General features: G+C 73.8%; 41 protein-coding genes, 1 pseudogene and 1 riboswitch (1 of these 43 running past the window's edge). Of the genes and pseudogenes, 22 read left to right on the top strand and 20 right to left on the bottom strand.

Features of this window, described 5'->3' with window-relative positions; translation table 11 throughout:
- Positions 1 to 199 precede the first annotated feature (199 nt).
- Both ACFVU9_RS15380 and ACFVU9_RS15375 read left to right on the top strand, forming a co-directional pair.
- Complete coding sequence (locus tag ACFVU9_RS15380) at positions 200 to 934, top strand: MgtC/SapB family protein (RefSeq protein ID WP_380498135.1); 735 nt, start codon at positions 200 to 202, stop codon at positions 932 to 934.
- A 48-nt stretch (positions 935 to 982) separates the two neighbouring features.
- Positions 983 to 1,654 (top strand): YoaK family protein, encoded by a 672-nt coding sequence (locus ACFVU9_RS15375; RefSeq protein ID WP_387593613.1) that lies wholly within the window; start codon positions 983 to 985, stop codon positions 1,652 to 1,654.
- A 12-nt stretch (positions 1,655 to 1,666) separates the two neighbouring features.
- On the opposite strand, the gene ACFVU9_RS15370 is transcribed toward ACFVU9_RS15375, so the two are convergent.
- Positions 1,667 to 2,212, bottom strand: a complete 546-nt coding sequence (locus ACFVU9_RS15370; RefSeq protein WP_387593611.1) for a hypothetical protein — start codon at positions 2,210 to 2,212, stop codon at positions 1,667 to 1,669.
- A 61-nt stretch (positions 2,213 to 2,273) separates the two neighbouring features.
- A complete protein-coding gene (locus ACFVU9_RS15365; RefSeq protein ID WP_380438879.1) occupies positions 2,274 to 2,927 on the bottom strand; it encodes a hypothetical protein in 654 nt (217 codons plus the stop codon).
- 420 nt (positions 2,928 to 3,347) lie between these two features.
- Between ACFVU9_RS15365 and ACFVU9_RS15360 the strand changes: the two genes are divergently transcribed.
- The 3 genes from ACFVU9_RS15360 to ACFVU9_RS15350 are packed head-to-tail and all read left to right on the top strand — an operon-like array spanning position 3,348 to position 6,828.
- Complete coding sequence (locus tag ACFVU9_RS15360; RefSeq protein ID WP_359963749.1) at positions 3,348 to 3,872, top strand: PadR family transcriptional regulator; 525 nt, start codon at positions 3,348 to 3,350, stop codon at positions 3,870 to 3,872.
- On the top strand, positions 3,869 to 4,591 hold the full coding sequence (locus ACFVU9_RS15355; RefSeq protein WP_387593609.1) for an ABC transporter ATP-binding protein: 723 nt from the start codon (positions 3,869 to 3,871) through the stop codon (positions 4,589 to 4,591). The genes ACFVU9_RS15360 and ACFVU9_RS15355 overlap by 4 nt, the downstream gene beginning before the upstream one ends.
- A complete protein-coding gene (locus ACFVU9_RS15350) occupies positions 4,588 to 6,828 on the top strand; it encodes an FtsX-like permease family protein (protein WP_387593608.1) in 2,241 nt (746 codons plus the stop codon). Before ACFVU9_RS15355 ends, ACFVU9_RS15350 begins: the two co-directional genes overlap by 4 nt.
- Positions 6,829 to 6,900: 72 nt before the next feature.
- Here the strand turns inward: ACFVU9_RS15350 and ACFVU9_RS15345 are convergent, their stop codons facing one another.
- Both ACFVU9_RS15345 and ACFVU9_RS15340 read right to left on the bottom strand, forming a co-directional pair.
- Positions 6,901 to 7,404 (bottom strand): NUDIX hydrolase, encoded by a 504-nt coding sequence (locus ACFVU9_RS15345; RefSeq protein WP_380438884.1) that lies wholly within the window; start codon positions 7,402 to 7,404, stop codon positions 6,901 to 6,903.
- Between the two features lie 21 nt (positions 7,405 to 7,425).
- Positions 7,426 to 8,877, bottom strand: a complete 1,452-nt coding sequence (locus tag ACFVU9_RS15340; protein WP_380498155.1) for an SDR family NAD(P)-dependent oxidoreductase — start codon at positions 8,875 to 8,877, stop codon at positions 7,426 to 7,428.
- Positions 8,878 to 9,227: 350 nt separating this feature from the next.
- Between ACFVU9_RS15340 and ACFVU9_RS15335 the strand changes: the two genes are divergently transcribed.
- Positions 9,228 to 10,667, top strand: coding sequence for a GuaB1 family IMP dehydrogenase-related protein (locus ACFVU9_RS15335; protein ID WP_380438886.1), 1,440 nt, complete (start codon positions 9,228 to 9,230; stop codon positions 10,665 to 10,667).
- Here ACFVU9_RS15335 and ACFVU9_RS15330 read toward each other — a convergent pair.
- From ACFVU9_RS15330 to ACFVU9_RS15320, 3 genes are all read right to left on the bottom strand, one after another.
- On the bottom strand, positions 10,628 to 11,539 hold the full coding sequence (locus ACFVU9_RS15330; RefSeq protein WP_387593607.1) for a DUF5995 family protein: 912 nt from the start codon (positions 11,537 to 11,539) through the stop codon (positions 10,628 to 10,630). The two genes, ACFVU9_RS15335 and ACFVU9_RS15330, sit on opposite strands and share 40 nt — an antisense overlap.
- A gap of 116 nt (positions 11,540 to 11,655) precedes the next feature.
- The gene (locus tag ACFVU9_RS15325; protein WP_387593605.1) at positions 11,656 to 12,045 is read right to left on the bottom strand and encodes a DUF3224 domain-containing protein; all 390 of its coding nucleotides are present in this window, start codon (positions 12,043 to 12,045) and stop codon (positions 11,656 to 11,658) included.
- Positions 12,046 to 12,152: 107 nt separating this feature from the next.
- Positions 12,153 to 13,259 (bottom strand): PP2C family protein-serine/threonine phosphatase, encoded by a 1,107-nt coding sequence (locus ACFVU9_RS15320; RefSeq protein ID WP_380498127.1) that lies wholly within the window; start codon positions 13,257 to 13,259, stop codon positions 12,153 to 12,155.
- Between the two features lie 144 nt (positions 13,260 to 13,403).
- On the opposite strand from ACFVU9_RS15320, the gene ACFVU9_RS15315 reads away from it, so the two are divergent.
- The 3 genes from ACFVU9_RS15315 (at position 13,404) to ACFVU9_RS15305 (ending at position 16,371) form a co-directional block, all read left to right on the top strand.
- The gene (locus ACFVU9_RS15315) at positions 13,404 to 14,360 is read left to right on the top strand and encodes an RluA family pseudouridine synthase (protein ID WP_380507592.1); all 957 of its coding nucleotides are present in this window, start codon (positions 13,404 to 13,406) and stop codon (positions 14,358 to 14,360) included.
- Positions 14,361 to 14,473: 113 nt separating this feature from the next.
- Positions 14,474 to 15,307: an SDR family NAD(P)-dependent oxidoreductase gene (locus ACFVU9_RS15310; protein ID WP_387593603.1), complete on the top strand. Its 834-nt coding sequence runs from the start codon at positions 14,474 to 14,476 to the stop codon at positions 15,305 to 15,307.
- Complete coding sequence (locus ACFVU9_RS15305; protein WP_387593601.1) at positions 15,304 to 16,371, top strand: S-adenosylmethionine:tRNA ribosyltransferase-isomerase; 1,068 nt, start codon at positions 15,304 to 15,306, stop codon at positions 16,369 to 16,371. Before ACFVU9_RS15310 ends, ACFVU9_RS15305 begins: the two co-directional genes overlap by 4 nt.
- A gap of 7 nt (positions 16,372 to 16,378) precedes the next feature.
- Here the strand turns inward: ACFVU9_RS15305 and ACFVU9_RS15300 are convergent, their stop codons facing one another.
- The 3 genes from ACFVU9_RS15300 to ACFVU9_RS15290 all read right to left on the bottom strand — a co-directional run bounded on the left by ACFVU9_RS15300 (position 16,379) and on the right by ACFVU9_RS15290 (position 23,585).
- Positions 16,379 to 16,786, bottom strand: coding sequence for a nuclear transport factor 2 family protein (locus ACFVU9_RS15300; protein ID WP_387593599.1), 408 nt, complete (start codon positions 16,784 to 16,786; stop codon positions 16,379 to 16,381).
- A gap of 133 nt (positions 16,787 to 16,919) precedes the next feature.
- Complete coding sequence (locus tag ACFVU9_RS15295) at positions 16,920 to 20,603, bottom strand: SpoIIE family protein phosphatase (RefSeq protein ID WP_380438900.1); 3,684 nt, start codon at positions 20,601 to 20,603, stop codon at positions 16,920 to 16,922.
- Between the two features lie 1,521 nt (positions 20,604 to 22,124).
- Positions 22,125 to 23,585, bottom strand: coding sequence for an MFS transporter (locus ACFVU9_RS15290; protein ID WP_387593597.1), 1,461 nt, complete (start codon positions 23,583 to 23,585; stop codon positions 22,125 to 22,127).
- Between the two features lie 127 nt (positions 23,586 to 23,712).
- On the opposite strand from ACFVU9_RS15290, the gene ACFVU9_RS15285 reads away from it, so the two are divergent.
- Positions 23,713 to 24,246 carry a winged helix-turn-helix transcriptional regulator gene (locus ACFVU9_RS15285; protein ID WP_380507578.1) on the top strand — a complete coding sequence of 178 codons (534 nt, stop codon included), beginning with the start codon at positions 23,713 to 23,715 and terminating at the stop codon, positions 24,244 to 24,246.
- Between the two features lie 223 nt (positions 24,247 to 24,469).
- Here ACFVU9_RS15285 and ACFVU9_RS15280 read toward each other — a convergent pair whose 3' ends face one another.
- From ACFVU9_RS15280 to ACFVU9_RS15255, 6 genes are all read right to left on the bottom strand, one after another.
- Positions 24,470 to 25,675, bottom strand: coding sequence for an alpha/beta hydrolase family protein (locus ACFVU9_RS15280; RefSeq protein WP_387593595.1), 1,206 nt, complete (start codon positions 25,673 to 25,675; stop codon positions 24,470 to 24,472).
- Between the two features lie 149 nt (positions 25,676 to 25,824).
- Positions 25,825 to 27,009, bottom strand: a complete 1,185-nt coding sequence (locus tag ACFVU9_RS15275) for a thiolase family protein (protein WP_387593593.1) — start codon at positions 27,007 to 27,009, stop codon at positions 25,825 to 25,827.
- A gap of 188 nt (positions 27,010 to 27,197) precedes the next feature.
- Positions 27,198 to 28,250, bottom strand: a complete 1,053-nt coding sequence (locus ACFVU9_RS15270; RefSeq protein WP_387593591.1) for a serine hydrolase domain-containing protein — start codon at positions 28,248 to 28,250, stop codon at positions 27,198 to 27,200.
- A 193-nt stretch (positions 28,251 to 28,443) separates the two neighbouring features.
- Positions 28,444 to 29,319 (bottom strand): glycoside hydrolase family 19 protein, encoded by an 876-nt coding sequence (locus ACFVU9_RS15265; protein ID WP_387593627.1) that lies wholly within the window; start codon positions 29,317 to 29,319, stop codon positions 28,444 to 28,446.
- A 158-nt stretch (positions 29,320 to 29,477) separates the two neighbouring features.
- Entirely contained in the window at positions 29,478 to 29,891 is a 414-nt protein-coding gene (locus tag ACFVU9_RS15260; protein ID WP_387593590.1) for an HIT family protein, read from the bottom strand.
- Between the two features lie 152 nt (positions 29,892 to 30,043).
- On the bottom strand, positions 30,044 to 30,739 hold the full coding sequence (locus ACFVU9_RS15255) for an MSMEG_1061 family FMN-dependent PPOX-type flavoprotein (protein ID WP_387593588.1): 696 nt from the start codon (positions 30,737 to 30,739) through the stop codon (positions 30,044 to 30,046).
- 128 nt (positions 30,740 to 30,867) lie between these two features.
- Here ACFVU9_RS15255 and ACFVU9_RS15250 point away from each other — a divergent pair, with 128 nt between their 5' ends.
- A complete protein-coding gene (locus tag ACFVU9_RS15250) occupies positions 30,868 to 31,182 on the top strand; it encodes an antibiotic biosynthesis monooxygenase family protein (RefSeq protein WP_380438915.1) in 315 nt (104 codons plus the stop codon).
- A 46-nt stretch (positions 31,183 to 31,228) separates the two neighbouring features.
- On the opposite strand, the gene ACFVU9_RS15245 is transcribed toward ACFVU9_RS15250, so the two are convergent.
- Positions 31,229 to 31,474, bottom strand: coding sequence for an SCO4226 family nickel-binding protein (locus tag ACFVU9_RS15245; RefSeq protein WP_380438917.1), 246 nt, complete (start codon positions 31,472 to 31,474; stop codon positions 31,229 to 31,231).
- Positions 31,475 to 31,730: 256 nt separating this feature from the next.
- Positions 31,731 to 31,858: riboswitch (FMN riboswitch) on the top strand.
- Positions 31,859 to 32,068: 210 nt separating this feature from the next.
- Between ACFVU9_RS15245 and ACFVU9_RS15240 the strand changes: the two genes are divergently transcribed.
- The 10 genes from ACFVU9_RS15240 (at position 32,069) to ACFVU9_RS15195 (ending at position 41,086) form a co-directional block, all read left to right on the top strand.
- Positions 32,069 to 32,800, top strand: coding sequence for a riboflavin synthase (locus ACFVU9_RS15240; protein ID WP_387593586.1), 732 nt, complete (start codon positions 32,069 to 32,071; stop codon positions 32,798 to 32,800).
- Positions 32,801 to 32,856: 56 nt separating this feature from the next.
- Positions 32,857 to 33,444, top strand: a complete 588-nt coding sequence (locus ACFVU9_RS15235; RefSeq protein ID WP_359963820.1) for a nicotinamide mononucleotide transporter family protein — start codon at positions 32,857 to 32,859, stop codon at positions 33,442 to 33,444.
- The gene (locus ACFVU9_RS15230) at positions 33,441 to 34,724 is read left to right on the top strand and encodes a bifunctional 3,4-dihydroxy-2-butanone-4-phosphate synthase/GTP cyclohydrolase II (protein WP_387593584.1); all 1,284 of its coding nucleotides are present in this window, start codon (positions 33,441 to 33,443) and stop codon (positions 34,722 to 34,724) included. The genes ACFVU9_RS15235 and ACFVU9_RS15230 overlap by 4 nt, the downstream gene beginning before the upstream one ends.
- 61 nt (positions 34,725 to 34,785) lie before the next feature.
- Positions 34,786 to 35,259, top strand: a complete 474-nt coding sequence (gene ribH, locus ACFVU9_RS15225) for a 6,7-dimethyl-8-ribityllumazine synthase (RefSeq protein ID WP_380438923.1) — start codon at positions 34,786 to 34,788, stop codon at positions 35,257 to 35,259.
- 184 nt (positions 35,260 to 35,443) lie between these two features.
- Positions 35,444 to 35,716 (top strand): phosphoribosyl-ATP diphosphatase, encoded by a 273-nt coding sequence (locus ACFVU9_RS15220; protein WP_030242547.1) that lies wholly within the window; start codon positions 35,444 to 35,446, stop codon positions 35,714 to 35,716.
- Positions 35,717 to 35,766: 50 nt separating this feature from the next.
- Positions 35,767 to 36,615 (top strand): ATP phosphoribosyltransferase, encoded by an 849-nt coding sequence (gene hisG / locus ACFVU9_RS15215; RefSeq protein WP_380438925.1) that lies wholly within the window; start codon positions 35,767 to 35,769, stop codon positions 36,613 to 36,615.
- Between the two features lie 153 nt (positions 36,616 to 36,768).
- Positions 36,769 to 37,209 carry a PH domain-containing protein gene (locus ACFVU9_RS15210; protein WP_380438927.1) on the top strand — a complete coding sequence of 147 codons (441 nt, stop codon included), beginning with the start codon at positions 36,769 to 36,771 and terminating at the stop codon, positions 37,207 to 37,209.
- Positions 37,210 to 37,477: 268 nt separating this feature from the next.
- The gene (locus ACFVU9_RS15205; protein ID WP_380497288.1) at positions 37,478 to 38,818 is read left to right on the top strand and encodes a hemolysin family protein; all 1,341 of its coding nucleotides are present in this window, start codon (positions 37,478 to 37,480) and stop codon (positions 38,816 to 38,818) included.
- Positions 38,815 to 39,861: a hemolysin family protein gene (locus ACFVU9_RS15200; RefSeq protein ID WP_380497289.1), complete on the top strand. Its 1,047-nt coding sequence runs from the start codon at positions 38,815 to 38,817 to the stop codon at positions 39,859 to 39,861. The genes ACFVU9_RS15205 and ACFVU9_RS15200 overlap by 4 nt, the downstream gene beginning before the upstream one ends.
- A gap of 184 nt (positions 39,862 to 40,045) precedes the next feature.
- Positions 40,046 to 41,086 carry an NAD-dependent epimerase/dehydratase family protein gene (locus ACFVU9_RS15195; protein WP_387593581.1) on the top strand — a complete coding sequence of 347 codons (1,041 nt, stop codon included), beginning with the start codon at positions 40,046 to 40,048 and terminating at the stop codon, positions 41,084 to 41,086.
- Between the two features lie 11 nt (positions 41,087 to 41,097).
- Here the strand turns inward: ACFVU9_RS15195 and ACFVU9_RS15190 are convergent.
- From ACFVU9_RS15190 to ACFVU9_RS15180, 3 genes and pseudogenes are all read right to left on the bottom strand, one after another.
- A pseudogene (locus ACFVU9_RS15190) lies at positions 41,098 to 41,568 on the bottom strand (CbxX/CfqX); the annotation flags it as partial.
- 16 nt (positions 41,569 to 41,584) lie between these two features.
- Entirely contained in the window at positions 41,585 to 43,666 is a 2,082-nt protein-coding gene (locus ACFVU9_RS15185; RefSeq protein WP_387593625.1) for an AAA family ATPase, read from the bottom strand.
- A 399-nt stretch (positions 43,667 to 44,065) separates the two neighbouring features.
- A complete protein-coding gene (locus ACFVU9_RS15180) occupies positions 44,066 to 44,623 on the bottom strand; it encodes a uridine kinase (protein ID WP_387593623.1) in 558 nt (185 codons plus the stop codon).
- Positions 44,624 to 45,015: 392 nt separating this feature from the next.
- Here ACFVU9_RS15180 and ACFVU9_RS15175 point away from each other — a divergent pair, with 392 nt between their 5' ends.
- Positions 45,016 to 45,845 carry the 5' portion of an acyl-CoA dehydrogenase family protein gene (locus ACFVU9_RS15175; RefSeq protein ID WP_380438935.1) on the top strand. It continues 334 nt past the right edge of the window, so 830 of the gene's 1,164 nt are visible here — the first part of the coding sequence; the start codon lies at positions 45,016 to 45,018; the stop codon falls past the right edge of the window.

Here is a 45,845-nt window from a genome sequence, read left to right as displayed (position 1 = left end):
GCAAGGTCGGCATGGGCGCCCTGCGCGCCTACCTGCTGATCGCGATGATCATGGTCATCATCAAGGTCGTCCAGACCGCCCTCGGGCACTGAGCCACCGTGAACCCACCGAACGGACGGGGGCGGGCCGAGGGCCTGCCGCCCGTCCGTTCCGCTTTCCCCTCCCGTCCGCCCGCCGTCTCCCCGTAGGAGGTGCCGCCGTGCACACCCTGACCACCGTCGAGTTCCTGGTCCGGCTGGCCACCGGCGTCGCCTGCGGCGCCCTGATCGGCGTCGAACGCCAGTGGCGCGCCCGGATGGCCGGCCTGCGCACCAACGCCCTGGTCGCCGCCGGCGCCACCCTGTTCGTCCTCTACAGCGAGGCCGTCGGCGACAGCGGCAGCCCCACCCGGGTCGCCTCGTACGTCGTCTCCGGCATCGGCTTCCTCGGCGGTGGCGTCATCCTGCGCGACGGCGCCGGCGTGCGCGGCCTCAACACCGCCGCCACACTGTGGTGTTCGGCCGCCGTCGGGGTGCTCGCCGCCTCCGGCAAGCTCGAACTCGCCGTCCTCGGCACCCTCGCCGTGCTCGCCGTCCACCTCGTGCTGCGCCCGGCCGGGCGGCTGCTCGACCGCGCCCCGCAGTCCGGCAGCGACCCGGACTCCACCAACCGCGCGACCGTCCACGTGGAGTGCGACCGCAAGTCCGAGGCGCACATCCGGGCCCTGCTGCTCCAGTCCCTGTCGGCCTCCGGGCTCACCCCCACCGGCCTGCGCGCCCGCCGCGCCGACAACGGCGAGGCCACCAGCCTGCGCGCGACCGTCGCCATCACCGGCCAGGTCGCCCCCGCGCTGGAGCAGGTCGTCACCCGGCTCTCCCTCGAACCGGGCGTGCGCGACCTCCACTGGCACGTCGAGGACGAATCGGACGATCCCGGCGCCCCGGCGCTCGCGTGAGGGAGTAGAACGGAAGGACCGTCAGACCGTCCACCGCCAGGAGGCCCGATGCTCACTCCCGACCCCAGGCACGGGCCGCTCGTGCCGCTGCTCCTGGTGCTCACCGTCGTCACCGGCGTGGTCGACGCGGTCAGCTACCTCGCGCTCGGGCACGTCTTCGTCGCCAACATGACCGGCAACGTGGTGTTCCTCGGCTTCGCCCTGGCCGGCGCGGCCAACCTCTCCGCGACCGCGTCGCTCGCCGCCCTCGCCGCCTTCCTCGTCGGCGCCCTGGCCGGCGGGCGCCTCGCCGACCGCCTGCCCGAGCACCGGGGACGGCTGCTGCGGGCGGCGGTGGCGGCCCAGGCGGCGCTCGTCGTCGTGAGCACCGTCCTGGCGGCGGCGGCCGGGCACACCGCCGACCCGGTCCGCTACGCGCTGATCGGGCTGCTCGCCCTGGCGATGGGCGGCCAGAACGCGGTGGTGCGCTCGCTGAAGGTGCCCGACCTGACGACGACGGTGCTGACCATGACGATCACCGCCCTCGCCGCGGACCGCTCCGGCCCCCGCCGGCTGGCCTCCGCGGTCTGGATGCTCGCCGGGGCCCTGCTGGGCGCCCTGCTCGTCCTCCACACGAACGTCCCGACGGCGCTGGCCCTGGCCTCGGCTCTGCTGGTCGCCGTCGCGGCCGTCCTCCACCGCGCCTCCCGCACCACCCAGCCCTGGGCGGCGCGGCCGTGACCAGGGCGTGTCTCAGGGGTGGTAGATCTCCTTCATCGCCGTGATCTTCCCCTGCTCGTTCCGGTGGACCGCGAAGTACGGCGTGCTGGCCGGCTTGTACGTGGCCAGCTCGGCCGGCGCGATCGTGCGCTCCTTGGTGCCCTTGCCGGTGAACTCGATGACCTGCACCACCGCGTTCTTCGTCAGCTGGTAGCCCGTGGCGTCGCCGGTGGGGGTGTACTCGACGAGCTCCTCGTTCTCCGCCTTGTAGCCGCAGCTCACCGGCGTCAGGGTCACCTTGGTCACGCCGCCCGCGGTGGTCGCGGAGTCGAACTTGACGAAGTCCGGCCGGGCCGGGTCCGGGTGGCAGGGCTTGAGCGCCGCAGAGGCGGTCGGCGCGGGCGTGGTGGGTGCCGCGCTCGCCGTCGGGGCGGGCGCGGGCGCGCCGGAGGCGGCCGTGGTGGGCGCCGGCGAGGCGGCCGCGGGCGCGGGGTCCGGGTCGTCCGGCCCGCAGCCGGTGACGAGTGCGGCCAGGCCCAGCGCGAGCGCGGCGGCCAGGGCGGTGCGGCGGTGCTTCATGTCTGTGGTCCCCCGGGTGCGGTTGGCTGACGGAGGAGACGCGGATCGGCCCCGGTCGGTTTCAGTCGTCCTGCCGGTGGCCCGCGCGGCCGCTCCAGAGGGGTTCGAGTCGGGCCCAGGAGCGCGTCCAGGACTCGTCGGACCGCCGTTCGAGGGCCCGGAGCCGCAGGCGGAGCCCGACGACGACGAGCGCGACGAGGGCGAGCAGCGTGCCGGCGCCGATGCAGGCGGCGGAGACGACGACGGCGCCGCGGTCGAGCGGGGGAGCGGTGACGGTGCCGTCGGGGTCGACCCAGATGCGGACGGTGCTGCCGACGGCGGCCGTCCGGGGCGCCTGGACGGTGCCGGTGTGCGGCTGCCCGTCGGGGTACGTCCAGCTCGCCTCGGCCTCGACGCGGCTCTCGTACCCGCCGGCGAGCCGGCCGGCGGAGGTGCCGTGTTGGGGCGGGCCGAGCACGACGGCGTCGACCTGGTGGAGCCGGCCGTGGTCGGCGGCGGCCCGGGGCGCGGCGGAGCGGTAGCTGACGAGGGCGCCGGCGGTGGCGAGGGCGAGGGCGAGCAGCAGTCCCAGCGCGGCGACGGCCCAGGCGCGGGCGCGGGAGCGGTCCACGGACCGGGCGAGCGGTTCGCGCCGTCCGCCGAGGGCCCGTCGCAGCTGGCGGCCGGTCCGCCGCGGGAGCGACGCCGGCCGGGCTGGCCGGGGGCTGCTGGACACGATGACGGCTCCTCAGCTGTGTTGGGACTGTGCAGTGGTGAACGGTGTTCCGTTACCCAATGTCCACCCCGTGCGAACCCGCGCACAAGAGCCGTGCGGGTTCGCACGAACGCGGCGTGTGACGGCCGGGCGCCGGTGGCGGCGGCCGCGGAGGCCGGAACGGGGTGACCGGAACGGGACGTTCGGCCCTCGGCAGGGCGGCGCGGGCGGGGCAGGCTTGGAGCCGGGCCGTGCCTCCCGTGCCTGGGCGCGGCCCGGCCCGGTTCGCCGTGGGGGCGTCGGGCCGCGGTGTGCGGCAGGAGGCGGGTGTGGGGCCCGCCTCCTGCCCGCCGTACCCGGGGTTCTGACGTCGCACCAGGTCAGCGGCTTGTTCTCGCCGGATATACACTCGGAGTATACGCGTGGGGTATGGTCCTCCCCATGAGTGTTCCCTTGACCCTGCTCGGGCTCCTGGAACGGGAGCCGAGCCACGGCTACGACCTCAAGCGCGACTACGACGCCCTGTTCGGCCGCGGCAAACCCCTCCCGTACGGCCAGGTCTACGCGACGCTCGGCCGCCTCGCCCGCGACGGCAAGGTGGTCGCCGGCGAGGCGGAGCCCGGCGACGGTCCCGAGCGCAAGCGCTACGTGATCACCGAGACCGGCGCGACGGAGTTCGAGACCTGGCTGACCGAGCCCGTCGCGCCCGAACCCAACCTGCAGAGCACGCTGTTCACCAAGGTCGTGCTCGCCCTGATGCTCGGCCGCGACGCCCAGGACTACCTGGACACCCAGCGCGCCGCCCACCTGCGCCGGATGCGCGAGCTCACCGACCTGCGCCGCACCGGCCCCCTGGTGGACGCCCTGCTGGCCGACCACGGCCTGTTCCACCTGGAGGCGGACCTGCGCTGGATCGACCTCACCGCCGCCCGCCTGGGCGCCCTCGCCGCGGAGGTGCGGCGATGACCGCCGTGATCGAGGCCCGCGACATAGCCCTGTCCTTCGGGGAGACGCCCGCGCTGCGCGGGGCCAGTCTCTCGGTCGAGGCTGGCGAGGTGCTGGCCGTCATGGGCCCGAGCGGGTCGGGCAAGTCGACGTTATTGCACTGCCTGGCCGGCATCCTGGTGCCCGACGCCGGCGAGGTGCACTTCGACGGACAGCGGATCGACACCATGGCCGAGGCCCGGCGCAGCGCCCTGCGCCGGGACCGCTTCGGCTTCGTGTTCCAGTTCGGCCAGCTGGTGCCGGAGTTGACGGCCGAGGAGAACGTCGCCCTGCCGCTGCTGCTGAACGGCGTGCGCCGCGCCGCCGCGCTGGCCGACGCCCGGCCGTGGTTCGCCAGGCTCGGCCTGGACGGCATGGAGAAGCGCCGCTCCGGCGAGCTGTCGGGCGGTCAGGCGCAGCGCGTCGCCCTGGCCCGCGGCCTGGTGGCCCGCCCACAGGTGCTCTTCGCCGACGAGCCGACCGGCGCCCTGGACTCGCTGACCGGCGAGCAGGTGATGGACCTGATGGTCGCCTCGGCCCGCGAACAGGGCACGACCGTCGTCCTGGTGACCCACGAGCCCCGCGTCGCCGCCTACGCCGACCGCGAGGCGATCGTGCGCGACGGCTCGGCCCGGGTGCTCTCGGCGGGACCGGTGGCGGGGCAGGCGGCCGGACCGGTGGCGGGACCGGTGGCGCCGTGATCGCCTTCTCGCTCCGCCTGGCCGTCAGCGGCGGCCGGGAGGCGCTGGCCCGGCTGGCGATGATCGCGGCGGCCGTCGCGATCGGCGTCGGCCTGCTGCTCTCCACGTTCGCGAGCGTCAACGCGATCGGCCGGGCCAACGAGCGCCAGCTGTGGATGAATTCGGGCACCAAGAGCCGGGCCGAGGCGCCGGCCGCCGTCGACCCGCTCTGGTGGTACGCGCACGGCGACTTCTACGACGGCAAGGAGGTCTTCGAGGTCGAGGTCGCCCCGACCGGGCCCACCTCGCCCGTCCCGCCGGGCCTGACCGGGCTGCCGGCCCCCGGCGAGTACTACGCCTCGCCCGCGCTGGAGAAGCTGCTGCGCGACGTCCCGGCGGTCCAACTGGGCGACCGCTTCCCCGGCCGGCTCGCCGGCACCCTGGGCGACGCCGCGCTGCCCTCCCCGGACAGCCTGTCGGTCGTCATCGGCCGCACGGCGGACGAGGTCAGGGCGGGGCCGCGCGCCCGGCAGATCACGACGATCGCCACCACCCTGCCCGCCGACTGCGACAACGACTGCTTCGGCCACGGCGTGCGCGGCGACGCGATGACGCTCATCCTCACCGTGGTGGCCGGCGCGCTGATCTTCCCGGTGCTGATCTTCATCGGCACCGCGACCCGGCTGTCCGCCGCCACCCGCGAACAGCGCTTCGCCGCGATGCGGCTGGTGGGCGCGACACCCCGGCAGGTCTCGGTGATCTCGGCGGTCGAGTCCACGGTGGCGTCGGTGGCCGGGACGGTGCTCGGCTTCGCGCTCCACGCGGCGCTGCGCCCGCTGGTGGCCGAGGTCCCGTTCACCGGGAGCCGGTTCTTCACCTCCGACCTGACCCTGACCGTCCCGCAGGTGCTCGGCGCCGTGGTGGGCGTGCCGGTGGCGGCGGCGCTCGCCGCCCGGTTCGCGCTGCGGCGGGTCACGATCTCGCCGCTGGGCGTCTCCCGCCGGGTGACGCCGAAGCCGCCGAGCGCCTGGCGGGTGGTCCCGCTGCTGGCGGGGCTGGGCGAGCTCGGCTACTTCGTCGACAACCGCCCGCCGACCACCGACGGTCAGTCGGCGGCCTACCTGACCGGTTTCCTGCTCGTGATGCTCGGCCTCGTGGTGGCCGGCCCGTGGCTGACGATGGTCGCCGCCCGGGCGGTGGCCCGGCGGACCGGCCGGCCGGCCTCGCTCATCGCGGTGCGCCGCCTCGCGGACGATCCGAAGGCCGGGTTCCGCTCGGTGGCCGGGCTGGTGCTGGCGCTGTTCGTGGTCACCTCGACGGTGAGCGTCATCGGTACGATCAACGCCAACCGCGGTGCGCTGAGCGGTGATCCGGAGATCCGCAAGGCCGTCGTCCACGCCCCGTCGTTCGACCTCTTCCGCTCGGACGCGATGGGCACCGTGCCCGACTCCGTGCTCGCCTCCGCCCGCGCCGTGCCCGGCTTCCGCGGCCTGGCACTGGCCCACGACAACCCGGCCGGGCTCGGCCGGGAGTACCACGGCTCCGAGGCCATGCCCGCGCCCGCGCTGGTGCTCTGCCCGGAGCTGGCGCAGGTCCCGGTGATCGGCCACTGCGCGCCGGGCGCGGCCGTCGCCCTCGTCCCGCTCTGGCAGTTCGTCGACCTGCGGGAGGCGAGCGCCCAGGAGTGGCCCGCCGCTCCGATCTCCGTGCAGGACGCCGCCGCGCTGCCGGTGCGCATGGTCTACACGACCACCGACGGCTCGTCGGCGGCCATGGAACAGCTGCGGACGCTCTTCACCAGGGCCTACCCGACGTACGAGGCGCGGATGGCCGCCGACTGGGGCACCGTGTCGCAGAAGCAGCTCCAGGGCTGGCGCCAACTCGCGAACGTCGTCCTGCTGACCACCCTGCCGATCGCCGGGTGCAGCCTCGCGGTGAGCGTGGTCGCCGGACTCTCCGACCGCAGGCGGCCGTTCGCCATCCTGCGGCTGACCGGGGCGCCGCTGCGGCTGCTGCAACGGGTGATCGGGCTGGAGAGCGCGCTGCCGCTCCTGGTGGTCGCGGCGATCTCGATCGGGACGGGCTTCGCGGCGGCGGCGATGTTCCTCACGTCGCAGATGGACTACGACCTGGTGTCGCCGGGCGCGCTCTACTACGGGCTGACGGGCTTCGGCCTGCTCGCCTCGCTCGGCATCATCGCCTCGACGCTGCCGCTGCTGAGGCGGATCACCGGGCCGGAGGCGGCGCGCAACGGCTGACGGGCGGGATCCGGTCGAGCGGCCGGTGTCCCGGGGCAGCAGGGGAGCCCCGGGACACCGGTGTGCTCCGGCTCAGCCGATCCGGTAGCCGTGCGTGCCGGGGCGGCGCACCCCGTCCATGCCCGGCAGCCACGCGCCGAGGACGAGGGCGGACGGGTAGAACATCGGCTCCGGCAGGGCGTCCACCGCGAAGCGCTCCCAGCCCGCGCACGCGTGCGGCTCGGTGACCAGCGCCTCGGCGAGGCTCGGCGGCGCGAGCACGGCGGCGGTCAGCCGGGGCCGGCCGAGCTCGTGGTCGAGCAGCACGGCCAGCACCCGCATCTCGTCGGCCGGCAGCACGATGCCGGTCTCCTCGGCGAGTTCGCGCGCCGCCGCCTGCTCGAAGGACTCGCCCGGCTCCTCCACCTTCCCGCCCGGCAGGCTCCAGGTGGGCGGCTCGCCGGCGGTCGTGCGGCGGCCGACCAGCACCCGGCCGTCCCCGGTGGGCACGATGACGCCGGCGCCGAGCATCGGCGCGACCGTCCGGGCGGGTGCTGCCGGTGCGGGTGCTGCCGGTCCGGGTGAGGTGGAGGCCAACTCGCGTTCTCCTTCGGGTGGTTACCAGTTGCCGCGCTCGTAGTCCTTGAGGAAGCAGCCGTACAGGTCCTCGCCCCGCTCGCCGCGCACGATCGGGTCGTAGACCCGGGCCGCGCCGTCGACCAGGTCGAGCGGGGCGTGGAAGCCCTCGTCCGCCAGGCGCATCTTGTCCGGGTGCGGGCGCTCGTCGGTGATCCAGCCGGTGTCGACGGCGGTCATCAGGATGCCGTCGCTCTCGAACATCTCCTGCGCGCTCGTGCGGGTCAGCATGTTGAGCGCGGCCTTCGCCATGTTGGTGTGCGGGTGGCCGGCGCCCTTGTAGCCGCGGGTGAAGACGCCCTCCATCGCGGACACGTTCACCACGTACTTGCGGCGCGACGAGGACGCGGCCATCGTCGGGCGGAGCCGGCTGATCAGGATGAACGGCGCGGTGGAGTTGCAGAGCTGCACCTCCAGCAGCTCCATCGGGCCGACCTCCGAGACGGTCTGCACCCAGCTGTTGGTGTCCGCGAGGTCGGGTACCAGGCCGCCGGCGTCGATCGCGGTGCCGGCCGCGATCCGGGCGGGCGTCGCGGAGCCGGTGACGAGCGCGAGCGAGGTGACGTCCTCGGCGGCCATCCGCAGGTCGGCCCCGCCCGCCTGGTGGGGGAGCGCGGGCAGGTCGACGCTGCCGCTGCCGAAGCGGCCGATGGTGGTGGCCTGCGGGAGCTCGCCGGCCGGCAGCGGCGCGGTCTCGGCGGCGACCAGCTCGCGGTAGGACTCCGGCGGGCGGCGGACGGTCTGCGCGGCGTTGTTGATCAGGATGTCCAGCGGGCCGTCGGCGGCGACCTCGTCCGCGAGCGCCATGACCTGGGCCGGGTCGCGCAGGTCGATCCCGACGATCTTGAGGCGGTGGATCCACTGGTCGCTGTCCGGCATCGCCTTGAAGCGGCGGATCGCGTCGTTGGGGAAGCGCGTGGTGATCGTGGTGTGGGCGCCGTCGCGCAGCAGCATCAGCGCGATGTACATGCCGATCTTGGCCCGGCCGCCGGTCAGCAGCGCGCGCTTGCCGGTGAGGTCGGCGCGGGCGTCCCGGCGGGCCCGGTTGAGCGTCGCGCAGGGCTGGCACAGGTTGTGGTAGAAGGCGTCGACCTCGACGTACCGCTTCTTGCAGGTGTAGCAGGAGCGGGGCCGCTCCAGGATGCCCGCGATCTCGGTCGTGGTGACGGTGGTCAGGCCGAACGCGCCGGCCGTCTCGTCGTCGATCCTGGTCGGCGCGCCGGTGGCCGTGCGGGCGGTGACCTCGCGGTCGTTGGCGGTCTTGCGGGCCCGGGTCTCCTGGCGGCGGCGCTGCTTGAGCGTGCGGAATATGCCGCCGACGGCCTGGCGGACGGTGATCGCGTCCGGGTGGTCGACGTGCAGCTCGTCCAGCTCCGCGATCACCTCGAGACAGAGCCGCAGGCGCTCGGGATCGAGGCCGGGACCGTAGTCGATCTCCTCCTCGGTGCCCTCGACCGGGCTCTCCCGGAGGTGCTGTGCCGCTACTTGCTGATCGATGCCCACGCCCGCTGCCGTTTCCCGTTTCGCCTCGCCGTTACCGCGTGAATGCTACGGGAGTCGCCCCGGCCGGGGCGAAAGGTCGATCGTTTGGACGATCATCCAAGTCTACGCGCGAAGCTTTGATCTTGATTTGTGCACAGCGCCAGCAATCGTCCCCGAACTGGCTTTTGTCCCGACCCTCCCGGAGAATCGAATGTTGGGTGCCGGGCGCCCGAGTGCGCCCCGGCGGCATCGCCGCAACCGCACCCGAGGTGTACCTTCTCCCAGCCAGAGAGCCCCATTTCATGCGCTTCCTGAACGACCTCAAGCCCTCGTACGACCTGACGTACGACGACGTCTTCATGGTCCCCAGCCGTTCCGCCGTGGGCTCCCGGCAGGCAGTCGACCTCTCCTCGAACGACGGCACCGGCACCACCATCCCGCTGGTCGTCGCCAACATGACCGCCATCGCGGGCCGCCGGATGGCCGAGACCGTCGCCCGTCGCGGCGGCCTGGTCGCCATCCCCCAGGACATCCCCACCGAGGTCATCGCCGAGGTCATCGCCTGGGTCAAGCAGCGCCACCTGGTGTTCGACACCCCGATCACCCTCGCCCCCGGCGCCACCGTCGCCGAGGCCCTGTCGCTGCTGCCCAAGCGCGCGCACGGCGCCCTCGTGGTCGTCGAGGACGGCAAGCCCGTCGGCGTCGTCACCGACTCCGACTGCCAGGGCGTCGACCGCTTCACCAGCCTCGCCGACATCATGTCCCGCGACCTGCTGCTCCTCGACGAGGACGTCGACCCGCGCGCCGCCTTCGAGAAGCTCTCCGAGGCCCACCGCAAGCTCGCCCCGGTCGTCGACGCTGAGGGCCGCCTCATCGGCATCCTCACCCGCAAGGCCGCGCTGCGCGCCACCCTGTACACCCCGGCCGTCGACGCCGCCGGCAAGCTGCGGATCGCCGCCACCGTCGGCATCAACGGCGACGTGGCCGGCAAGGCCAAGGCCCTGATCGAGGCCGGCGCCGACGTGCTGGTCGTCGACACCGCGCACGGCCACCAGGAGAGCATGATCAGCGCGCTGCGCGCCGTGCGCGGCCTGGACCCGCAGATCCCGATCGTGGCCGGCAACGTCGTCTCCGCGGCGGGCGTGCGCGACCTCGTCGAGGCTGGCGCCGACATCCTCAAGGTCGGCGTCGGCCCGGGCGCCATGTGCACCACCCGCATGATGACCGGCGTCGGCCGCCCGCAGTTCTCCGCCGTCCTGGAGTGCGCCGCCGAGGCGCGCCGGCTCGGCAAGCACGTGTGGGCCGACGGCGGCGTCCGCCACCCGCGCGACGTCGCCATGGCGCTGGCCGCCGGCGCCTCCAACGTGATGATCGGCTCCTGGTTCGCCGGCACCTACGAGTCCCCGGGTGACCTCCACACCGCCGCCGACGGCCGCCAGTACAAGGAGAGCTTCGGCATGGCCTCGGCCCGCGCCGTGAGCAACCGCACCGCCCAGGACTCCACCTACGACCGCGCCCGCAAGGCGCTGTTCGAGGAGGGCATCTCGCACTCCCGGATGTTCATCGACCCGACCCGCCCGGGCGTCGAGGACCTGATCGACTCGATCGTGGCCGGCGTGCGCAGCTCCTGCACCTACGCGGGCGCCAACACGCTGGAGGAGTTCCACGAGAAGGCGATCGTCGGCGTCCAGAGCGCGGCCGGCTACGCCGAGGGCAAGCCGCTGCACTCCAGCTGGGCCTGATCCGCACGGGCGGCGCGTGCGCCCGCCCCGCCACCGTTCTCGGGTTCGCCGACCGGCCGGTTCCTCGCTTCGGGGAGCCGGCCGGCGGCCGTTCCCGTGGCCGTTCCCGCAGACGTTCCTGCGGCCGGGTCGTGGTGGACGCCGTCGTGCAGGCCGAGCGGCAGCAGGAGCGCGCGGCCGAGCAGCCCCACCGAGCCGTCCAGCGCGGCGGCGAAGGCGTGCGCGGCGCACGGCACCCGGCGCAGCTCCCACAGCGCCCGCACCGCCGACCAGGCCGCCTCGCGGGCGGCGTCCACCGACCAGGCGCCCAGCAGGTGCGCGAGCGGCGCGGCCGGCTCCGGCAGCCCGTGCGCGCCCAGCAGCTGCTCCCGGACGGCGGCCTCCACCTCGGCCAGCACCCCGTTGACCCGGTGGTAGTCGTCCTCGACGTCCTCCGGTTCGCAGCCGAGCCGCCCGCACGCGTCCAGGACGGCCAGCGGGAGGTCGTGCTGGATGTGGGCGTTCATCCCGGCCAGGGCGAACTGCAGCGGGTGCACCCCGGGGTGGGCGCGCAGCTCGAACAGCGGCCGCCAGCAGGCGGGCGGCTCCCGCCCGGCGGCGTCGGCCGCCACCGCGAGCAGGTACCGCCCCGCGAACACCACGTCCAGCTCGGCCACCGCCGCCGGATCGGCGAAGTACGGACCACCGAGCCGCTCCCGGACCGCCTCCGTGACGGTGAGGTAGGCCCGGTTGAACACCGCCACCCCGTCCTCCGGCGGCAGCCCCGCCCCGAGCGCCCGCAGCCGGGCGACCACCCCGTCGACCGTGCCGTCCGGGTTCGTGACGTTTACTGCCGTGTCGTTCGCTCCTGTGCTCGCCGCCGCACCGGGCATGCGCCACCCTCCGATGTCGATCGTGCACTGATCGCATCATCGTGGCAGTGTGCCCGGCCGACCGGAGCGCGCGGCGCGCAGCCGACCGGGGGACGGTCGACGGAGGGGCGGCGGCGTCAGCCCAGCTCGTACTCCAGGAGGTAGGTGTGCGCGCCATCCTCGCCGACGGTCAGGTGGAACTCCCCGGTGAGCCCGGCCAACTCGCCCGAGCCGGTGCCCGGGACGACGCGTATCGTCACACCGGTGGTGTCCCAGGCGGCGTGCTGGAGCACGAACGAGCCCTTCCGCCCGTCCAGTTCACCCGTCACGTGCTCCACCGCGACGTACGAGGCCGGCGCGCCCGCGGCGTCCCCGACGGACGTCATCCGCACCTCGCTCGTGCCGGTGATCCCGCCCGTGAACGTCTTGGCGATCCGGATCCGGCCGAACGCCGCACCCGCCCGCTCCTCCGTCTCCACCGGCTCGAAGGCGGTCAGCTCGAACGCCCCGCTCGCCCTGTGCCCCATGGCGCTCTCCCCTCGACGAACGTCTCCGCGACCGACACCCCGTCGACCGCGATCAGAGCCTTGCACACAGCTCTGACAATCGCGCCCCACACGGGTGAATGCCCTGGTCAGCGCTCCGCGCGCTGCTCCCAGCGGATCGCGAGCAGCGCCGCGTCGTCCGCGAGCCCGGCCGGGCCGACCCAGTCGTCGACGTCCGCCAGCACGCCGTCCAGCAGGTCCGCCGGCTGCCCCGCGTGCAGGCCGGGCAGCCGCTGCGCCAGCGGGTAGAACACCCCGTCGGCGTTCCGGGCCTCCGAGACCCCGTCGGTGTACAGGAGCAGAAGATCGCCCGGCCGCGCCTCGAAGCGCCCCACCGGGTAGCGGCCGCCGGTCAGCCCGAGCAGTCCCAGCGGCGGCGCCGCCTCCTCCGGCTCCAGCTCGCCCACCACGCCCGCGCGGCGCAGCAGGGGGTGCGGATGGCCGCAGTTCACGACCGTCACCGGCTCCCGGCCCGGTGGCACGCTCAGCAGCAGCGCGGTCGCGAACCGCCCGTCGCCCGGTCTCGCGGCGAGCGCCGCGTCCAGGCGCTCCGCGAGCCGCCCGAGGTCGGGCTCGGTCCGCGCGCCCTCCCGGAACACCCCCAGCACGTCCGCCGCCGTCTCCACCGAGGGCAGCCCGTGCCCCTGGACGTCCCCGAGCAGGATCCGCACCCCGAACCGGGTGTCGAGGACGGCGTACAGGTCCCCGCCGATCCGCGCCTCGGCCGCCGCCGCCACGTACCGCACGGCCAGCCGCAGCCGGCCGATCCGCTCCGGCGGCGGCCGCAGCAGCGCCCGCTGCGCCGCCTCGGCCACCGTGCGGACCTGGAACAGTTCCCGCTCGCGCGCCGCCACGAGCAGCACGTTGGCGGCGCTGGCCAGGGTCGCGGCGAGGACGGTCACCAGCACGCTGACCCGGACGGCGGTCGGCAGCTGCTCGTTGGCGCTCTCCAGCGTGCCCACGGCCAGCAGCGCCGCCGCACCGACCAGGAGCGGCACCCGCGCCTTCCTGGTGGTGGCCCCGGCCAGCACCGGGGCGACCGCGAGCAGCGGCGAGAGCGTCGTGCCGGGCCCGCTCACCAGGTCGGCCACGACGGCCCCGGCGAGCAGCAGGAACGCGCCGTACAGCAACCCCCGCGTCCGCCGGGGCAAGTGCAACGGCGGCAAGTCCCCCGGCTCGTCCTCCTCCTCGATCACTCCTCCACTGTCCCCGCGCCCCCGACACCCGGCACCCAGGGCGTGTCTTTCGGAGCAGGCCGGGTGCCACCCACGCGGTCAGGGACTCCGGCCGCGCCCCCGTCGGCCGGGCCGTCGGCCGCCCGGCTAGGCTGGGTGACCGAGATGAGACGCAAGAGCCGCCGCCCGGCCTCCCCCCTTCCGCAGCGCAACGGTGTGGACCCCGTGCACCTGCGACTGCCGATCGAGGGGCCCTGGGAGACCGTCCGGGCGTACCTCGTCGAGCGGCTGGCCGCCGTCGGCACGGCGCGCGTCGACGCCGCGCTGCACGGGCGGGAGATCGTGGGCGAGGACGGGCCGGTCGCGCCGGACGACCCGTTCCGGCCCGGCGGGCACCTGTGGTTCTACCGGGACCTCCCCGACGAGGTGCGGGTGCCGTTCGAGCTCGCCGTCGTGCACCGCGACGAACACCTGGTCGTCGTCGACAAGCCGCACTTCCTGGCCACCACCCCGCGCGGCAAGCACGTCGTCGAGACGGCGCTGTCGCGGCTGCGGCACGGCCTCGACCTGCCCGCGCTCAGCCCCGCACACCGGCTCGACCGCCTCACCGCCGGGCTCGCCCTGTTCGTCGTGCGGCCCGAGGAGCGCGGCGCGTACCAGACGCTCTTCCGCGACCGGCTGGTCCGCAAGGAGTACGAGGCCGTCGCGCCCTTCGACCCGGGGCTGAGCCTGCCGCGGACCGTCCGCAGCCACATCGTGAAGGAGCGCGGGGTGATCGCGGCCCGGGAGGTCGACGCCCCGCCGAACAGCGAGAGCCGGATCGACCTGCTGGAGCGGCGCGACGGCCTCGGCCGCTACCGGCTCCGGCCGCTCAGCGGGCGCACGCACCAGCTGCGGCTGCACATGTCCGGCCTGGGCGTGCCGATCCTGGGCGACCCGGTGTACCCGGTGGTGCTGCCCGAGCCGGCCGCGGACGACTTCCGCCGGCCGCTCCAACTGCTCGCCTCCGTCGTCGAGTTCACCGATCCCGTGACCGGCCGCGAGCACCGCTTCGAGAGCCGTCGCGCCCTGTCCGCCTGGACCGACCCGGAGGGCTGGGCGGCCGGGGCCGGGGGCTCCTGACCGTCGGACCCCGGCGCCCTACGTCGGACCCGGCGCCCTAGGACCAACGGACGACCGGGTCCCGGTCCCGGTGGCCGATCCGGCACCCGGACGCTCGGAGCGATCGTGGGGGCATGAACGCAGCACAGCACACCGCCCCCGCCACCCCCGCCACCCCCACCACCCCCACCCGCGTCGCCGTCGTCACCGGGGCCTCCCGAGGACTCGGCCTGGCCCTCGCCGAGGCGCTCGCCGCCGACGGGTGGCAGCTGGTGATCACCGCCCGGGGCGCCGCCGGGCTCGCCGCCGCCGAGGCCCGGCTGGGCGCCGTCACCAGGGTCGTCGCGCTGCCCGGCTCGATCGTGGACGACGACCACCGCGCCCGCCTCGCCGAGGCCGCCGCCGGGCTCGGCGGCGCGAGCCTCCTGATCAACAACGCCGGGACCCTCAACGGCACGGACGACGCGCGCGCCGAACCGCTGCCCAGGATCGCCGACGCGCCGCTGCCCGAACTCCTGGAGACGTTCGAGGTCAACGCCCTCGCCCCGATCGCGCTCACCCAGCTCGTCCTGCCGCAGCTGCGCGCCCACGGCGGCGCGGTGCTGAACATCAGCTCCGACGCGGCCGTCGTGCCGTACGTCGGCTGGGGCGGCTACGGCGCGAGCAAGGCGGCGCTCGACCTCGCCACCGCCGTACTCGCCAGGGAGGAGCCGGAGTTGCGGGTCTGGGCGGTCGATCCGGGCAGCATGCGGACCGAGATGCTCCAGGCGGCGAGCCCCGGCGAGGACATCTCCGGCGAGCCGCTGCCGGAGGAGGTCGCCCCCGCCCTGCTCGGCCTGCTCAGGGACGGCGCGCCGTCCGGCCGGTACCGGGCGGAGGACCTCGCAGCGGACGTCGCAGCGGACCGCACGGGGGACCGCACGGCGGACCGTGCGGCGGATCTCGCAGCGGTCCGAGGTGGGCGATGACCGTCCTTACGGAGCTCGGCCCCGACTTCACCGTCCCGCCCGAACTCTCCGCCCCCGCACCGGCGGAGGCCCGCGGCCGGGCGCGCGACGGCGTCCGGATGCTGGTCGGACGGCGCGAGCGCGACACCGTGGAGCACCACCGCTTCACCGACCTGCCCGACGTGCTGCGCCCCGGCGACCTGCTGGTGGTCAACAACTCCGCGACGATCCCGGCGGCCCTGCCCGGACGGCTGCCCGACGGAACGCCGGTCGCACTGCACCTGTCCTCGGCCCAGCCGGACCAACGCGGAGCGTTCCTGGTGGAGTTGCGCCGCGTCGTGCCCGGGAGGGCGGCGGAGTACTACCCGCCCGAGGACAGCCCGGCCCGCCCGGGCCTGCGGATCGGCCTGCCGGCCGGCGGTGCCGCCGAGTTGACCACCCCGTTCACCGCCCGCCTCTGGTACGCCGAACTCGACCTCCCCGCAGCGCTGTTGCCGTACCTGTCACTCCACGGCCGGGCGATCCGGTACGGCTACGTGGACCGCGACTGGCCGATGGAGGCCTACCAGACGGCGTTCGCCACCATCCCCGGCAGCAGTGAAATGCCCAGTGCCGCACGCCCGTTCACGACGGAGGTGGTCGCCCGCCTGGCCGGCCGCGGCGTGCTGCTCGCGCCGATCACCCTGCACACCGGCGTCGCGTCCCCGGAGGCGCACGAGGCGCCGTACGCGGAGCGGTTCCACGTCCCGGCGGCGACCGCCCGACTGGTGGGCCACGTCCGGGCGGGCGGCGGCCGGGTGATCGCCGTCGGCACCACCGCGGTGCGGGCGCTGGAGTCCGCCGCCGACCCGGACGGGACGGTCCACGAGGCCGACGGCTGGACGGAGTTGGTCATCACCCCCGAGCGCGGCGTCCGGGCGGTCGACGGTCTCCTGACCGGCTGGCACGAGCCGCGGGCCTCCCACCTCCAGCTCCTGGCCGCCGTCGCCGGCCTTCCGCTCCTCGCCCGCTGCTACCGCGAGGCCGTCCGGAGCCGGTACCTCTGGCACGAGTTCGGCGACGTCAACCTGCTCCTGCCGGCCTGACGAGACGTCAGGCAAAGAGCGTCCGTGCGACGTGGTCGGTGTCGAGGTATTCGCGGACGGCCGTGATCAGCCCGTTCTCGACGGTGAACACGGCCGCGCAGTGGTTCTCGTACGCGCTGCCGTTCGCGGCCGTCCCCTTGGAAGTCCACTCGGCGAGGGCCTTCGGGCCGTCTGCGAGAACCTGGGTGAGCGTCACCTCCAGCGGGGTGTCGGGGGCGAACAGGGCGCGCGCGCCGACGAGGAACTCGCTGAAGATGGCTTCCTTGCCGCGCCACACCCGCGACAGGGGGAGGGTGCCCGGGTACTCCCAAGTCGCGTCGTCGGCGAAGCAGGCGACGGCGGTGTCGAGGTCACCCCCGGCGATCGCGGTGACGTAGGCGGTGACGACGGTGCGGGTGTCGAGCTGCTGGTTCACGGTGGCTCCTCTGGTGTCCTCCGGTGGGGCTGTCCCGCCGTTGCCACCAGACAACCGCGCAGGTACCGCACCGGGCCAACAACCGCAGTGCGGGGCCGACAATCAACCGTTGTCGTCGCAGGCCACACGCGGTTCAGGAGGTGCCCGTCGTGCCGGGCGGCAGCTCCAGCTCGAACCAGACCACCTTGCCGTCCCCGGTTCGCCGGCTGCCCCAGCGGTGGGCGAGCTCGTTGACGAGGTGCATGCCGCGCCCGCCCTCGTCCTCGGACCTGGCGGGCCGCATGCGCGGGGCCTCGCCCTCCTGGTCGGCGACCTCGACGGTGAGCATCCGGTTGCAGAACAGCCGCAGCTGGGTGGGGGATCCGGCGTGGACGAGGGCGTTGGTGATGAGTTCGCTGGTGAGCAGCTCGGCCCAGTCGGCGAGGGCGTCGAGCCCCCAGTCGGCGAGCGTCGTGCGGGTGAAGCGGCGGGAGTGCGCGACCATCGCGCGGTCGCCGCTGAGCGGCAGGGTCGCGATCCGGTCCGCGCCGACCGGGCGGACCTGGGCCATGATGACGGCGATGTCGTCCTCGGCGGTGCGGCCGGTGAGTTCGGCGAGGACGGCGTCGCAGGTCTGCTCCAGGGAGCGGCGCCGGTCGGCGATCGTGCGGCAGAGCAGTTGGATGCCCTCGTCGATGTCGCGGCCCCGGCGTTCGACGAGCCCGTCGGTGTAGAGCGCGAGGATGGCCTCCTCGGGGAGGGTGAACTCGACGCTCTCGAACGGGACTCCGCCGACGCCGAGCGGTGCGCCGGGCGGCAGCTCGATCGTCCGGGCCCGCCCGCCGGGCTCGGCGACGACCGGCGGCAGGTGTCCGGCGCAGGCGGCGGTGCAGTGGCGGTCGACGGGGTCGTAGACGACGCACACGCAGGTCGCGAACTGCCCGTCCCCGAGTGCGATGGTGGCCTCGTCGAGCCGGTGCAGGACGCGCGCCGGGTCGAGGTCGAGGGTGATCAACGTGCGGGCGACGGTGCGCAGTTGGCCCATGGTGGCGGCGGCCCGGATGCCGTGTCCCATGACGTCGCCGACGATCAGCGCGACCCGCCCGGAGGGCAGCGGAACGACGTCGAACCAGTCGCCGCCGACCTCGCTGACGACACTGCTCGGCAGGTAGCGGTAGGCGATGTCCAGGCCGAGCGTGCGGTGGATCTCCTGCGGCAGCAGGCTGCGCTGGAGGGTGAGCGCGGTGTCCCGCTCGCGCCGGTAGAGCCGTCCGTTGTCGATCGCGAGGGCGGTGCGGGCGGCGAGCTCCTCGGCCAGCGCCTGGTCGGCCGGCCCGAACGGCACCGGGTTGGCCATGCGGATGAACTCCGCCCCGCCGAGCACGAGTCCGCGCGCCACCAGCGGCACCATCAGGTACGAGTGCACCCCCGCCGCCAGCCCGGGCTCCACCCGGTCGGGCGAGGCGACGATCCGGCGCAGGTCGTCCTCGGTGACCTCGGAGACGAGGATCGACCGCCCGCTGCGCAGGCTCTCGGCGTACAGCGCGGCGGACTGCGACGTCTCGCCGACGGAGTCCGCCGCGCCGGTCATGGTGCCCGAGGGGCCGACCTCGCCGACCGCGACCGCCCGCATCAGCACCGAGCCGTCGGGCGGGACGGGCCCCGGCTCCTCGCCGCCGAGCACCGCGTCGCGCAGGTCGACGGTGACGAAGTCGGCGAAGCGCGGGATCACGACCTCCACCAACTCCCGTGCGGTGTTGTGCAGATCGAGGGTGGTGCCGATCCGTGTGCTGGCCTCGTTGAGCAGCGACAGCCGCTGCTGCGCGGCCCATGCCTCGTCGAGCGCGCGCTGGCGGGCCGCGGCGGCGTCGCGCTCGCGGGTGAACAGCAGCGCGTTGTCGATGGACACGGCCGCCCGCACCGCCAACTCCCCGGCCAACGCCAGGTCGTCGTCCTCGTAGGGGCGCTCGACGAGGGTGCGGTAGAAGCCCGCGACGCCGACCGGAGTGCCGCGCGCGATCAGCGGGACCACCATGAACGAACGGACGTTCTGCTCGCGCACCGCGGCGGTGCGCACCGGGTCGTCGGCGAACCAGGCCAGCCCCTCGGCGTCCATCCGCGGCACCAGCACGGGCTTGCGGTTCGCCAGCGCCCACGCGTACGGCGAGCCGGGCCGGAAGCGCTGCACGCCACCGGTCCGGTCGATCGGGCGCAGGGTGGAGCCGTGCACGGAGTGGAAGGCCATCCGGCGCAGGAGCGCGGAGCCGTCCCCGGAGGGGCGGGCCTCACGCTCGCCGCGGACGAGGTCGTCCAGCACCTCGACGACCACCGTGTCGGCCAGCCTGGGCGTCGCCACCTCGGCCAACTCCTGCGCGGTGCGGTCGATTTCGAGCGTGGTGCCGATCCGGGCGGACGCCACGTTGACCAGCGCCAGCCGCTCCTGCGCGGCCTTCGCCTCCCGCAGCGCCTGCTGGCGGGCGAGGACGGTCTGGTGCTGGCGCAGGTACAGCCGGGCGTTGTCGATCGCGACGGCGGCGCGCGAGGCCAGCTCGTCACCGAGCGTGATGTCCGCCTCGGCGAAGGACTCCCGGGCGCCGCGCCGCGAGTACACGATCATGCCGAGCGTCGTGCCGCGCGCCACCAGCGGGGTGATCCGCACCGAGCGCGGCCGGTCGCCGAGCGCGGCCTGGCGGCGGCTCTCGGTGATGCCCTCGCTGAGCAGCGGCAGCTCCCAGGACGGCACGACGACCGTCCGCCCGGTGGCGAGCGCCCGCGCGTACGGGGAGTCGTGGGGGAGCTCGTACACCGCGTCGACGGGCAGGGCCTCCGCCGGGTACAGCGGATCGGTGGACGCGAGGGCCAGCCGGCGCACCAGCAGCGGGACGAGCCGGTCGGTCGGCTCGACGTTGCGCCCGGCGACCAGCGCCTCCAGGGCGAACACGCCGCTGATGTCGGCCACCCTCGGGACCATCGCGTCGGCGAGCTCGCGGGCGGTCTGCCGCAGGTCGAGCGTGGTGCCGATGGAGGCCGTCGCGTCGACGAGCAGGGCAAGCCGCTCCTGCGCGCGGGCGGCGCGGGCGTCGGCGTGGAACTGCTTGCTGATGTCGATGACCGTCGAACTGACCCCGAGCACCCGCCCGCCCGGCTCCTCCAGCCGGAAGTACGAGGCGGACCAGGCGTGGTCGTGCTGCGGATCGCCCGGAGTGCGGCCGTGCGAGCGCGTGTCCACGACCGGCGTGCCCGTCTCCAGCACCCGCCGCATCACGGCCTCCGCCTCGGCGCCGTTGATCCCGGGCAGCAGCTCGGTCAGCCGGTGGCCGACGTGCGCCCCGACGGACAGGCCGTTGACCCGGGCCAGCGCCTCGTTGAGGCGGACGAACCGCAGATCGGCGTCGAAGACGCCCATGCCGACCGGGGACTGCGTGAAGAACCCGTCCAGGACCGCCAGGTCCGCCTGGATCCGGCGCAGCGTCGTGACGTCCGAGGCGACGGCCAGCACCAGCGGGCGCCCGCCGGGGCCGGCGATGGGATGGGTGCGGAACTCCAGGTTCACGGGATGCCCGTCCCGGTGCCGCACGGGGAACACCCCGGACCACGGCCGCCCGTCCAGGATCTGCTGGAACAGCTCCAGCACGTCGGGCCGCTCCTCGTCCGAGGTCAGCAACTGCGCGGCCCTCGCACCGACCGCCTCGGCGGCGGTGTAACCGAGCAGTGCCTCGGCGTCGCTGCTCCAGTGCAGGATCCGCCCGTCGGCCTCGATCAGCGCCGTCGCGATCGGGACCATCAGCAGGGCGTCCTGCCGCGGCTCCCCCGTGCGCGGCTCGTTCTCGTTCACCATGGCCAGAGAACCGTCCGGAGATCGCTTCCACCAGCCCTGCCATCTTCGCACGCGGCCCCCGGAGCCCGCTCACCGTGACATCACCGCCCGGGGCGTACCCACCAGAACCCCGACCACCGGACCGCGGCTCACCCAACGGCCCGGATCCCTCGAACCCGCGCCCGGTCGACCGGCGAGTGCGCACCATCCCGGTAGAGGTGCCCCACGCACCGGCGGCGCAGCGGACTGCCTGCCACCAGCAAGACCGGCGACACCAGCAGCGCGCCGATCATGACCCCGATCCGGCAAGCGAAGTCGGTAGGGCTCCCTGCTCTCACGGGTCGACTCTCCGACAGCCACGGGCAGTCGATGCGACCGGCTTCTCACGCGGCCGGACAGGCCGCGGGAAGTCGTCCTGGCCGACTTCCTCCGCCGGCCCGTTGCCCTGGTCGGTATCGCCGGGGTCGTGGGAGGTCGTCCTGGCCGACTTCCTGTGTGGCGGGCTCGGTTGTGGCGTGTCGATTCCATCGGCTTCCTCCGCCGGCCCGCTGCCCCGGTCGGCATCGCCGGGGGCGCGGGAAGTCGTCCTGGCCGACTTCCTGTGTGGTGGGCCCGGTTGTGGCGTGTCGATTTCACCGGCTTGCTCCGCTGGCCCGCTGCCCCGGTCGTCATCGCCGGGGTCGTGGGAGGTCGTTCTGGTCGACTTCCTGTGTGGTGGGCCCGGTTGTGGCGTGTTGATTTCACCGGCTTGCTCCGCTGGCCCGCTGCCCCGGTTGGTATCGCTGGGGTCGTGGGAGGTCGTCCTGGCCGACTTCCTGTGCGGTCTGCTCGTGCACGGGATTTGATCTCGCGGACTTGCGCCCTGCGTTTCCATGACTCCGCGCACGCGAGAGGAGGTCGACGTGGCCGACTTGTTCTTCCGGCCCCCGACTGCCCTCACACACAGCGACGGAAAGTCGGCCGAATCGACTTTCTGCGCTGGCGGCCGCCCGCGTCTTTCGACGCCGGCTGGCCGTGGGGCGCAGGCTTGCCTGACGCTGAGACGCTGGAAGTCGGGCGGGTCGACTTTTCGGTCCGTTCCTCCCGGCTCGGTTGAGCGCTCTGGGTTGGGGTGGGGCACCAGGAGTCGGGTGGGCCGACTTTTGGTGCGGAGTGCGGGCCTCGTCGCTTGGGTGGATTCTGGCTCTGCTGGGGCAGGGGGCGCGCTGGAAGTCGGTTGGGCCGACTTTTGGCTCCGGGGTGGGGGCGTGGGTCGGTTCGGTTTTGTGGTCCGGGTTGGGCTCGTGGGGGGCGCCAGGGGTCGGGTGGGCCGACTTTTGGCGCGGGGTGGGGCTTCGTCGTTTGGGTGGCTTTTGGCTCCGGGAAGGGGCGTCGGCCGGTTCGGTTTTGTGGTCTGTGTTGGGCAGGCGGAGGCGTGAGAAGTCGGGCGGGCCGACTTTTGGCGCGAGTGGGGGAGCCGCTTGGCCTGGGCGATTGGGTTGGTGGCGTTCTGCTGTGGTGGGGCAGCGCCAGAAGTCGGGTGGGGCGACTTTCTGTGGGCCCTCAACTGGTGGGGACTCGCTCCCGTGTCGGGGCCTTCGCCCCCTCCGCGGCTTCCGTCCTGCGGGATTCGGCAGCGCGGGAGGCCAGGGCCAGCAGGGCTCCGGCGAAGCACAGGACGGCCGCTACGACGACGGCGCGGTCGGTGCCCGCCGCCAGGGCGCGGGCCGCTGCCTCGTGGCCGGGGGTGGTCGGGTGGGCGGAGGCGGCCACGGCCACCGTGACCGCCACGCCCAGGGCCGAACCCACGTACCGGGACGTGTTGTTGGCGCCGGATCCCATGGCCGCCCGGTGGGCCGGGACGCTGCTCACCGCGAGCCGGGCGAGGGCGGCGTTCAGCACGCCGCTGCCGATGCCCGCGACCGCGAGCCCGGGCGCCAGCCGTGCCCAGGTGGAGTCCGGGCCCAGCCCGTACAGGCCGGCCTCGCCGATGCCGCAGATCAGCAGCCCGACCGCGACCTGGGTGGTCGCCGCCAGGTGGGCCGCGAGCCGTCGGGCCTGGAGGGCGGCGAGGACCGAGAGGCCCGACCAGATGGCCAGCACCCCGCCGACCGCCAGCCCGGAGAGGCCGAGGACGCCCTGGAGCAGGGTGGGCAGGTAGCTCATGAAGCCGACCATCGACAGCCCGGTGAACATCGCCCCGCCGGTGGCCGCGATGAAGCCGGGGCTGCGGAACAGCGAGAGGTCCAGCATCGGCTCCCGGACCTTGGCTTCGATCAGGGCGAACAGTGCGAGCAGCAGCACCCCGGCCGCCAGCAGCACCAGTACTGCGGGCCGGCCCCAGCCGGTGCGGCCCTCGGCCAGTCCGGCGATCAGCAAGGTCGTTCCGGCGGCGAGGGTGAGGACGCCCCAGGGGTCGAGCGGGCGGGGCCGGTCGGCCCGTGACTCGGCGAGGACGGCCGAGGCGAGGGCCGCGAGCGCCGCGGACACGACGGCGAGCCCGCCGCCGACCGCCCGCCACCCGGCCCACTGCGCGACCAGCGCGCCGTAGACCGGGCCGATCGCGATGCCCAGGCCGACCGCCGCACCCCACACGCCGAGCGCCCTGATCCGGGCCGGTCCGGGCGGGAACGCGTGGCTGATCAGCCCGAGCGCGGGCGCCAGGATCGCCGCCGAACCGGCGCCGAGCAGCACCCGGGCGGTGAGGTAGGCGGCGCCGCCGGGGGCGAGGGCGGCGAGCGCCTCGGAGGCGGCGAACAGCAGTACGCCGAAGGTGAAGACGCGCTTGCGCCCGTGGTCGTCGGCCGCGCTGCCGGCGGTGAGCAGCAGGGCCGAGATGCCGACGAGGGTGCCGGTGAGGATCCAGGTGCGGCCGCCGGCCCCGAGGTGGGCCGCCTCGGCGGTGGCGGCGAGCGAGGCGGTGGGGGCGGTGTAGGCGACGGTGACCAGCGCGGTGGCGACCGCGGCGGTGAACAGGGTGGCACCGGGCCGGACGGGCACGGGGCCGGTTGGTGCGGGGGACATCGGTGTTCCCTCCGGGAGCGGCGGTGGGTCCAGTGGGTCTGGTGAATGAACCTGCTTTCCGGGCAGCACGCTACCACCAAGAGTCTGTTGATTGAACCCACTGGGCGACTGGACTACGCTGACCGCCATGGCGCTCGGAACCGACTACGAACTGCAGGACTGCGCACTCGCCCGCGCCCTGGAGGTGGTCGGCGAGCGCTGGAGCCTCCTGATCGTGCGTGACGCCTTCTACGGCGTGCAGCGCTTCAACGACTTCCTCGTCCACCTCGGCATCCCGCGGGCCGTCCTCACCGCCCGCCTCAACACGCTCGTCGCCGCCGGCGTCCTGCGCAAGGAGCCGTACCAGTACGCGCCGCTGCGCCACGGCTACCTGCTCACCGAGGCCGGACTCGAACTGTGGGCGCCGCTCTACCTGTTGAGCCGCTGGGGCGGTCGGCACGCCACCCCGGACGGTCCGCGCCACCTCTTCGCGCACACCGCCTGCGGCACGGACCTCGACCGCACAGGCGCGTGTCCGCACTGCGGCCGGTTCGTCCCGCCCGCCGAAGTCGTGATCCGGCCCAACCCCGGCCGCGGCGGCGCCCCGCGCACCGACCCGGTCTCGCTCGCGCTGGCCGGCCCGCACCGGCTGCTCGAACCACTCGCCTCGGCCGCTCCCTAGCCCGCCCGGGCGTTCCCTGGCCCACCCGCCCGGTCGCCGCCTGCCCCGCCCGGCTGCCGTCTGGCCTGCCGGTCGCCGCCCACCCGCCCGGTCGCCGCCGGCCCTGCCCGGCTGCCGGCTGCCGTCTGGCCTGCCGGTCGCCGCCCGGCCCCGCCGGGGCGCGGGGACGCCGACGAGGCCGTCGGCACCGTGCCGACGGCCTCACGACGCTCGCGGCCGGCGCCTACGAGTGGAAGCCGACCTCCGGGTTCTCCGCCGTCGGCCCGTCGAGGATCGGCTGGTCGACGCCCTTCAACTGCAGGTCGAAGAAGGCCGCGACGTACTCGCGCGTGAGCGAGAGCGCGCGCCGGGCGGGGATCGTCCGGCCGGTGTCGGGGAGGCCGAGTGCGTCGAGGAACAGCGGGAAGTCGGTGAACGAGGGGTGGTTGGTGCCCGCGACGGTCAGCCAGCGCTTCCAGCCGTCGAGGTTGGGCCAGCTCTCGGTCCAGCTGGTGTCCTCCTCGCCGTCCGGCAGGGGGTGGCCGATCATCATGAACGGCTTGCCGCCGATGCCGGAGGCGGGCACGGTGACGTCCATGCTGCCGTCCAGGTCCACGCCGGCCTGGATCCGGTCGTCGGTGAGCAGGGCCGGGACGGTCGCCGCACCGCCGGCGGAGTGGCCGGCCATGCCGATGCGGTCGGGGTCGATCATGCGCGAGTAACGCCAGGCGGGGTGGGGGTGGGCGGTCAGCTGGTCGAGGACGAAGGAGGCGTCCTTCGCGCGGCTGCGGTCCAGGCCCGCCCAGGCTTCCGGGGTCTTCAGCTGGCCGCACATGACGCAGGGCAGCGTCTGCCCGTCGGGGAAGGTCGTTCCGGTGTTCTCGTAGGTGTGGTCGATCAGCGCGACGACGTAGCCGCGGCTGGACAGGTCCTCGGCGAGGCTGGTCAGCGAGGTGCGCGGCATCGTGAAGCCGGGCGAGAGGAGGATCAGCGGGTACCGGCCGGGCGCGGGGCGCGCGTCGGACTCGGCCCAGGTCCGGGTGGCGGTGATCGCCTCGGTCGGGATGGTGTTGCCCGGCAGCTTCGCGTCCAGCAGCATCCGCGCGGCCTCGGGCGTCATGTACGGGGCCGGGCCGCCGGTGCCCGCCTTGGCGGGGTAGTACATCGACACCATCAGCTGGCGCGGACCCGCCGACGGCACCCACGGGTCGGGCCGGTCCTGGTCGACGAGGTGCAGGATCTCCCGCCCGACCGCGTGCGGCCCGGTCGGGTGCGGGAGTTCGACGTGGACGGCGGCCGGCGTGGTGGCCGGGGTGCCGGCGGTGCCGGGAGAGGTGGCCGCGGCGGCCGCGGGTGGGGAGGCGGCGAGCGCGGGTGCGGCGGCGACGACGGACAGCGGCAGGGCGAGCAGCAGGGCCGCCGCCGCGGCAGTGCGACGAATTCCGGTCATGCGAGGACCGTATGTGCCGCGCAATGGAATTGACGTCGCCTCAGCGGCGTAGGGGTTCCACCGGAGAGTACGACGGCCGTCGACATACGGCCCCTACGGGCACCCCTAGGGGTGCACCGGCCCCGCCGTCGGGCGACCGACTCCGGGCGTCAGGCGATCGACTCCAGGATCGTCGCGTTCGCCAGGCCGCCCGCCTCGCACATCGTCTGCAGCGCGTACCGCGCGCCGCGCCGGCGCATCTCGTGGACCAGGGTGGTCATCAGGCGGGTGCCGCTCGCGCCCAGCGGGTGGCCGAGGGCGATCGCGCCGCCGTTGACGTTGAGCCGGGCCGGGTCGGCGCCGGTCTCCCGGAGCCAGGCCAGGACGACGCTCGCGAAGGCCTCGTTCACCTCGAACAGGTCGATGTCGGCGAGCGAGAGCCCCGAGCGGCGCAGCACCCTGTCGGTGGCGGGCAGCACGCCGGTGAGCATCAGCAGCGGGTCCGAGCCGGTGACCGCGAAGGAGTGCAGCCGGGCCAGCGGGCGCAGGCCGAGCCGGGCGGCGGTCTCGCTGCTGGTGATCAGGACGGCGGAGGCGCCGTCGTTGATCGGGCTGCTGTTGCCCGCCGTCACCGACCACGAGATCTGCGGGAAGCGCTCCGCGTAGCCCGGGTCCTCGAAGGCGGGGCGCAGCCCGGCGAGCACCTCGGGGGTGGTGCCCAGCCGCACCGACTCGTCCATGGTCACGAGCCCGTTCGGGGTGGGGACCGGTGCGAGTTCGGCCGTGAACAGGCCGTCCGCGTGGGCTCGTGCCGCCTTGGCGTGCGAGTCGGCGGCGAAGGCGTCCATCTCCTCGCGCGAGATCGACCACTTCGCGGCGATCAGCTCGGCGCTGACGCCCTGCGGGACCAGCCCGCCGGGGTAGCGGGCGGCGACGGACGCGCCGAACGGATCGGCGCCGGGCGGCACGTTGGACCACATCGGCACGCGGCTCATCGACTCGATCCCGCAGGCGACCACGATGTCGTAGGCGCCCGCGATCACGCCCTGCGCGGCGAAGTGCACCGCCTGCTGGGAGGAGCCGCACTGCCGGTCGACCGTGGTCGCCGGGACGGAGTCCGGGAACCCGGCCGCGAGCCACGCGTAGCGGGTGGTGTTCATCGCCTGCTCGGCGACCTGGTCGACGCAGCCGCCGATCACGTCGTCGACCAGGGCCGGATCGATGCCGCTGCGCCCGATCAGGGCCTGGAGCGTGTGCGCGAGCAACTCGACCGGGTGGACGCCGGCCAGCGAGCCTCCCGGCTTGCCCTTGCCGACGGGGGTGCGGACGGCTTCGACGATCACGGCGTCACGCATGACGGCCGCCCTTCTTGGGTGTTGGGGACCTGAGAGGGTAGTTGGAAAAGCAAACTCACTATAGATCTAGTGAGTTCGAGAATCCAACCCTCTCGGGCTCGTCGCCGCCTCGCCGCTTCCGCCTCTCCGCTTCCGTTCCCCTCCGGTTCCGTCCCTCCGCTTCTGCCGCTTCCGCCTCTCCGCGCCGGCTACACCGCCGTCGCGAACTCGTTCTGCAACCTGCGCAGCAGCGCCGTCCCCGCCGAATCGGCCGACCGCCCGCTGTTGACCAGGACCACCACCCCCACCTGCTTCTCCGGATCGAAGGCGACGAAGGACCGGAACCCGCCCGTGCCGCCGTTGTGCCAGATCTGGAGGTGACCGCCCTGCTGGGTGTGCAGGCGGTGGCCGAGCCACCCCAGGTGCATCCAGGCGAACGGGTTGACGCGGTGCCGCACCTCCCTGGTGAGCGAGATCGCGGGCGCCAGCGGCCCGTCCGGCTCGCGGCCGGCGGCCAGCTGGGCCCGCAGGAGTATCGAGAGGTCGGCGGCGGTCGAGCGGAGCGCCCCCATGCCTCCCAGGTCGGCGAGGTCCCAGAACGGCACCGGCCGTGCGGCCGCCGAGTGCCCCCGGGCGAGCCGGTCGGAATGCTCCTCGCCGGGCGTCACGACGGTGTCCCCGAGCCCGAGCGGCGCGCAGACCTCCCGGCGCACCAGCTCCTCGTACCCGACCCCGGCCCGCTCGGCCAGCGCGAGACCGAGCAGCCCGGCGCCGAGGTTGGAGTAGCGGAAGCTGCGCCCGGGCGCCGAGCGCAGCTTGGTGCGGCCGAGCCCGGCGAGGACGTGCTCCGCCGTGCAGTGCGCGTACGGATCGGACCGGCGCGAGGTGAACAGACTGGCCACCAGGACGCCCCGGGGCAGGCGGGGGAGTCCCGAGGTATGCGTGGCGAGGTCCTTCAGGGTGATCTCCCGCCCGCCCCGGACGGGGAGCGCGGTGCCGCCGGGGAGCAGTGCGGCGACCGGCTCCTCCAGCGCGGTGGAGCCGTCGAGCACCATCCGGGCGAGCGCGAGCGAGGTGAACACCTTGGTGACGGAACCGATTTCGAACAGCGTGCGCGGTCCGGGCGCGCCGCCGCCCGGACCGGTGCGCCCGGCACCGTGGATCTCCACGGCGCCGCCGGCCAGCCCGGCGACCACCGCGCCGACGTGCTGGCCCGCGAGCCGGTCGGCCGTCCGCTGGACGAGGCAGGCGAGTTCGTTCATGACTGTGAGCCTAGGCCCGCCCACCTGCCGATTCGTCAGCCCTCATGGTGATCTGCGCCGCCTCCCCGTGCGTCCCCGGGAGTACGCCCCGCTGCGCTCGCCGAAGTACAGGCGAAGTACGGGCGGAATGCGGGGCGACGTACGGGCCGGGCGAAGTACGGGCGAAGTACGGGCGAAGTACGGGCGGGGCGCGTCAGCAGGTCAGGTTCGCCCCCGGATCCACGCCGAGGAGCTGCGCGAACCCCTGGTACAGGCTGACCCGGTGCTGCATCTGCGCCGGGTTGTTGCCGTTGCACTCCAGCGTGCCGTTGATGCTGCGGATCGTCTCGCCGAAGCCGGCGCCGTTGACCATCGCGTCGTGCGCGGTCATGGTGCCCGGCCCGTTCTGGGTGTTCCAGTACCAGAGGCCGGTCTTCCAGGCGACGGCCGGATCGGTCTCCACCAGGCCCGGACTGTCCAGCAGGTCGATCCCGAGCGAGTCCCCGGCGGCCTTGTAGTTGAAGTTCCAGCTGAGCTGGATCGGCCCGCGCCCGTAGTACGCGGCCTGCCCGGCCGGGCACCCGTAGGGCTGCGAAGCGTCGCAGTAGTGCGGGTAGTTGGCGGTGTTCTGCTCGACGACGTAGACCAGCCCGCCGGTCTCGTGGCTGACGTTGGCGAGGGACGCGGCGGCCTCCTGCCGGCGGACGGTGTCGCTGCCGGTGGTGGTGAAGCCGGGGTAGGCGGGGAGCGCGTCGAGGAGGCCCTGGTAGGTGTAGAAGGGGTTCCGGTTCGGGAACATCTGCTCGAACTGGGCCTGGCTGACCGGGAATCCGCCCGGACCGGGCTGGGTGGGGGTCGGTGTGGGCGACGGGTCGCCGGAGCCGCCGCAGGCGCCCTGGTCGGACCAGACGCCGGAACCGCCGGTACTGGGCGGCTCGTTCTGAGTCCACCACTTGGCGGTCCAGTTGTGCCCGCCGTACGAGACGGCGGCTCCGCCGGTGTACACGGCCGAGGAGCTCCACGGCGTGCCGCAGGTGGCGGCGCCGGCGCCGGCCGGGAAGAGCAGGAGGACGGCCAGCGCCGTCGTCATGGCGGAGAGCAGCGCGAATGCGCGTTTGACTGACACGTCATCACCCTCGTGCAGTGGGGGAGTTGTGGGGGTGATGACGACTGAACCGCTATGGTCTATACCTGTCAAGGGGTTTGGTCAAAGGCGCTTACGAAATCCGAAAGGGGCCCCGCCCCGCCCTACGGCGCCAGTGCCGCCCGCAGCCGCGCCGCGACCTCGGCCGCCGCAGCCTCGTCCGGGTACGTCCCGCGCGGCCAGAAGAAGCCGCGCAGCCCGTCCCTCGGATTGCGCGGCACGACGTGGACGTGGAGGTGCGGCACCGACTGGCTGATCCGGTTGTTCGCCGCGACGAAGCTCCCGGCCGCGCCCAGCCCGCGCTCCACGGCGGCGGCCACCCGCTGGACCCGCAGGAAGAACGGCCCCACGTCGGCGGCCGGCAGGTCGGCGAGGGTGCGGTGGTGGGTGCGCGGGACGACGAGGACGTGCCCGGGGAAGAGCGGTCGCCGGTCCAGGAATGCCACCGCCGCCTCGTCGTCCAGCACCCGGTGCGCGGGCTCGGTGCCGGCGACGACCGCACAGAAGACGCAGTCCATCCGCCCATTCAAGCCGCCGCCCGCGGCCCGGGCACCTCCACCGCGCGAACGGACGCAGGCGGAGCGAACCGGAGCGAACAACGTGAACCGACGCGAACCGGCGCGGACGGATGCGGGCCGACGCGGACGGACAGGCCGGGCTCCGGCAGCCCCTACTCGTACCGGTACTGCAGCGCGTCCCGCTCGTCCTGCTCGATCATCTCGATGGTCATCCCGCCGTCCCGCAGGTGCGAGAGCGTGACCGCCGCCGAGCTCGGCTGTGCGTCCTTGGCGAGCCAGTTCTCCGGCTTCCACGCCGAACCGCGCAGGAACGACTTCGGGCAGTGCGCGTACACCTCCTCGACGCCCACGACGATCGCGCTGCGCGGCGGCTTGCCGACGGCCGTCAGCCGGCGCAGCAGCTCCGGGTCGGTGGACACGCAGGCCCGCCCGTTGACGCGCAGGGTGGTGTCCCGCCCGGGGACGACGAAGAGCAGCCCGACCCGGCCGTTCTCCAGGATGTTGTTCAGGGTGTCCAGGCGTTTGTTGCCGGTGGCGTCCGGTATGGCCAGCGTGTACTCGTCGAGCACCGAGACGAGCCCGGCCGGCCCGCCGCGGGGCGAGACGTCGCAGCGGCCCTCGGCGTCGGAGCTGGCCACGAAGACCATCGACGAGCAGGCGATCAGCTGCCGCGCGACCTCGTGCAGCCGGTCCACCTGCTTCTGGCGCGCCCGTTGGCCGGGCTGCTCGTAGACCTCGCGCAGCTGCTCGGCGGTGCGCAGGGCACCGGCGTCGAGCGCGGCGAAGAGGCCGTGCGGCCCGTCCTGCCCGGCGGTTGACGGAAGGGAAGTTTCCGATGTGCTGGTCATACCGGCGAATCTAGCCGGGCGGGTCAAGGTACCGGCCGGGGCGAATCCGAGTCCACCCCTCCCCACCAGCGCTTTTCCGCAGATTCCGCTGATAATGGGGCCAAGGACTTCCGCGGGAGGTGGTGGTCGTGATCGTCAGGATCTGGGCCGGGCAGGTCATGGCCGGGCGCGTCGAGGAATTCTGCACGCTGCTCACGACGAAGGTGATCCCGCAGCTCGGCAGCACCGACGGCTGCCTGGGCGGCGAGCTGCTGCGCTCGGTGACCGAGGACGGGCACCGGGTGCTCGTGGTCAGCCGGTGGCGCGACGAGGAGGCCCTGCGCGGGTACGCCGGGCCGATGTGGCGGATCCGGCCGGTCTGGTCCGAGGGGGAGCTGAGCTACCTCGCGCACCCGCCCGTGGTCAGCCACTTCATGCCGATCGCCGCACCCGCCAGGCTCTGAGGCCCGCCAGGCTCTGGGGCCCGCCGGGCTTTGGCACTCGGCGGCTTCAGATCTGCAGCGGCACCGGGTGGATCTCGTCCGCCGGGTGGCCCGTACGCGTGTGGACGCGCTGCACGGCCTCCTTGGACGGCGCGTCGGAGAGGCAGTACACCGTGCCCGATTCGGGGTCGGCCCACGCCTGCTCGAACCGCACGCCCTCGTCGCCCTGGACCGCCAGGTCGGCGTCGTGGGCCGCCTTGAGCTGGTCGCCGGTGATCCCGGCCATCCCGTGGTGGACGTCCATGAACTTCATCGTTCTCGCCTCCACAGCTCCGGACCCCGGAGCTTCCTCACCTTCCGTGAACACCCCCACCATCACCAGCCTGCGCCCCGACCCCGCCGACCACCACCGCACGGCTGCGCGCCCACGGTCGCCCCGCGATCACGAGTGCCCCGCGACCACGAGCGCGCCGCGCATTCCCCGCCCTCACGTGAAACAGCCCACAGCGAAAGCCTCTCGCTGGCCTTGCGCGCGCCGTGGCACAATGACCGCAACAGCAGTGACGTTCAGCGCACTCCGGGGTCGGTGAAAATCCGAACCGGCGGTTACAGTCCGCGACCCGTCCGCAGCCAGCGGGCGGTTGACCAGGTGAAATTCCTGGACCGACGGTTAAAGTCCGGATGGGAGGCGTGCGCGGGCGGACGAAGAGCAGTACCCGTGGCCCCCCGGTGGTCCGCGGGAAGGTGGACGGCGGGAGCGCACGCGCTTCCGTGCCGGGCGAGCGATCTCCCGGCTGCTGCGGTACCCCGGAGACGGGTGTGCCACCGGCTCCGTGCACCGGTGCCCGTCCGTGTCATCTCCCCTTGCCGCCCCGGAGTCCGCGCCCCAAGCGCGAGGAGAACCCGGGTGTTCACCGGCATCATCGAAGAGCTCGGCGAGGTCGTGTCGATCGAGGAGATCGGCGACTCCTCGCGAATCCGCCTGCGCGGCCCGGTGGTCTGTTCCGGTGCGCGTCACGGCGACTCGATCGCGGTCAACGGCGTGTGCCTGACGGTGGTCGACACCCCCGAGCAACTGGCGGCCGACACCGGCGAGTTCAGTGCCGACGTGATGGCGGAGACGCTGCACCGCTCCAGCCTGGGCGAGCTCGCACCGGGCTCGCCGGTCAACCTGGAGCGCGCCATGGCGCTCGGCGACCGGCTCGGCGGCCACCTCGTCCAGGGGCACGTCGACGCGACCGGCAGGCTGCTGGCCCGCGAGCCCGGCGAGCGCGACGCGGCCGGTGAACTCCGCTGGGAGGTCCTGCGGTTCAGCCTCCCGGAGACCATCTCCCGCTACCTGGTGGCGAAGGGCTCGATCACCGTCGACGGCGTGAGCCTCACCGTGGTCGAGGCCGCCCGCGACAGCTTCACCGTCAGCCTGATCCCCGCCACCCTCGCGCTGACCACGCTCGGCGCGAAGACCGTCGGCGCGAGCGTCAACCTGGAGGTGGACGTCCTCGCCAAGTACGTGGAGCGGCTGCTGGAGTCCCGCACCCTGCCGAACCTCCCCAACCTGAACGGCCTGAACGGCCTGAACGGCCTGAACAGCCTGAACGACCTCGACACCGCGAACGAAACCACGGGGGAATCCAAGTGAGCTGGCTGAGCTCCGAAGCCTTCACCGTCCTCGGCGAGCACGTGAAGTGGGCCGACATGATCGGCAACGTGTTCGGCCTGACCGGACTCGCGCTCGGCTGGCGCCGCTCGGTGTGGAGCTGGCCGGTCCAGCTGCTCTCCGGCGCCGTGCTGATCGCCGCCTACCTGGGCGGCCACGTCCCGGGCCTGATCGGCAAGCAGCTGATCGTCATCGTCACCGCCGCCTGGGGCTGGGCCCAGTGGCAGCGCGGCCGCCGGGACACCGGCACGATCGCCGTGCGCTTCGCCACCTGGCCCGAGCGGGCGGCCCTGGTGGCCGGCACCGCCGCCGGTACGGTCGCGCTCGGGCTGCTGTTCAAGGCCTACCCGACGCTCTCCTGGAGCCCCTGGTCGGACGCCTACATCTTCGTCGGCACGCTGGCCGCGATGGTCGCCCAGGCGCGCGGCTGGCTGGAGTTCTGGTTCGCCTGGATCGCCGTCGACGTGGTCGGCGTCCCGCTCGCGTTCAACAGCGGCTACACCTTCTCCGGCCTCACCTACTCGATCTACTTCGTCCTGGTGCTGCTCGGCCTGCGCGCGTGGTGGCTGAGCACCCGTGAGCAGCGTCCCCAGTCCGCCACCGTCCCGCAGGGAGTCACCGCATGAGCCGCCAGAGCAGCTTGACGACCCGTCAGAACGACGGCGACGCCGACGAGTTCGTCCTCGACCCGGTCGAGCGGGCGATCGCCGACATCGCCCTCGGCCGCGCCGTGATCGTGGTCGACGACGAGGACCGCGAGAACGAGGGCGACATCGTCTTCGCCGCCTCCGCCGCGACGCCCGAGCTGATGGCCTTCACCATCCGCTACAGCTCCGGCGTGATCTGCGCCCCGATGACCGGCGACGAGCTCGACCGGCTCAAGCTGCCGCCGATGACGCAGGTCAACGAGGACCGCAAGGGCACCGCGTACGCCGTCTCGGTGGACGCCCGCGAAGGGGTCGACACCGGCATCTCCGCCGCCGACCGCGCCCGCACCGTCCGCCTGCTGTCCTCGGCCGGCACCGAGCCCGGCGACCTCACCCGCCCCGGCCACGTCTTCCCGCTGCGCGCGGTCGAGGGCGGCGTGCTGGTCCGCCCCGGCCACACCGAGGCCGCGGTTGACTTGGCCCGGCTCGCCGGGCTGGCGCCGGCCGGCGCGATCGCCGAGGTGGTCAACGACGACGGCACCATGGCCCGCCTGCCCGAACTGGTCGCCTTCGCCCGCGAGCACGGCCTCGCGATCATCTCCATCGAGGACCTGATCGCCTACCGCCGCCGCACCGAGTTGCACGTCGACCGTGCCGCGACCACCGCCCTGCCCACCGTCCACGGCGAGTTCACCGCCGTCGCCTACAAGGGCACCATCGACGGCGTCGAGCACATCGCCCTGGTCGCCGGCGGACTCGGCCCGGACGGGCGGCTGCCGGAGGGCGAGGACGTGTTGGTGCGCGTCCACTCCGAGTGCCTCACCGGCGACGTCTTCGGCTCGCTGCGCTGCGACTGCGGCCCGCAGCTGGAGGCCTCGCTGCGCCGGGTCGCCGAGTCCGGCCGCGGCGTCGTCCTCTACCTGCGCGGGCACGAGGGCCGGGGGATCGGCCTGGCCCACAAGCTGCGCGCCTACGAGCTCCAGGAGCAGGGGCGGGACACCGTCGACGCCAACCTCGACCTCGGTCTGCCGGCCGACGCCCGCGACTACAGCATCGGCGCCCAGATGCTCGTCGACCTCGGCGTGCGCTCGCTGACGCTGCTCACCAACAACCCCGAGAAGCTCACCGCGCTCACCGAGCACGGCCTCAAGGTCAAGGGGCGTGAATCGGTCGAGGTCGCGCCGGGCGAGCACAACCTGCGCTACCTGCGCACCAAGCGCGACCGGATGGGCCACGACCTGCCCGGCCTCGGCTCCTGACCGCCCCGAGCCCACCCGCACCAACCCACCCGCACGACGCACAGGACAGGAAGTAGCGAACATGAGCGGCCACGGAGCCCCCGAGCTGACCATCGACGGCGCCGCCGACCTCAAGGTCGCGGTCGTCGCCGCCCAGTGGCACGACCAGGTGATGAACGGCCTCCTGGACGGCGCCCACCGGGCGCTCAAGGAACTGGGCGTCACCGAGCCGACCGTGCTGCGCGTGCCCGGCACCTTCGAGCTGCCGGTGGCCGCCAAGCGCCTCGCCGACCGCGGCTACGACGCCGTGATCGCCCTCGGCGTCGTCATCCGCGGCGGCACCCCGCACTTCGACTACGTCTGCCAGGCGGCCACCGCCGGTCTCACCCAGGTCAGCGTGGACACCGGCGTCCCGGTCGGCTTCGGGGTGCTGACCTGCGACAACGACGAGCAGGCGCTCGACCGCGCGGGCCTGCCCGGCTCCGCCGAGGACAAGGGCCACGAGGCCGTCACGGCCGCCGTCGCCACCGCGGTGACGCTGCGCGACCTCGGCTGACGCACGCGTCACCGAGCGCATCACCGATCGCGCCGCCACGCGAGTCACCGATCGCGCCGCCACGCGCGTCACCGATCGCATCACCACGCGCGCACGGTCCCGGACCGTGGACGTCCAATGGACTGTCCACGGTCCGGGACCGTTTACCGTCGGTCCGCCCGCACGCCGTAAGGTGAGTCCCATCATGGCTTCGAAGACATTCGAGGAGCTCTTCGCCGAGCTCCAGCAGAAGGCCGCCACCGGCGACCCCTCGTCCTCCCGCACCGCGCAGCTCGTCCAGCAGGGCGTCCATGCGATCGGCAAGAAGGTCGTCGAGGAGGCCGCCGAGGTCTGGATGGCCGCCGAGTTCCAGTCGGACGAGCAGACGGCCGAGGAGGTCTCGCAACTCCTCTACCACCTTCAGGTGATGATGATCGCCCGTGGCCTGACGCTCGACGACGTCTACAAGTACCTCTAACAGACCGCTCCCACCAGCACCCCTCCCAACAGGTAAGGAACCGACCTCCCATGCTGCGCATCGCCGTCCCCAACAAGGGTTCTCTCTCGGGTCCCGCGGCGGAGATGCTCCATGAGGCCGGCTACCGCCAGCGGAAGGACCCCAAGGAGCTCGTTCTCGTCGACCCGAACAACGAGGTCGAGTTCTTCTTCCTGCGCCCGCGCGACATCGCCGTCTACGTCGGCTCCGGCCGCCTGGACGTCGGCATCACCGGCCGCGACCTGCTGCTGGACTCGCACTCCAACGCCGAGGAGGTGCTCGCGCTCGGCTTCGCCGGGTCGACCTTCCGCTTCGCGCGTCCCGTGGGCGTCCCGGTCGAGGACGTGAAGGGCCTGGAGGGCCTGCGCATCGCGACCTCCTACACCGGCCTGGTCGAGCAGCACCTCGCCGACCACGGCGTGAAGGCGACGGTCACCAAGCTGGACGGTGCCGTGGAGACCGCGGTGCAGCTGGGCGTCGCCGACGTGATCGCCGACGTCGTGGAGACCGGCACCAGCCTGCGCAACGCGGGCCTGGAGGTGTTCGGCGAGCCGATCCTGATCTCCGACGCCGTCGTGATCCGGCCGAAGGGCGCCGGTGAGGACCCGGCGGTGGAGCAGTTCCTGCGCCGCCTCCAGGGCGTGCTGGTGGCCCGCCGCTACGTGCTGATGGACTACGACATCCGCGCGGAGAACGTGAGCGCCGCCGTGGCCCTCACCCCGGGCCTGGAGTCGCCGACCGTCTCCCCGCTGCACACCGAGGGCTGGGTGGCCGTGCGCGCGATGGTGCTCCGCAAGGAGGCGCAGCAGATCATGGACGACCTGTGGGGCATCGGCGCCCGGGCGATCCTGGTCACCAACATCCACGCCTGCCGCCTCTGACCTCGCGTCCCGCGGGCCTCCGGTCCGCGCGCAGGTAAGCAAGGGTTGAATGGGGCGGGGACGCCGACCGGCGTCCCCGCCCTCGCGCTGTCCGCCGCCGGACAACCCCTGACCGAACCGCCCCCGACCGAACCACCCCCACCGGAGATCCACGTGTCCACGCCCGTCGAGTACCCCGTCACCTGGGCCCCGCGCCGCACCCGTGCCGTGCTGCTGCCGGTCTGCGCGCTGCTGGTGGTGCTGTTCGCCGGGATGGCGCTCGTGCTCCCGGAGACCTGGCAGCTCAACGACCGGATCATGATGCTGTGCAGCGGTGTCGCGTTCGCGTGCGTCGGCCTGATGCTGGCCCGCCCCCGGGTGACGGCGGACGCGGAGGGCGTGACGGTGGTCAACTTCGTGCGCCGCCGCCGGCTGGCCTGGGCCGAGATCGTCCGGGTCAACTTCCGCCAGGGCGACCCGTGGGCCACGCTCGACCTGTCCGACGGCACCTCGCTGGCCGCCGTCGGCATCCAGTCCGGCGTCGGCAAGGCCCAGGCGATCGCCAACGCCCGCGCGCTGCGCGACCTCGTCGAGCACCACGCGCACGCCGCCTGAGCAGGGCCCGAACGCTCCTCCCGGAATCGAACCGCGGCCGAGCCACGGCCGAACCGCAGCCGAGCCGCAGCCGAGCCGCGGCCGAACCGCAGCCGGATCGCGGTCGGATAACGGTCGAAACGGCTATGGTCTACGCTGGTAAAAGTGGGGCAAAGTTGCCGCCCCGCCCGACACGACCTGAGGAGTGACACTCCCCCTCGATGGACGATCCGTCCGGTAGTAGTACCTGCGCCGCCTCACTTCCGGCCCCCGGAAGGCAGGCGGCACTGTGATCACCGCCTGGCTGCTGTTGTTCGCGGCCGTCCTGCTCATCCTCGCCAACGGCCTCTTCGTGGCCGCCGAGTTCGCCTTCGTGACCGTCGAGCGCGGGGCGGTGGAGCGCGCCGCCGAGGCCGGCGACGCCAAGTCCCGCCGGGTCGCGCGGGCCCTGCGCCACCTCTCCTTCGAGCTCTCCGGCGCCCAGCTGGGCATCACCGTCACCTCGCTGGTGGTCGGCATGCTCGCCGAGCCGGCGCTGTCGACCCTGCTGAGCCCGGTGTTCGATGCCATCGGCCTGCCCGACGCGGCCGCCCACGCCACCGCCGTGATCCTCGGCATGCTGCTGGCAACCGTCCTGCAGATGGTGATCGGCGAGCTGGTCCCGAAGAACTGGGCCATCTCCCGACCGCTCCAGGTGGCCCGCGCGGTGGCCGCGCCGCACATGGCGTTCTCGCGCGCCTGCCGTCCGCTGATCAGCTTCCTCAACGGGGCCGCCGACCGTACGGTCCGCGCCTTCGGCATCGAGCCGCAGGAGGAGCTGGCGCACGCCCGCACCCCGGCCGAACTGGTCTCGCTGGCCCGGCACTCCGCCAAGGCCGGCGCGATAGACGAGGAGTCGGCGACACTGTTCGTCCGCACCCTCGGCCTCGGCGAGCTCACCGCGGAGTCGGTGATGACGCCGCGCGTGGACGTCGCCGCGCTGCAGCGCGACGCGACCGCCTCCGACGTGGTCAACCTCACCCGGGCGACGGGTCTGTCCCGCTTCCCGGTCTACACCGACAGCCTGGACGAGGTCACCGGCACCGTGACGCTCAAGGACGCGCTGGCCGTCCCGGCCGTCCACCGCGGTCGGACCAGGGTCGCCGAGCTGGCCTCGCCGCCGCTCCTGGTGCCCGAGACACTGCCCGCCGAGCGCCTGCTCGACCAGCTGCGCCGCCTCCAGCCGATGGCGATCGTGGTCGACGAGTACGGCGGCACCGCCGGCGTCGTCACGGTCGAGGACATCGTCGAGGAGATCGTCGGCGAGGTGCAGGACGAGCACGACCCGGCCGACAGCCCCGAGCTGGTCCCGCTGCCACCCGTCGACGGCCGGCCGGTCTGGGAGGCCGACGGCCGCGCCCGGACCGACCAGCTGGAGGCCATCGGCCTGCACGCCCCGGACGGCCCGTACGAGACGCTGGCCGGCCTGGTCGCGGACCTGCTCGGCAGGCTGCCCCAGCCGGGCGAGCAGGCCCACCTGCCGGGCTGGCTGCTGACCGTGGAGGCGGTCGACCGGCACCGCACCAGCAAGGTCCGGGTGGAGCGCAGCACCGCGCACCCGGAGTTCGACGACGAGGACGGGACCCGATGACCGCGCTCCAACTGGCCGTCGCCCTCCTGCTCCTGCTCGGCAACGCGTTCTTCGTCGGAGCCGAGTTCGCGGTGATCTCGGTGCGCCGCAGCCAGATCGAACCGCTCGCCGAGGCGGGCCACAAGCGCGCCCGCACCGTGCTGCACGCGCTGTCGAACGTCTCCGCGATGCTCGCCGCCGCCCAACTGGGCATCACCGTCTGCTCGCTGGGCCTCGGCGCGCTCGCCGAGCCGACCATCGCGAGCCTGCTGGAGGGCCCGTTCCACGCGATCGGGATCCCGTCCGGCCTGATGCACCCGCTGTCGTACGGGATCTCGCTGGCCGTCGTGGTCTTCCTGCACATGGTGATGGGCGAGATGGTGCCGAAGAACATCGCCCTGGCCGGGCCGGAGAAGGCCGCGCTGTGGCTCGGCCCGCCGCTGGACCGCCTGGCCCGCTGGCTGGCCCCGGTGATCGGCTTCCTGAACGCCTTCGCCAACGGCGTGCTGAAGCTGTTCCGGGTCGAGCCCAAGGACGAGGTCGAGTCGGTGTTCACCACCGAGCAGCTGATGTACCTGCTGGTCGACTCCCGGGACGCGGGGCTCCTCGACGAGGAGCGCCAGGAGCGCCTGGAGGACGCGCTGGAGATGGGCCACCGGCCGGTCACCGACGTCCTGCTCAGGCCCGAGCAGCTGGTCACCGTGGACACCAAGGTGACGGCCGCGGAGGTCGAGGAGCTGGCGCTGCGCACCGGTTTCTCACGCTTCCCGGTGACCGACGGGGACCCGGCCGGCCACGGCTACCTGGGCTACCTGCACCTCAAGGACATCCTCGACGTCGAGGACCCGTCGCTGCCCGTCCCGGCCCGCCTGTGGCGGCCCATCACGGTGCTGCGCGGCGGCCTCCCGCTGGACGACGCGCTCGGCGCGATGCGCCGGGCGGCCTGCCACCTGGCGGCCGTCCTCGACCAGGACGGGCGCACGCTCGGCGTGGTCATGCTGGAGGACGTCCTGGAGGAGCTGGTCGGCGAGATGCACGACCCCGACCACCGCTCCGTGGCGTAACGTTTTTTCACCGCGTTCGGCCACACTCGGCCGCGCTCGGGTACGTTCCGCCACCCTCAGCCGCGTTCCGCCGCCGACGGCGGCCGCTTCGTCACCCGCTCCACCGGCGTTTCCGCTCTCGGCGATTCTGCCGAGAGCAGGCAGCCGTTCCCATGCCGGCCACCCGCAGGACAGGGTGGTCGGCATGAGGCTTCTCTTGCTGGGTGGAACGAAGTTCGTCGGACGCGCCATTGCCGAGGAGGCGGTGACACGGGGCTGGGAGGTGACGGCCCTCAACCGCGGCACGCAGCCCGCACCCGAGGGCGTGACGGTGCTGCGGGGCGACCGCACCGCCGAGGGCGGGCTCGACGCCCTGGCGGCGGGGGAATGGGACTCGGTGGTGGACACCTGGTCCTGGGCCCCGGCGGCGGTCCGGGCCAGTGCCCGGCTGCTCAAGGACCGGGTCGGGCACTACGCGTACGTGTCCAGCTGCTCGGTGTACGACTACCCGAAGCCCGCCGCCGCCGACGAGTCCGCCGCGGTCGTCGAGGCCGCGCCGGACGCCGCGGGCGAGGTGCCGTACGCCGAGGCCAAGCGCGGCGCGGAGCTCGCCCTGGAGGAGGAGTTCGGCGGGAGCGCGGTGTACGCCCGCGCCGGGCTGGTCCTCGGCCCGTACGAGAACATCGGCCGGCTGCCGTACTGGCTCAACCGGATCGCCAGGGGCGGCCCGGTGCTCGCCCCCGGCCCGCGCGGGCTGCCGCTGCAGTACATCGACGCCCGCGACCTCGCCGCCTGGATGCTGGACGCCACCGCGGCGCGGCTCGGCGGCGCGTACAACCTGGTGAGCCCGCCCGGGCACGCGACCATCGGGGCGGTCCTGGAGGAGTGCGTCCGCGCCACCGGCTCGGACGCCAGCCTGCGCTGGACGGACCCGGAGCGGATCGTGGCGGCCGGGGTCGAGCCGTGGACGGAACTGCCGATCTGGGTGCCGCCGGGCGACCTGCACGACTACCTGCACGACGCGAACGTCGACCGCGCGGTGGCCACCGGCCTGCGCTGCCGGCCGGTGGCCGAGACCGTCCGGGACACCTGGGCGTGGCTGGAATCGATCGGCGGCAGCGCGCCGCAGCGCAGCGACCGGCCCTTCGTGTGGCTCGACGCCGAGCGCGAGGCCGAGCTACTCAGGAGCTTCGGGGGCATCGAGGGCTCCGGGGGCTCCGGGAGCCTCGGGAGCCTCTGGAGCTGACCCGCGGGCGGTCAGTTCCGGCCGTCGATCAGCTCCCCGTACGCCTGGACGAGGTCCGGCAGCCGCAGCGTCGCCAGGTCCTCCCGGCCCGGCGGCTCGCGCAGCAGCGAGAGCCGCAGGTCCCGGTAGGCGCAGGACTTCTCGTACAGGGTGCGGATGAAGCGGCCGTTGCCCAGTTCGTCGATCCAGCCCTCGCGCACCACGTGGGTGCAGATGCTGGCCAGCTCCTCGGCCGCGTCCTCGTCCCAGCCGTCGCCGTCCCGGCCGGCCAGCGCCGCGCCGATCGCGGTCAGCTCGCCGGGGCGGTAGCTGGGGAAGTCGACCCGGGTGGTGAAGCGGGAGTTGAGGCCGGGGTTGGTGGCGAGCAGCCGGTTCATGCCCTCGGGGTAGCCGGCCAGGATCACCACCAGCCGGTCGCGGTTGTCCTCGGCGCGCTTGAGGAGCACTTGGAGCGCCTCGTCGCCGTACGCGTCGCCCTGGGAGCTGACCCGCGGGCGGTCAGTTCCGGCCGTCGATCAGCTCCCCGTACGCCTGGACGAGGTCCGGCAGTCGCAGCGTCGCCAGGTCCTTCCGGCCCGGCGGCTCGCGCAGCAGCGAGAGCCGCAGGTCCCGGTAGGCGCAGGACTTCTCGTACAGGGTGCGGATGAAGCGGCCGTTGCCCAGTTCGTCGATCCAGCCCTCGCGCACCACGTGGGTGCAGATGCTGGCCAGCTCCTCGGCCGCGTCCTCGTCCCAGCCGTCGCCGTCCCGGCCGGCCAGCGCCGCGCCGATCGCGGTCAGCTCGCCGGGGCGGTAGCTGGGGAAGTCGACCCGGGTGGTGAAGCGGGAGTTGAGGCCGGGGTTGGTGGCGAGCAGCCGGTTCATGCCCTCGGGGTAGCCGGCCAGGATCACCACCAGCCGGTCGCGGTTGTCCTCGGCGCGCTTGAGGAGCACTTGGAGCGCCTCGTCGCCGTACGCGTCGCCCTTGGTGTAGCCGGAGTTGGAGAGGCTGTACGCCTCGTCGATGAAGAGCACGCCGTCCAGCGCGGAGTCGATCAGCTCGTTCGCCTTGACGGCGGTCTGGCCGAGGAACTCGCCGACCAGGTCGGCCCGTTGCGCCTCGACCAGGTGGTCGCCGGAGAGCAGGCCGAGGGCGTGGAAGACTCGCCCGAGGATCCGGGCGACGGTGGTCTTGCCGGTGCCCGAGGGGCCGGAGAAGACGAAGTGCCTCTTGGGTGGCTGGACCGGCAGACCCTGCTCGGCGCGGAGCCCTGCCATCCGCAACTGCGCCGACAGCGCCCGCACTTGGCGCTTGACCGGCTCCAGGCCCACCATCATGGCGAGTTCGGACAGGGCGGCGTCCAACTCGCGCTCGCCGCCCGCCTGCTGGGATCCGGCGGACGGGGCGATCCGGGGCAGCGCCTCGCCGCGGAGCGGGAGCGGCACGACGGGCACGATGGGCGCGACGGGCGTGGCGGGCCCGGCCGGTCCGGTCGGCCCGGCCGATCCGGAGCGCTCGCCGGCGGCCTGCGGCGGGGCGTCCGTCGGTGCGGCCTCCTCGGCGTACCCGCCGCCGCTCGGGTAGCCGGGCCCCTGGCCGTACGCGTCCTGGTACTCGACGTCCTCGGGAGAAAGGGCGTCCGGAGAAAGGGCGTCCGGAGAAAGGCCGTTGGGGGAGAAGCCGTCGGGGGAGAGGCCGCTCGGAGCGAGCCCGTTCGACGGAAGCCCGTTCGAGGGAAGCCCGTTGGGAGAGAGCTCGTCCGGCGCGAACACCCCCGTCGACTGCACACCGGGCAGGAAGCCCTCCGGCGTCATCTCCTCCGGCGGGACGTCGTCCAGGTACGCCTCCTCCACCCCGCCCGGGCGCCCGCCCTCCAGCAGCCCGTCCGCGAGCGCGTCCTCCGCCGAGATCGCGGCCAGCCGGGCCGCGGTGTCCATGAACGCCGGATCGGCCCGGTGCACCGCCCGGTACAGCGGCAGCGCCGCCGCGCTGCGCCCGGCCCCCTCGTACGCCCGCCCCAGCCAGTACCGCAGCTCCTTGCGCTGCGGCTGCTCGGAGCGGCAGCGGGCCAGCGAGGCGGCCAGCGGGGCCTGGGCCTGGGCGCACATGTCCAGCCGGACCCGCGCCATGCCGGCGAACAGCCCGGCCTCGATGCCGAGCATCGGGTCGTCGAGCAGCCGGTCGGTGTCGCGGATCAGCTGTTCCCAGTCCTTGAGCAGGTAGGAGCGGCAGGCGTACAGGAACTGGGCGGACGGGTCCTCGCTGGGCGCCGGGCACTGCTCCAGCGCGCGGTCGAGCTCGGCCAGGTGTCGGCCGTCCAGCCAGTGCGAGGCGTGCGCGAGCGCGAGGTCGCGGGCGTCCTCCAGGACCGGCTGCACCCACCAGCCCAGCCAGTACCAGGAACTGAGCGGCCGGCGGTGGATCCGGCGCTGCTCGCCGAAGCGCTTCTGGTGGCGGTACATCGCGAGCAGGGCGGCCGGGGTGTCGCTGCGCAGGGCGTGCAGGCCGAGCCACGCGTCGGCCATGCCGGGGTCGAGCCGTACCGCCGCGCGGAACTCCTCCTCGGCGCGCGCGTACGCGCCCGCCGTGTAGGCGTCCATGGCGCGCAGCCAGGCCCGGTCGGCGAGCCGGTCCGGGCCGCCCGCGTTGCTGTCGGAACTGTCGACCGTCGTCACTCACGCCCCCCGCGGTGTGGCCCGGGGCTCGGCCCGCGGGCCGCGTGCGCGGAGCCGGCCGGTGCTCGCAAGCCCCCGGGGCGCAGATGCGCCTGGTGCAAATCGTACCGGGGCCACGCTGATCCGGAAGGGTGCCGCACCGGTTCAAATGCGATCGTGCGCGCGGTTGTTGGGCACGTCGGGCGGTGGGGGAGCGCATTTCGCGACGGGCGCGGACGGCACCCCCGGCTCACGGGGGAACAAGCCGGGGATGCCGGGTCCACGGTGGCCGGAAGCTTTCGTTCCGGCGTCTGGGGAGAACTTAGGACGCGGTGACTGCGCAGGTCAAGAGCTTGTTGAAGGTTCACCCACGGTGCCCGGCGAGATCCGTCCGGTCACTCCGTCGACGCGGGTGCCGGCGTGCGGCCGGCTCGGGTCGGCGGCGAAATGCGCCGATTCGGCGCGTGCCCAGCCCACCCAGAATTCGGCCAGTTCCGGCCTGTCCCGTTCCTCGCCGCGGCGCCGGGCGGTGGTGGCGTCCAGATCCATCCAGACGATCCGCGCCAGCCACGGCCGCACCTCCCGCCGCCCGGCCCCGACGCCCTCCACCAGCACCACCGGCGCCACCGGCACCGCGGCCGTGCCGGCGAACCGCCGCAGCGTCCAGTCGTACACGTCGTACGCGGTGTCCCGACCCGCCGCCAGCGGCTCCAGCACCTGCTCGCGCAGCCGCCCGGCCCAGCCGAAGGGCTCGGCGTGGGTGGCGAGATCGTCGAGGTGGATCACCGGGGCCCCGCCCAGTGCCCCGGCCAGCCGCCCGGCGAACGTCGTCTTGCCCGAGCCCGCGTGCCCGTCCACCGCGACCAGCCGCACCGGCCCGCAGGACGGCGGCAGCGCCCGCAGCTCGGCGGCGAGGGTGTCGAGGGCGGCGACGGTGTCGGGGCTGCCGGGGGCGGCGAGGGCGCCAGGACCGCCCGGAAAGCCCGGTGCACCGAGGGTGCCAGGACCGTCCGGACGGCCCGGTGCGCCGTGATCGGGCGGCGTGATCAGGCCGGCACGGGGGTTCGGGGAATCGGAAGCAGCCACATCGTCAACCCTACGGTGCCGTACCCGGCCACTCCGGACAGTTCATATGCGCAGGTCGTGACGTCGGCGCGGCTTTCGGGCATACTCACTTCGCCACGCCTGTGAACGGCCGTTCACCGCAACCCGGTGCCGGTCGGGCCGACCTGCCACACCCGCGCCGGACCTGCCGAACCAGGACCCGGCGCCCGATCGAGGAGGCGACCGCCGCCATGACCACCTCCCCTGCGAAGCCCGTGGACCGCCAGCTGCCCACCGAGGAGGCCCGTGAGCTGCTGAGCCTCACCCGGGAGCTGGTCCAGCGCGAGCTCAAGCCGCGCGCGGCGGAGGACGAGGCCGCCGACCGCTTCCCGCGCGACGTCTTCCGCACGCTCGGCGAGGCGGGCCTGCTGTCCCTGCCCTACGACGAGAAGTACGGCGGCGGCGAGCAGCCCTACGAGGTCTACCTCCAGGTCCTGGAGGAGCTGTCGGCCGGCTGGCTGGCCGTCGGCCTCGGCGTGAGCGTGCACACGCTCTCCTGCCACGCGCTCGCCACCTTCGGCACCGAGGAGCAGCGCGCCGCCTGGCTGCCCGGCATGCTCTCCGGCGAACAGCTCGGCGCCTACTGCCTCTCCGAGCCGCAGTCCGGCTCGGACGCCGCCGCGCTGCGCACCCGCGCCGGGCTGGACGGCGACGAGTACGTCGTCAACGGCACCAAGGCGTGGATCACCCACGGCGGGCGGGCGGACTTCTACAGCGCCCTGGTGCGCACCGGCGTGGACGGCCCGAAGGGCATCAGTTGCCTGCTCGTCCCCGGCGACCAGCCCGGCCTGTCGTTCGCCGCGCCGGAGCACAAGATGGGCATGCGCTCCTCGCCGACGGCGCAGGTGCACTTCGACGGTGCCCGCGTCCCGCGCGAGCGGCTGGTCGGCGAGGAGGGGCAGGGCTTCCAGATCGCCCTCGCCGCCCTCGACTCCGGCCGCCTCGGCATCGCCGCGTGCGCGATCGGCGTCGCCCAGGCCGCGCTCGACCTCGCGGTCGAGTACGCCGGCACCCGCCGCCA

This window comes from Kitasatospora sp. NPDC057936 (assembly GCF_042887525.1).
Taxonomy (GTDB): Bacteria; Actinomycetota; Actinomycetes; order Streptomycetales; family Streptomycetaceae; genus Kitasatospora.
This window is presented reverse-complemented; position numbering and strand designations above follow the sequence as displayed.

Coding starts and splice junctions, on each gene's coding strand:
- ACFVU9_RS15375 (WP_387593613.1), top strand. CDS start 983: ATGCTCACTCCCGACCCCAGGCACGGGCCGCTCGTGCCGCTGCTCCTG.
- ACFVU9_RS15370 (WP_387593611.1), bottom strand. CDS start 2,212: ATGAAGCACCGCCGCACCGCCCTGGCCGCCGCGCTCGCGCTGGGCCTG.
- ACFVU9_RS15360 (WP_359963749.1), top strand. CDS start 3,348: ATGAGTGTTCCCTTGACCCTGCTCGGGCTCCTGGAACGGGAGCCGAGC.
- ACFVU9_RS15355 (WP_387593609.1), top strand. CDS start 3,869: ATGACCGCCGTGATCGAGGCCCGCGACATAGCCCTGTCCTTCGGGGAG.
- ACFVU9_RS15335 (WP_380438886.1), top strand. CDS start 9,228: ATGCGCTTCCTGAACGACCTCAAGCCCTCGTACGACCTGACGTACGAC.
- ACFVU9_RS15330 (WP_387593607.1), bottom strand. CDS start 11,539: ATGCCCGGTGCGGCGGCGAGCACAGGAGCGAACGACACGGCAGTAAAC.
- ACFVU9_RS15325 (WP_387593605.1), bottom strand. CDS start 12,045: ATGGGGCACAGGGCGAGCGGGGCGTTCGAGCTGACCGCCTTCGAGCCG.
- ACFVU9_RS15315 (WP_380507592.1), top strand. CDS start 13,404: ATGAGACGCAAGAGCCGCCGCCCGGCCTCCCCCCTTCCGCAGCGCAAC.
- ACFVU9_RS15310 (WP_387593603.1), top strand. CDS start 14,474: ATGAACGCAGCACAGCACACCGCCCCCGCCACCCCCGCCACCCCCACC.
- ACFVU9_RS15305 (WP_387593601.1), top strand. CDS start 15,304: ATGACCGTCCTTACGGAGCTCGGCCCCGACTTCACCGTCCCGCCCGAA.
- ACFVU9_RS15295 (WP_380438900.1), bottom strand. CDS start 20,603: ATGGTGAACGAGAACGAGCCGCGCACGGGGGAGCCGCGGCAGGACGCC.
- ACFVU9_RS15290 (WP_387593597.1), bottom strand. CDS start 23,585: ATGTCCCCCGCACCAACCGGCCCCGTGCCCGTCCGGCCCGGTGCCACC.
- ACFVU9_RS15285 (WP_380507578.1), top strand. CDS start 23,713: ATGGCGCTCGGAACCGACTACGAACTGCAGGACTGCGCACTCGCCCGC.
- ACFVU9_RS15280 (WP_387593595.1), bottom strand. CDS start 25,675: ATGACCGGAATTCGTCGCACTGCCGCGGCGGCGGCCCTGCTGCTCGCC.
- ACFVU9_RS15275 (WP_387593593.1), bottom strand. CDS start 27,009: ATGCGTGACGCCGTGATCGTCGAAGCCGTCCGCACCCCCGTCGGCAAG.
- ACFVU9_RS15270 (WP_387593591.1), bottom strand. CDS start 28,250: ATGAACGAACTCGCCTGCCTCGTCCAGCGGACGGCCGACCGGCTCGCG.
- ACFVU9_RS15265 (WP_387593627.1), bottom strand. CDS start 29,319: ATGACGACGGCGCTGGCCGTCCTCCTGCTCTTCCCGGCCGGCGCCGGC.
- ACFVU9_RS15260 (WP_387593590.1), bottom strand. CDS start 29,891: ATGGACTGCGTCTTCTGTGCGGTCGTCGCCGGCACCGAGCCCGCGCAC.
- ACFVU9_RS15255 (WP_387593588.1), bottom strand. CDS start 30,739: ATGACCAGCACATCGGAAACTTCCCTTCCGTCAACCGCCGGGCAGGAC.
- ACFVU9_RS15245 (WP_380438917.1), bottom strand. CDS start 31,474: ATGAAGTTCATGGACGTCCACCACGGGATGGCCGGGATCACCGGCGAC.
- ACFVU9_RS15235 (WP_359963820.1), top strand. CDS start 32,857: ATGATCGGCAACGTGTTCGGCCTGACCGGACTCGCGCTCGGCTGGCGC.
- ACFVU9_RS15230 (WP_387593584.1), top strand. CDS start 33,441: ATGAGCCGCCAGAGCAGCTTGACGACCCGTCAGAACGACGGCGACGCC.
- ribH (WP_380438923.1), top strand. CDS start 34,786: ATGAGCGGCCACGGAGCCCCCGAGCTGACCATCGACGGCGCCGCCGAC.
- ACFVU9_RS15220 (WP_030242547.1), top strand. CDS start 35,444: ATGGCTTCGAAGACATTCGAGGAGCTCTTCGCCGAGCTCCAGCAGAAG.
- hisG (WP_380438925.1), top strand. CDS start 35,767: ATGCTGCGCATCGCCGTCCCCAACAAGGGTTCTCTCTCGGGTCCCGCG.
- ACFVU9_RS15200 (WP_380497289.1), top strand. CDS start 38,815: ATGACCGCGCTCCAACTGGCCGTCGCCCTCCTGCTCCTGCTCGGCAAC.
- ACFVU9_RS15195 (WP_387593581.1), top strand. CDS start 40,046: ATGAGGCTTCTCTTGCTGGGTGGAACGAAGTTCGTCGGACGCGCCATT.
- ACFVU9_RS15185 (WP_387593625.1), bottom strand. CDS start 43,666: ATGGACGCCTACACGGCGGGCGCGTACGCGCGCGCCGAGGAGGAGTTC.